Annotated in this window: 46 protein-coding genes and 3 pseudogenes (1 of these 49 only partly in view); 31 read left to right on the plus strand and 18 right to left on the minus strand. The window is 71.6% G+C overall.

Going from position 1 to position 57,116, the window contains the following annotated elements:
* Positions 1-117: pseudogene (tnpA, locus tag ACGFRB_RS23885) on the minus strand (IS200/IS605 family transposase); its annotated part reaches 165 nt to the left of the window's first position; the annotation flags it as partial.
* Positions 118-299: 182 nt separating this feature from the next.
* On the opposite strand from tnpA, the pseudogene ACGFRB_RS23890 reads away from it, so the two are divergent.
* The 5 genes and pseudogenes from ACGFRB_RS23890 (at position 300) to ACGFRB_RS23910 (ending at position 5,905) form a co-directional block, all read left to right on the plus strand.
* Positions 300-1,454, plus strand: a pseudogene (locus ACGFRB_RS23890) (anion permease).
* On the plus strand, positions 1,451-1,708 hold the full coding sequence (locus ACGFRB_RS23895) for a hypothetical protein (RefSeq protein WP_363010551.1): 258 nt from the start codon (positions 1,451-1,453) through the stop codon (positions 1,706-1,708). The pseudogene ACGFRB_RS23890 and the gene ACGFRB_RS23895 overlap by 4 nt, the downstream one beginning before the upstream one ends.
* 410 nt (positions 1,709-2,118) lie before the next feature.
* On the plus strand, positions 2,119-3,588 hold the full coding sequence (locus ACGFRB_RS23900; protein ID WP_393245749.1) for a S8 family serine peptidase: 1,470 nt from the start codon (positions 2,119-2,121) through the stop codon (positions 3,586-3,588).
* Positions 3,589-3,747: 159 nt separating this feature from the next.
* Positions 3,748-5,277 (plus strand): S8 family serine peptidase, encoded by a 1,530-nt coding sequence (locus tag ACGFRB_RS23905; RefSeq protein WP_393245751.1) that lies wholly within the window; start codon positions 3,748-3,750, stop codon positions 5,275-5,277.
* 409 nt (positions 5,278-5,686) lie between these two features.
* Positions 5,687-5,905, plus strand: coding sequence for a hypothetical protein (locus ACGFRB_RS23910; protein WP_393245753.1), 219 nt, complete (start codon positions 5,687-5,689; stop codon positions 5,903-5,905).
* A 22-nt stretch (positions 5,906-5,927) separates the two neighbouring features.
* Here the strand turns inward: ACGFRB_RS23910 and ACGFRB_RS23915 are convergent, their stop codons facing one another.
* Positions 5,928-7,202 carry a PAS domain-containing protein gene (locus ACGFRB_RS23915; protein WP_393245755.1) on the minus strand — a complete coding sequence of 425 codons (1,275 nt, stop codon included), beginning with the start codon at positions 7,200-7,202 and terminating at the stop codon, positions 5,928-5,930.
* Between the two features lie 379 nt (positions 7,203-7,581).
* Between ACGFRB_RS23915 and ACGFRB_RS23920 the strand changes: the two genes are divergently transcribed.
* Genes ACGFRB_RS23920 through ACGFRB_RS23930 form a run of 3 tightly spaced genes read left to right on the plus strand, consistent with a single transcriptional unit; the run spans position 7,582 to position 12,367 of the window.
* Entirely contained in the window at positions 7,582-8,997 is a 1,416-nt protein-coding gene (locus ACGFRB_RS23920; RefSeq protein ID WP_393245757.1) for an acetyl-CoA carboxylase biotin carboxylase subunit family protein, read from the plus strand.
* Entirely contained in the window at positions 8,994-11,006 is a 2,013-nt protein-coding gene (locus tag ACGFRB_RS23925; RefSeq protein WP_393245759.1) for a PEP/pyruvate-binding domain-containing protein, read from the plus strand. The genes ACGFRB_RS23920 and ACGFRB_RS23925 overlap by 4 nt, the downstream gene beginning before the upstream one ends.
* Complete coding sequence (locus ACGFRB_RS23930; protein WP_393245761.1) at positions 11,003-12,367, plus strand: MFS transporter; 1,365 nt, start codon at positions 11,003-11,005, stop codon at positions 12,365-12,367. The genes ACGFRB_RS23925 and ACGFRB_RS23930 overlap by 4 nt, the downstream gene beginning before the upstream one ends.
* Positions 12,368-12,452: 85 nt before the next feature.
* Here the strand turns inward: ACGFRB_RS23930 and ACGFRB_RS23935 are convergent, their stop codons facing one another.
* The 5 genes from ACGFRB_RS23935 to ACGFRB_RS23955 all read right to left on the minus strand — a co-directional run bounded on the left by ACGFRB_RS23935 (position 12,453) and on the right by ACGFRB_RS23955 (position 24,154).
* Positions 12,453-13,088, minus strand: a complete 636-nt coding sequence (locus ACGFRB_RS23935) for a hypothetical protein (RefSeq protein WP_393245762.1) — start codon at positions 13,086-13,088, stop codon at positions 12,453-12,455.
* Positions 13,089-13,348: 260 nt separating this feature from the next.
* On the minus strand, positions 13,349-13,822 hold the full coding sequence (locus ACGFRB_RS23940) for a hypothetical protein (protein WP_393245764.1): 474 nt from the start codon (positions 13,820-13,822) through the stop codon (positions 13,349-13,351).
* A 151-nt stretch (positions 13,823-13,973) separates the two neighbouring features.
* Complete coding sequence (locus tag ACGFRB_RS23945) at positions 13,974-15,422, minus strand: hypothetical protein (protein WP_393245766.1); 1,449 nt, start codon at positions 15,420-15,422, stop codon at positions 13,974-13,976.
* Entirely contained in the window at positions 15,422-21,547 is a 6,126-nt protein-coding gene (locus ACGFRB_RS23950) for a hypothetical protein (RefSeq protein WP_393245768.1), read from the minus strand. Before ACGFRB_RS23950 ends, ACGFRB_RS23945 begins: the two co-directional genes overlap by 1 nt.
* Positions 21,548-21,736: 189 nt before the next feature.
* Positions 21,737-24,154, minus strand: coding sequence for an endonuclease/exonuclease/phosphatase family protein (locus ACGFRB_RS23955; protein ID WP_393245770.1), 2,418 nt, complete (start codon positions 24,152-24,154; stop codon positions 21,737-21,739).
* Positions 24,155-24,816: 662 nt separating this feature from the next.
* On the opposite strand from ACGFRB_RS23955, the gene ACGFRB_RS23960 reads away from it, so the two are divergent.
* Positions 24,817-25,908 (plus strand): glutamate--cysteine ligase, encoded by a 1,092-nt coding sequence (locus tag ACGFRB_RS23960; protein ID WP_393245772.1) that lies wholly within the window; start codon positions 24,817-24,819, stop codon positions 25,906-25,908.
* A gap of 229 nt (positions 25,909-26,137) precedes the next feature.
* Here the strand turns inward: ACGFRB_RS23960 and ACGFRB_RS23965 are convergent, their stop codons facing one another.
* The gene (locus tag ACGFRB_RS23965; protein ID WP_393245773.1) at positions 26,138-27,076 is read right to left on the minus strand and encodes a MerR family transcriptional regulator; all 939 of its coding nucleotides are present in this window, start codon (positions 27,074-27,076) and stop codon (positions 26,138-26,140) included.
* Between the two features lie 244 nt (positions 27,077-27,320).
* Between ACGFRB_RS23965 and ACGFRB_RS23970 the strand changes: the two genes are divergently transcribed.
* From ACGFRB_RS23970 to ACGFRB_RS23985, 4 genes are all read left to right on the plus strand, one after another.
* Positions 27,321-28,862, plus strand: a complete 1,542-nt coding sequence (locus tag ACGFRB_RS23970; protein ID WP_393245775.1) for an alpha/beta hydrolase — start codon at positions 27,321-27,323, stop codon at positions 28,860-28,862.
* A 157-nt stretch (positions 28,863-29,019) separates the two neighbouring features.
* On the plus strand, positions 29,020-29,565 hold the full coding sequence (locus tag ACGFRB_RS23975) for a hypothetical protein (RefSeq protein WP_393245777.1): 546 nt from the start codon (positions 29,020-29,022) through the stop codon (positions 29,563-29,565).
* Between the two features lie 20 nt (positions 29,566-29,585).
* Complete coding sequence (locus ACGFRB_RS23980) at positions 29,586-30,785, plus strand: sensor histidine kinase (RefSeq protein WP_393245779.1); 1,200 nt, start codon at positions 29,586-29,588, stop codon at positions 30,783-30,785.
* Positions 30,782-31,447, plus strand: coding sequence for a response regulator (locus ACGFRB_RS23985; protein ID WP_393245781.1), 666 nt, complete (start codon positions 30,782-30,784; stop codon positions 31,445-31,447). Before ACGFRB_RS23980 ends, ACGFRB_RS23985 begins: the two co-directional genes overlap by 4 nt.
* A gap of 65 nt (positions 31,448-31,512) precedes the next feature.
* On the opposite strand, the gene ACGFRB_RS23990 is transcribed toward ACGFRB_RS23985, so the two are convergent.
* From ACGFRB_RS23990 to ACGFRB_RS24010, 5 genes are all read right to left on the minus strand, one after another.
* On the minus strand, positions 31,513-32,349 hold the full coding sequence (locus tag ACGFRB_RS23990; protein WP_393245783.1) for an SDR family NAD(P)-dependent oxidoreductase: 837 nt from the start codon (positions 32,347-32,349) through the stop codon (positions 31,513-31,515).
* Between the two features lie 131 nt (positions 32,350-32,480).
* The gene (locus ACGFRB_RS23995) at positions 32,481-32,633 is read right to left on the minus strand and encodes a hypothetical protein (protein ID WP_393245785.1); all 153 of its coding nucleotides are present in this window, start codon (positions 32,631-32,633) and stop codon (positions 32,481-32,483) included.
* A gap of 156 nt (positions 32,634-32,789) precedes the next feature.
* Positions 32,790-33,638 (minus strand): SDR family NAD(P)-dependent oxidoreductase, encoded by an 849-nt coding sequence (locus ACGFRB_RS24000; protein ID WP_393245787.1) that lies wholly within the window; start codon positions 33,636-33,638, stop codon positions 32,790-32,792.
* Between the two features lie 29 nt (positions 33,639-33,667).
* Positions 33,668-34,042, minus strand: coding sequence for an ester cyclase (locus tag ACGFRB_RS24005; RefSeq protein WP_393245789.1), 375 nt, complete (start codon positions 34,040-34,042; stop codon positions 33,668-33,670).
* A 59-nt stretch (positions 34,043-34,101) separates the two neighbouring features.
* A complete protein-coding gene (locus ACGFRB_RS24010) occupies positions 34,102-35,304 on the minus strand; it encodes an MFS transporter (RefSeq protein WP_393245791.1) in 1,203 nt (400 codons plus the stop codon).
* Positions 35,305-35,393: 89 nt separating this feature from the next.
* Between ACGFRB_RS24010 and ACGFRB_RS24015 the strand changes: the two genes are divergently transcribed.
* On the plus strand, positions 35,394-35,960 hold the full coding sequence (locus ACGFRB_RS24015) for a TetR/AcrR family transcriptional regulator (RefSeq protein ID WP_393245793.1): 567 nt from the start codon (positions 35,394-35,396) through the stop codon (positions 35,958-35,960).
* Positions 35,961-36,347: 387 nt separating this feature from the next.
* On the opposite strand, the gene ACGFRB_RS24020 is transcribed toward ACGFRB_RS24015, so the two are convergent.
* Positions 36,348-36,494: a hypothetical protein gene (locus ACGFRB_RS24020; protein ID WP_363010598.1), complete on the minus strand. Its 147-nt coding sequence runs from the start codon at positions 36,492-36,494 to the stop codon at positions 36,348-36,350.
* Between the two features lie 13 nt (positions 36,495-36,507).
* On the opposite strand from ACGFRB_RS24020, the gene ACGFRB_RS24025 reads away from it, so the two are divergent.
* The 5 genes from ACGFRB_RS24025 to ACGFRB_RS24045 are packed head-to-tail and all read left to right on the plus strand — an operon-like array spanning position 36,508 to position 40,885.
* Positions 36,508-38,274, plus strand: a complete 1,767-nt coding sequence (locus ACGFRB_RS24025; RefSeq protein ID WP_393245795.1) for an ATP-binding protein — start codon at positions 36,508-36,510, stop codon at positions 38,272-38,274.
* Between the two features lie 5 nt (positions 38,275-38,279).
* On the plus strand, positions 38,280-38,690 hold the full coding sequence (locus ACGFRB_RS24030) for a roadblock/LC7 domain-containing protein (protein ID WP_359885165.1): 411 nt from the start codon (positions 38,280-38,282) through the stop codon (positions 38,688-38,690).
* Complete coding sequence (locus ACGFRB_RS24035; RefSeq protein WP_363010602.1) at positions 38,687-39,058, plus strand: DUF742 domain-containing protein; 372 nt, start codon at positions 38,687-38,689, stop codon at positions 39,056-39,058. Before ACGFRB_RS24030 ends, ACGFRB_RS24035 begins: the two co-directional genes overlap by 4 nt.
* A gap of 46 nt (positions 39,059-39,104) precedes the next feature.
* Positions 39,105-39,644 carry an ATP/GTP-binding protein gene (locus ACGFRB_RS24040; RefSeq protein ID WP_393245990.1) on the plus strand — a complete coding sequence of 180 codons (540 nt, stop codon included), beginning with the start codon at positions 39,105-39,107 and terminating at the stop codon, positions 39,642-39,644.
* Positions 39,641-40,885, plus strand: coding sequence for a cytochrome P450 (locus ACGFRB_RS24045; protein WP_363010605.1), 1,245 nt, complete (start codon positions 39,641-39,643; stop codon positions 40,883-40,885). Before ACGFRB_RS24040 ends, ACGFRB_RS24045 begins: the two co-directional genes overlap by 4 nt.
* Positions 40,886-40,954: 69 nt before the next feature.
* Here the strand turns inward: ACGFRB_RS24045 and ACGFRB_RS24050 are convergent, their stop codons facing one another.
* A complete protein-coding gene (locus tag ACGFRB_RS24050) occupies positions 40,955-41,986 on the minus strand; it encodes a 7-epi-alpha-eudesmol synthase (RefSeq protein WP_393245798.1) in 1,032 nt (343 codons plus the stop codon).
* 437 nt (positions 41,987-42,423) lie between these two features.
* On the opposite strand from ACGFRB_RS24050, the gene ACGFRB_RS24055 reads away from it, so the two are divergent.
* Complete coding sequence (locus tag ACGFRB_RS24055; RefSeq protein ID WP_393245800.1) at positions 42,424-42,633, plus strand: hypothetical protein; 210 nt, start codon at positions 42,424-42,426, stop codon at positions 42,631-42,633.
* A gap of 198 nt (positions 42,634-42,831) precedes the next feature.
* On the plus strand, positions 42,832-43,428 hold the full coding sequence (locus tag ACGFRB_RS24060) for a DUF2165 domain-containing protein (RefSeq protein WP_363010611.1): 597 nt from the start codon (positions 42,832-42,834) through the stop codon (positions 43,426-43,428).
* A gap of 63 nt (positions 43,429-43,491) precedes the next feature.
* On the opposite strand, the gene ACGFRB_RS24065 is transcribed toward ACGFRB_RS24060, so the two are convergent.
* Both ACGFRB_RS24065 and ACGFRB_RS24070 read right to left on the minus strand, forming a co-directional pair.
* Complete coding sequence (locus tag ACGFRB_RS24065) at positions 43,492-43,896, minus strand: FKBP-type peptidyl-prolyl cis-trans isomerase (protein WP_393245802.1); 405 nt, start codon at positions 43,894-43,896, stop codon at positions 43,492-43,494.
* A gap of 208 nt (positions 43,897-44,104) precedes the next feature.
* Positions 44,105-44,935, minus strand: a complete 831-nt coding sequence (locus tag ACGFRB_RS24070; protein ID WP_393245804.1) for a glycoside hydrolase domain-containing protein — start codon at positions 44,933-44,935, stop codon at positions 44,105-44,107.
* A gap of 240 nt (positions 44,936-45,175) precedes the next feature.
* Here ACGFRB_RS24070 and ACGFRB_RS24075 point away from each other — a divergent pair, with 240 nt between their 5' ends.
* The 4 genes from ACGFRB_RS24075 (at position 45,176) to ACGFRB_RS24090 (ending at position 49,412) form a co-directional block, all read left to right on the plus strand.
* Positions 45,176-45,481 (plus strand): hypothetical protein, encoded by a 306-nt coding sequence (locus ACGFRB_RS24075; protein ID WP_393245806.1) that lies wholly within the window; start codon positions 45,176-45,178, stop codon positions 45,479-45,481.
* A gap of 40 nt (positions 45,482-45,521) precedes the next feature.
* Positions 45,522-46,010: a hypothetical protein gene (locus ACGFRB_RS24080; protein WP_393245808.1), complete on the plus strand. Its 489-nt coding sequence runs from the start codon at positions 45,522-45,524 to the stop codon at positions 46,008-46,010.
* Positions 46,011-46,050: 40 nt separating this feature from the next.
* Positions 46,051-46,635: a hypothetical protein gene (locus ACGFRB_RS24085; protein ID WP_393245810.1), complete on the plus strand. Its 585-nt coding sequence runs from the start codon at positions 46,051-46,053 to the stop codon at positions 46,633-46,635.
* A 1,304-nt stretch (positions 46,636-47,939) separates the two neighbouring features.
* Positions 47,940-49,412 (plus strand): CHAT domain-containing protein, encoded by a 1,473-nt coding sequence (locus ACGFRB_RS24090; protein WP_393245992.1) that lies wholly within the window; start codon positions 47,940-47,942, stop codon positions 49,410-49,412.
* Positions 49,413-49,437: 25 nt separating this feature from the next.
* Here the strand turns inward: ACGFRB_RS24090 and ACGFRB_RS24095 are convergent, their stop codons facing one another.
* Positions 49,438-51,045, minus strand: a complete 1,608-nt coding sequence (locus tag ACGFRB_RS24095; protein ID WP_393245812.1) for a protein kinase — start codon at positions 51,043-51,045, stop codon at positions 49,438-49,440.
* Positions 51,046-51,171: 126 nt separating this feature from the next.
* On the opposite strand from ACGFRB_RS24095, the pseudogene ACGFRB_RS24100 reads away from it, so the two are divergent.
* The 6 genes and pseudogenes from ACGFRB_RS24100 to ACGFRB_RS24125 all read left to right on the plus strand — a co-directional run.
* Positions 51,172-51,360 (plus strand): annotated as a pseudogene (locus tag ACGFRB_RS24100) (hypothetical protein); the annotation flags it as partial.
* Positions 51,361-51,728: 368 nt separating this feature from the next.
* A complete protein-coding gene (locus ACGFRB_RS24105) occupies positions 51,729-52,835 on the plus strand; it encodes a spermidine/putrescine ABC transporter substrate-binding protein (RefSeq protein WP_393245814.1) in 1,107 nt (368 codons plus the stop codon).
* The gene (locus ACGFRB_RS24110; protein WP_393245816.1) at positions 52,832-53,656 is read left to right on the plus strand and encodes an ABC transporter permease; all 825 of its coding nucleotides are present in this window, start codon (positions 52,832-52,834) and stop codon (positions 53,654-53,656) included. The genes ACGFRB_RS24105 and ACGFRB_RS24110 overlap by 4 nt, the downstream gene beginning before the upstream one ends.
* Positions 53,653-54,450, plus strand: a complete 798-nt coding sequence (locus ACGFRB_RS24115; RefSeq protein WP_393245818.1) for an ABC transporter permease — start codon at positions 53,653-53,655, stop codon at positions 54,448-54,450. Before ACGFRB_RS24110 ends, ACGFRB_RS24115 begins: the two co-directional genes overlap by 4 nt.
* Positions 54,447-55,484, plus strand: coding sequence for an ABC transporter ATP-binding protein (locus ACGFRB_RS24120; RefSeq protein ID WP_393245820.1), 1,038 nt, complete (start codon positions 54,447-54,449; stop codon positions 55,482-55,484). The genes ACGFRB_RS24115 and ACGFRB_RS24120 overlap by 4 nt, the downstream gene beginning before the upstream one ends.
* Positions 55,481-56,770: a glycosyltransferase gene (locus tag ACGFRB_RS24125; protein WP_393245821.1), complete on the plus strand. Its 1,290-nt coding sequence runs from the start codon at positions 55,481-55,483 to the stop codon at positions 56,768-56,770. Before ACGFRB_RS24120 ends, ACGFRB_RS24125 begins: the two co-directional genes overlap by 4 nt.
* Positions 56,771-57,116: the final 346 nt, after the last annotated feature.

Here is a 57,116-nt window from a genome sequence, read left to right on the forward strand (position 1 = left end):
GAGCGAGTTGATCAGCTTCGACAGGGCGACCTTCGGCGGGTAGTGCACCAGCAGGTGGACATGGTCGGCTTCGCCGTTGAACTCCCGCAGCTCGGTCTCGAAGCTGCCGCATACCTCGCCGGACTTCAAGGGCCCCGAACGGACCGGTCGGGGCTTCAGGCCGGGACGCCAACCCGCCGCTCGTCCGACCGGATGGCGGCCCTTCGGCCGGCGGCGCGCCGGGCGCCGCTGCGGTGGGCCCGCCCGGTGCGCGGGTTAGGTTCTGACCCGTGACCGGCAATGACGCGGTCCTGGCGTTGATGGTCGCGACGGCGCTGGGCTTCGACTTCACCAACGGCTTCCACGACACCGGCAACGCCATGGCGACCTCGATCGCCACCGGCGCCCTCTCGCCGCGCGTCGCGGTCGGCGTTTCGGCGGTACTGAACCTGGCCGGCGCGTTCCTGTCGACCGCTGTGGCGGCGACCATCGCCAGCGGGCTGGTCGCCGCTCACGACGTCACCCTGACCGTGGTGTGCGCGGGTCTGACCGGCAGCATCCTGTGGAATCTGGCCACCTGGTTCCTCGGGATCCCTTCCAGTTAGTCGCACGCGCTGGTCGGCGGGGTGATCGGGGCGACGATGGCGGCGGCGGGAGTCTCGGCCGTCAAGTGGCAGGACCTGGTCGCCAAGGTGATCGTCCCCGCGGCGCTGTCGCCGTTCATCGCCGGTGCGGTGGCAGCGACCGGCACGGCGCTGATCTACCGCATCACCCGTCGTGTGTCCGACCGCGCGCGGGGCCACGGGTTCCGGCTCGGCCAGATCGGCTCGGCCTCGATGGTGTCGCTCGCCCACGGTACCAACGACGCGCAGAAGACCATGGGCGTCATCACCCTGGCCCTGATCGCCGACGGCGCGCTGCCGGCCGGGGCCAAGGCGCCGACCTGGGTGATCGTCTCCTGTGCGGTGGCGATCGGGCTGGGCTCCTACGTCGGCGGCTGGCGGGTGATCCGGACGCTGGGCAAGGGGCTGACCGACATCGAACCGACGCAGGGGATGGCCGCCGAGTCGGCCTCGGCCGCCGTGATCCTCTCTTCCACCGACTTCGGCTACCCGCTGTCGACCACGCACGTGGCCACTGGGGCGATCGCGGGCTCGGGAGTCGGCAAGAAGGACGCCGTGGTGCACTGGCGGATCGTCGGCCGGATGGTGATGGCCTGGATGTTCACGCTGCCGGCCTCCGCGCTGGCGGGTGCGGTGGCCTACTGGTCCGCGGCGGCCATCGGCGGCACGGCGGGGGTGGTCGTGGTCTTCGTCGCGCTGGTGCTGGCCTCGGTCGCCTTCTTCGTCGCCTCCCGCCATCCGGCCGTGACCCCGGACAACGTCAACGCCGCCTGGACCGGCTCGCTGCTCCCGGCCGCGCCGCCACCTCCGCCTCCGCCTCCGCCCCCGCCCTCCGACAAGGCGGCGCTGTGAACGGCTGGATCGACCCGAGCGCGCTGCTGAAGATCATCGTGGTGGGTCTGCTCACCGGCGCCGGTCTGCCCGCGCTGTTCGCGATCGCCCTGTGGCTGCTGAATCCCGCGGGCCCGGCGGCCGGGCCCGCCACGGAGCGGCCCGCCGCCGGGCCGACGGCCGGGCCGCTCCGCCATGCCCTGGCGGGACTGATCTTCGCGGTGGTGCTCGCGGCGATCGGCTGGGGCATCTCCGTCATCGTCAACCAGCGCTGACCGGATCGCGGAGGCGCGAGCCCTCGCGTGGACCGGTCCACTTGATGGGGCCGTGTGCCCAGGCCGCTTGCCCAGGCCGCTTGCCCAGGCCGCGTATCCGAGCCGTATGCCCGCGTCGGGGCTCTGTCGAGAACACGCCCGCTCGTCCGGCCTCGTCTTCGTTTTCGTTCCGTCTTCGACCGTCCGTCGCGTGATTCTCGGTGATGCCCGGGGAGTTCAGCGGGGGCGGTCCGGGCAACAGGCCGAACGGGCCAGCCGGGCAGGGACGTTGCTCTGATCACGACATCCCCAAGTCATTGCTGGCCGGCGAGATGGCGGGATAGCTTCGCTCCTGCACTACCCGTCATGTACCTGCCTGTCCGGAACTCTGCCCTCGGGCGGGTCCGGCACCCGGATGATGTGGAGACTTCATGGTTCGAATACGTTCCTCGCTCCGATTGGGTCTGGCCGTACCGGTCGCGCTGGCGCTGACCGCCTCGCTCGGGTTCCTTCCCGCGTCGGCCTCGGCTGCGCCCCGGGCGCGGTCGGCCGCGCAGGCCGAGGACGCGGACCCGGTGGCGTACATCGTCAACACCGCGACCGACCCGCGCACGATCGCCGAGGTGAAGCAGGCCATCACCGCGGCCGGCGGCACCGTCTTCACCGCCTACGACAAGATCGGTGTCATCGTCGCCCACTCGGCCGCCCCCGACTTCGGCGCGCGGCTGCGCGCGGTGCCCGGAGTGCGGTCGGCGGGAGCCACGGCGGGCACCCCGCTGAACGCGGCGGGCGCCGACGACGCGGGCGCCGTACGGCACCTCTCCGCGTCCGAGGCTGCGAGGATCGCGAAGGCGTCCGACAGGGGCGCCGAGCCTTTGGAAGCCGAGCAGTGGGACCTGCGGGCGGTCAAGGCGGACAAGGCCGCGAAGATCAATCAGGGCAGCGGGAACGTGACGGTCGCCGTGATCGACGGCGGCGTCGACGACACCCACCCGGACCTCGCCGCGAACTTCTCCCCGTCGCAGTCCGCGAGCTGCGTCAGCGGCAAGCCCGACACCACCTACGGTTCCTGGCGGCCGGCGAAGCCGGAGTACGCCCACGGCACGCATGTGGCGGGCACGATCGCCGCGGCCCGCAACGGCGTCGGCGTCGCGGGCGTGGCACCGGGGGTGCGGGTCGCCGGCATCACCATCTCCCAGCCCTCCGGCCGTCAGCTGATGTACGCCGAAAGCGTGGTCTGCGCCTTCGTGTTCGCCGCCGACCACGGAGTGCAGATCACCAACAACAGCTACTACGTGGACCCGTGGCAGTTCAACTGCCTCGACAACCCCGACCAGAAGGCCATCATCGACGCCGTCGACCGTGCCCAGCGGTACGCGACGCGCAAGGGCACCCTCAATGTAGCCGCGGCCGGGAACTCCCGGGACGACCTGACGGCCATTCCGGGCAACTGTGTCCAGTTGCCCGCACAACTGCCGGGCGTCGTCACGGTCAGCGGGACCAGCGCCACGAACTCGAAGGCGTACTACTCCAACTACGGCCTGGGCGTGATCGACGTCGCGGCGCCGGGCGGCGACATGTACGTACCCTCGGACACGCCGTCCGGGGAGGGCGGCGTCCTGTCGACGGTGCCGGGTGGCGAGTACGGATACGAGCAGGGCACGTCCATGGCCTCGCCCCACGCCTCCGGTGTGGCGGCGCTGCTGAAGTCCGCCCACCCGCGCGCGACCCCCGCCGAGCTGCGGGACATGCTCAAGGCCCAGGCGGACAACCCGGGTTGCCCGGACGAGCCGTACGACTGGAACGGCGACGGCGCCGTGGACGCCGTCTGCGCGGGCGACCGGCAGGTCAACGGCTTCTACGGCTTCGGCGTCGTCGACGCGCTGCGCGCGGTCGAGTAGCCGGCACCGCACGGCACTTCTCCGAGCGGCGCTTCTCCTGCGGCACTTACCCATACGCCATTTCTCCGCGTCTTTCGCGTGCCCGCGCGGCTCCTTTCGTGCGTGAGGCGTCCGCACCACCGACGCACACCCGATGAACTCAACGGAAGAGAAACCCACATGACAGTGCCCAAGCCGCGCATCCGTCGCGCGCTCGCCCTTCCCCTCGGCATGGTCACGGCGTCCGCGCTGGCCTTCCTGCCGAACGCCACCGCGTCGGCCGCGCCGGTCGAGTCCGCCGCCCCGCAGGCCGGCGGGCCCTCGCTGAGCTACGTCGTCAACATCCACAACACCGGTGTCGGGCTCACGGCCCATGTGAAGAAGGCCGTCGCCGAGGCCGGCGGCACCATCGTGGAGTCGTACGACCAGATAGGCACCCTCGTCGTCCACTCCTCGAACCCCGAGTTCGCCTCGGTCATGCGCCGGGTCAAGGGCGTCGACTCGGCGGGCGCCACCCGCACGGCACCGCTGCCCACCCAGTCGACCGCCGACATGGGCGCACCCAAGGTACTCAGCGCCGGTGAGGTGGCCCAGGCCCAGGCCGAGGCGGCCGGCGGGCAGGACCCGCTGGAGCCGCTGCAGTGGGACCTGCGTCCCATCAAGGCGGACCAGGCACACCGGAAGACGCTCGGCAGCCAGAAGGTCACCGTCGCCGTCATCGACACCGGTGTGGACGACACCCACCCCGACCTCGCCCCGAACTTCGACCGCCGCGCCTCCGTCAACTGCGTGTCGGGCAAGCCGGACACCTCCGACGGCGCCTGGCGGCCCAGCGCCACGGACAGCCCGCACGGCACGCACGTGGCCGGCGAGATCGCGGCCGCCAAGAACGGCAGCGGCATGACGGGCGTGGCGCCGGGCGTGAAGGTGGCCGGCATCAAGGTCGCCGACCCGGACGGGTTCTTCTACACGGAGGCCGTGGTGTGCGGCTTCGTATGGGCGGCCGAGCACGGCGTCGACGTGACCAACAACAGCTACTACACCGACCCGTGGAACTTCAACTGCAGCGACGACCCGGACCAGAAGGCGCTCGTCGACGCCGTCGACCGGGCCGCGAGGTACGCGGAGAAGAAGGGCACGGTCAACGTCGCGGCGGCGGGCAACGACAGCTACGACCTGGCCTCCCACGCGATCACCGACCCGACCTCCCCGAACGACTCCACCCCCGGTGACCGGGTGATCGACCCGCACACCTGCTTCGACATCCCGAGCCAGGTGCCGGGGGTCGTCACGGTGTCGGCGACCGGCGCGAAGGGCCTCAAGTCGTCCTTCTCCAACTACGGTCTCGGTGTCGTGGACGTCACCGCGCCGGGCGGCGACTCCACCGCCTACCAGCGGCCGGAGCCCCCGGCGACCAGCGGTCTGATCCTCGGCACGCTGCCGGGCGGCAAGTGGGGTTACATGGCCGGTACGTCGATGGCGAGCCCGCACGTCGCCGCCGTCGCCGCCCTGATCAAGTCGACCCACCCGAACGCCCCCGCGTCCCTGGTGCGGTCGCTGCTGTCCTCGCAGGCCACGCCCATGGCGTGCACGGACCCGTACGACATCGACGGGGACGGCAAGATCGACGCGGTCTGCGAAGGCACGAAGAACAACAACGGCTTCTACGGCCGGGGCATGGTGGACGCGCTGGCAGCGGTGACCAAGTAGGCCGATGCCGCCCGGCGACGACTTGAACCCCGATCCGATCGGCAGCGCACGGCGTGGTCGTGACCGGCATCGTGTTCGCGTGGGTCTCGCCGGGCGGCGAACCCGTCCTTGATCCAGGGGACTTGGGTGAATTGATTCCCTGGACACGGCCCACGGGTCGTGACCGGCGTACGGGAGGGCGCGCCCACGCGGCGCGCCCTCCCGCTCGTGGGCCTATGTGACGCACGGCGGCCGCGGGGCCGGCGGTTCGCCGGGCCGCCCGTGTTCCTTGCTCCAAGACGACGCTCGTCCAGGCGGTTTGAGGTTCGCGTTCTCGCCACTGTCGGTGGGCGACCGTACGCTGCGGGTGCACCCCTGGTCCTCGGGACGCGCACAACCGTGCCGCGCCTTTCGCGAAGGGAACGTCGTCATGCCGGTCTGGCCCCGTACCAAATGTCCCGTCTGCCGCCGCGAGGTCGCGATGAGCCCGGACACCCGGCGGATCGCCGACCACAAGCACCCGCGGCCCCGGGACCGCGCCCTGGACCTCGTGCTGTGTCATGGGTCCGAGCGGGAGGTCGGGCGGGACGAGGTCCTGTTCCTGCCCTTCGAGGAGGACGGGCCGCCGGAGGAGGACACGCTCTTCTGAGCCCCGGCCGGGCCCGTGGTCCCTAAAGACCGCTCGGGTGCGGCGGCCAGACGCGAGTGTCCAGGATCCCGAGGGCGTAGGCACGGGCCACGAGAGCGGGTCTGGTCGGCGCGTCCAGCAGGGCCCGCAGCCGGCTGAGGTGGTAGTCGACCGTCTGCCGGGAGAGGCCCAGCGTGAGGGCGATCTCGCCGTTGGTGCTGCCTCCCGCGAGCAGGGAGAGTATGCGGATCTGCGCGGCGGTGAGCGGGGGTTGGGCCTCATGGGCGACGCCCTGCTGGGTGACCACGGCCCACACGTATGCGACGCCGCCGGCACCCCCGTTCACCGTGGCCAGGTGGAGCCGTGCGCGGCGGCGGCGCCCCTCGGCGTCGAGGAGCACGGCCGAGGTCTCCGCCCGCCGGATGCGGCGGGTGAGCAGGCCCTCCCACGCCTGGCGCAGGGGACGCAGTTCGGGGGTGGTCGCGAGCAGGGTGTGGGCACGGCGGCCGATGAGGTCGGACAGGCGGGTCCGGAAGAGTTCGGCGGTGGCCGTGCCGGCCTGCTGGATCCGGCCGTCGGCGGAGAGCAGCGCGCAGGGCAGACCGCTGTGGTCGCGCAGGGCCTTCAGGCTCTCCTCGGCCTCCCGGCGCTGGTCCATCGCCCGCGCGTGGTCGGTGATGTCGACATAGATGCCGGCCACGCAGGGCTGGCCGTTCTCCTGGGCGGGGAAGCGGTGGCCCGCCGCCTGCCCCATGCTGCCGTCCGCGCGGTGATAGCTCAGATGGTGGCGTACCGGCTTGCCCCGGCTGAGGATCTCCTGGTCCAGGGCCCGGAACTGGGCGGCGTCCGCGGGGGTGTCGAAATCCTCGATCCGACGGCCCGCGATTCTCTCCGGGGTGGTGCCGTAGAGATGGGCATACGAGTGGTTGGCCCACAGATAGCGGCCGTCGCGGTCGCGGAGGAAGGCCGCGGCCGGGGCGAGGTCGGCGAACTCCGCGAAGGCGGCGTACCGGCGGCCTCCCGTGGGCTGTGCCCCGGTCTCCACCGCGAGCCCGCGGGTGCGGCCGGGGTCCGGGCTCTCGTCCGAGGCCCAGCGCACCCGGAAGGTCCGGTCGTCGAACTGGACCAGACGGTGCTCCTCTTCGAGACGGCGTCCCGGATCGGGCATCTCCTGGCGCGCGCGGTCGAGGAAGCGTTGCGCGGTGGACAGATCGGTGAAGGCACCGCCGCCCCATTCCGCCACGCGCGACTGCTCGTCGGCCTCCCACCAGAACACGGGGAGGTGTTCCAGGAGTGCCCCGACACCGGATTCGTTCACGACTGCCTTTCCTTCAGGTCGCCGCCGGGTGGCGGAAGGTGACTTGGCGATGACTATCCAGGTGCGGTCGCACTCATGCTCGGTTATCGGCCGACTGCGCCAGGTGAGCGCATCACGCGCAACTCGCCACATGTGGCCCCAGAACCTCCCGTCGGGCAAATACACCGGCGACTCAGGCATTTGCCTGAGGTGGCTGTCGTCTCCGGTGACATTTCGGGGGCCCTCCGTCTGATTCCCTTGAAGGCGCCGCCAGTTGTCCCGACCGGTTCTACGCGGGGTGATTCCGCAGGTCCGGGCGGGCCGTGCCCACTGGCGCGCAGCGGGACCGGGCCGTATCTCGACGCCCCGGACCGGACCATTGATAAGGAGACGAACTTCCGTGAGCACAGTGCTGTTGGTGCACGCCAAGGGTGGTCCGCCGCTCGGCCACGTACTGGCGCGGGCGGCGGCGAGAGCGGATGTGCACCTGCTGGCGCTCAGCGAACTTCCGCCGGCGGTCGCCGTGTCCGCGAGCACGCTGTGTGCCTCGGTCGTCAGGCCGGCCGAGGCGGAGCGGTCCGATCTCGTCGCGCTGATCATCGCGCGGGCACAAGCCGTGGGAGCGGACGCCGTCCTCACCTTCTCCGAGTACGCGGTCGTGGCCGTCGCCGAGGCCTGCGAGGCGCTCGGCCTGCCCGGGGCGGGGGAAACCGTGGCGCTCGCCCGCGACAAGCGGCGGATGCGGCAGACCTGGCACCGGCGCGGACTCCCGCAGCCCGCGTTCCATCCCGTCGTCACCGAGACGGATCTCCACGAGGCCGCCGCCGTCCTGCCCGTCCCCATGCTGCTGAAGGCGGCCTGGAGCGCGGGCTCCACCGCCCACCAGATCATCACCTCCCCGGGGGAGGCCGACGCCGCGTGGCGGCGCTCGCGCGAGACCATGGCCGAATCCGCGCAGCTCGGCTTCGCCGAACTGCATGTGGCCGAGGCCGAGGCGCATTACGTGGTCGAGGAGATCGTGACCGGCGAGGCCGCCCAGTGGTTCGACGACCCCGGCTGGGGCGACTACGTCAGCGTCGAGGGCGTCGTGACGGACGGCGTCTTCCGTCCCCTCTGCGTCAGTGGCCGGATGCCGACGGTCGAGCCGTTCACCGAACGGGCCAGCATCACCCCGGCGTTGCTTCCCGCCGCGCTCCAGGACCGTGTCGTGGCCCTCGCCCGGGACGCCGTCGACGCCCTCGGTCTGCGCGACTGCGGCACGCACACCGAGATCAAGCTCGGCGCCGACGGACGCATGTGGCTGATCGAGACGGCCGCGCGGCTCGGCGGCGCGATGACCGTGCCGCAGATCGAGGAGGTCTTCGGGCTGGACCTCGTCGGCATGTTCGTGGACCACCTCCTGGGCCGTCCGGTCGACTGGCCCGAGCGCGCCCTGGGCCCCGAGCAGGCGCGAGGAGCAGCGGGCTCCCTCGTGGTCCTCGCGGTGGACGGCCGGGGCGAGGCCTGGACCGATCGCCGGGTGTGGGACTTCCCGGTGGTACGGGAGGCCGTCGCACTGAGCGCGGGCAGCACCCTGACGGTGGTGCCGGAGAGTTCACTGCCGGACGGCACCGATGTGCCGGTCTACGACCCCGTCGGCGGGGCCAACACGATGGCGGCCCTGTGCCTGCTCTCGGCACCCGACGCGCGCACCGTGCTCCGCGATTTCACGGCACTGATCGACGCGCTGCCGACCGTACTGCCGCCGGCCGGTCCGGCAGCGGCCCGCACCGTGCCGGCCTCCAACGCGCCGCAGCCCGAGGGAGCCTCCGCGTGAGTACCGTCTCTTCGGTCACGGAGGCCGCAGAACCCGCGACCGACCGTACGGTCGTCGGCGAGAACCTCTCGCTGCCGCTGTTCCGTACGCTGTCCGGGGTTCTGGCCGGCCATCCGTACCTCAAGGTCGTCGTCGACCGCGCCGAGTCCACCTGGCATCTGCTGGACACGGCCGCGCACCCCTTCCACGTCGACTACATAGCCACTCGCGTCCTCGGCATGGACGTCGCCGAACTCGACGCCTCCCTGGACGAGTTCAACGCCTCCGTCTACATGGACCCGGAACGCCGCTTCCTGCTCGGGGTGCTCTCCCTGCACACCGACGGGGATGTGGAGGGCCGTGAGCGCACCTTCCTCGTGCTGGAGACCACCGAAGCCGACACCATGCACGGCGAGTTGTTGGAGTTCTTCTACTCCTTCGTCCGTGAACGCCTCGACGGCAGGCTGCCGCTCCTGCTCAAGCCCGCCAACCACGGACAGGAAGAGGCGCTCGCCGCGATCAGCGAGCAGCGGGTGCCGCGCATCCTCAGCCACCAGCTCTTCGGCACCAGGACCCGCACACCGCTCAACCCGGGGGAAGCGACGGGCCGGCTGCACCACTTCCGGACCGTGGAGGAGTACCGGGCCGCCGCGGGCGGGCTCGGCTGGTCGGACATCGTCGCCATGCCCTGTCTGCCGGACGACGTACAGCGCGTGGCCGGATTCATCAACACCATGCCGATCACCCCGCTTTCCCACACCAACGTCCTCGCCTCCGGGTGGGGCATCCCCAACGCGATCATCCGCGACCTGGACCAGCTCGTCGAGAAGGGCGGCCTGGCCGGCGCCTGGGTCCGCTACCGGGTCCGCGAGGACGAGATCACCCTGGAGCGGATGGAAGAGGTCCCGCCGCTGCGGGCCCCGGCCTGGCACCAGCAGCGCGTCCGGCTGGAGCCGCCGCACCTGGAGGACGCGCCCGTCCTCTCCCTGCACCGGCTGCGCGCCGCCGACCGGGACCGCTACGGCACCAAGGCGGCCAACCTGGGGGAGCTGCACCACGTCCTCGACAGCCGCACGGCCGACCTCACCGCGTTCTACGGCCGACCCCGCCCGCCTCGGGAGAACCTGTACGGGCACCTCGCGGCCCGCCTCGGCCTGGACGCGCCCTCCGCCGTGGAACTCCGCGCTGCGGCGGCCTCCTTCGTGGCCGAGACCGTCGAGGCCCCCGAGGGCGTCGCCCTTCCCTTCTCCCTCATGCACCGCTTCCTCACCTCGGCCCCGGCCCTCCAACAGGGCATCGGAAAGCTGAAGATGGCGCTCGAACTCGACGCCACCGATGTGCTCGACCCGCTCTGCCGCCAGCTCCAGCACCTGGTCCGGCACACCCCGATGCCCGAATCCGTCGCCCAGGAGATCACCCGGGCCTGCCGCGCCCCGCTCGCCGCGGGCAACCGGCTCGTGGTGCGCTCTTCTTCCAACGCCGAGGACCTGCCCGGATTTTCGGCGGCCGGTGTCTACGACTCCGTCACCGCGGTGCGCGGAGCCGGCGAACTCCTTGACGCCGTACGACAGGTGTGGGCCTCACTGCTCTCCCCGCGCAGCGTGCGGCTGCGTCACCAGGTGGACATCTCCCCGGACGAGACGTACATGGGCGTGATCATCCAGGAGTACGTCCCAGCCGCTCTCGGTGGCGTGCTGGTGACCTGCGACCCCACCCGGCGCGAGGACTTCCGCAACGTCTACCTCAACTGCTCGCCCGGATCGCCCGAGCAGATCGTCGAGGGCAAGACCCTTCCGCAGCAGTACCTCTACAACACCGTCGAGGGCGGTGGGCGCACCGTCGCCCTCGGTTCCTCGGGTGAGCCGCTGTCCGTCGCCACCCGGGCCCGGCTCGCGGACCTCTCCCTGACCGGGCGGCTGCTGCAGTCCCACTTCGGCGCGCCCGAGCCGGACGGTCCCCTGGACATCGAGTGGCTGATGACCGACCAGGGCGGTTTCCGACTGGTCCAGATCCGCCCCTACGCGCTGTGAGCCCCCTCCTTCGGCGTCCCGCGGCCACGGCACGGCCCGCCGCCGGCTCCCTGACGGCCACCGCCCGGCGCATCATCCGGCTCAACCACGGCTTCCAGCTGCTGTTCAACCTGCTGTGGTGGATGCCGGTGTTCTACGCCTACCAGAAGGACGCCGGACTCTCCGACGGGCAGATCTTCGGCATCCAGAGCATCTACTACGTGGCCTTCTGCCTCTTCGAGGTCCCGACCGGACTGATCGCCGACCGCATCGGCACCCGCAACTGCCTGTGGGCCGGTGCCGTCGTGATGACGGCGGCCAATCTCACCCCGGTCCTCAGCGCCTCGTACACCGGGTTCCTCGTCCACTTCCTCGCCATCGCCGCCGGCCGCTCGCTCACCTCGGGAGCGGCCAGCGCCTACCTCTACGACGGGCTGCGCGCCGAGGGATGCGAGGAGCACTATCTGAAGGCGGAGGGCACGGCCAGGGCGCTCGGCCTGGCCGCGAAGGTCGCGTGCTGGCCGCTGGTCGGCCCGCTGATGACCCTCGCCCACCCCGCCCCGTACCTCCTGAGCGCCGTCAGCGCGGCAGGCTCCCTGGCCTGCGTCCTGGCCCTGCCCCGCACAGCCGTCCTCGCCGGGGCGGCCGGGGCGGCCGGGGCACGGAGCGCGGACGCGCCGGGGGTCACGGAAAAGAGCCGGGCGGTGAAACGCGGACGCGGCGGTTCGCTCGGCGAGGCCAAGGCCGCGTTCCGCTCGCTCGCCTCCTCGCCTCGCCTGGCACTGCTGATGGTGCAGGGCGTGGCCGTGTTCACGCTGTCCAGGATCTGCCAGGTCAATCTCTTCCAGCCGATCCTGCTCGACCACGGCATCGGCGAGGCCTCGCACGGCGGGGTGCTCGCCGCGATGACGGTCGCGGAGGCCGTGGGCTCGGCGCGCCCCCAGTGGCTCGGCCGCCGCCTGTCCCCGGTGGCCTGGGTGTCCGTCCTCAGCCTCGTTCTCGCGGGCACCCTGGCGTGCATGACGCTCGGCGGGCCGTGGACGGTCGTCGCCCTGCTCTGTCTGTTCGCCGCCGGCGCCGGATTCGCTTATCCCGTCCAGCGCAAGCTGGTCAACGACGCCGTGCCGCCGCACGCCCCGAGGGCGACGCTGCTGTCGGTCGAGTCGATCGTGGACCGAGGAGTGTGCGCCCTGGTGGCGGTCGCCGTGGGCGCGTACCTCTCCGCCGGACGCCTGGACGCCCTGCTCTGGCACAGTGCCCTGGCGACCGTGGTGCTGATCGGTGTGTTCCAACTGGTGGCGCGCACCGGGGCGTTGCGGCGCGGCCCCGGGGAGGCGGCCACGCCACAGGCGCCGGAGCCGCGCCCCAAGGCCGTAGTGTAGACCGGGCCCGCGCCCGTGCTCCTCATTCAGGGGCCGGGCGCGGGCCTACGGGCACGTAAGGGCGTACGTACGCGGGCGGGCCGAGTCAATGGGCGCCGTGCGTCAGCGCTTCGATCAGACCGACCGGGAGGTAGGCGGGGCGCTCGGGCCGTCCCGTCTGGTAGGTCGCGTAACCGAGCGAGGCCGCGACGGCGGTCTCCGCGGCCGTCTCCCCTTCGTAGACGAGCCGGCAGCCGCCGGCCTGCGTCGCGGCGCGCGCCCAGAGGGCGGGCGCCGGCTTGCGCTCCGCCTCGGTGCGCGGAGTGAGGATCCGGTCGCCGAAGTCCTCCCAGGCGAAGGGGGCGGAGCCCTTCCACTCCTCGTCGACCACGTTCTTCAGAGCGGCGGCGCGCTCGGTGTCCGTCGCGCCCCAGGAGGACGGCACATTGGTGATCAGCCCGACCTTGATGTGCCGTGCCCGCAGCTCGCGCAGATAGGCGGCCGCGCCGGGCAGGTAGCCGGTGCGGGAGTTCGCGTCCGTGTGCACCAGGGTCTCGCCCAGGTCGAAGTAGACGACGGCACAGCCGCGCGCGGCCGCCGCGCGCGTGACGCCCGAAGCGGTGGACGAGGTGTCCGACGGCATGGCCGCACTCACCGTGGTGCCCAGCGTGGCCGACACCATCGCGGCGCCCAGAAGCGCGAGACCGGTACGGGCGAAGCCGCGGAAGGGGGGTCTGTTCATGGTGTCAGTGCCTCTCTCGTCGGCGCACCGTGTGCGTGCGCCCCATGCATCTCATGGCAGGTTCGTGACAAATCGACACGCGGGCCGTCCCTGCGGTCCCGTGCGCTCGAAAGACCTTCCCCCGTAAGACCCGTTCCTATCCTTCACACCCCACACGATGTGCCCCGCTCACCCTCGTGTCCCTCGGTGAACGGAGTTGTCCGTGAACGGTGTTGTCCGGCGGGATGTCCCGGAACGGGGCATCCCGGCCGTGGGAGGGGTCAGAGTTTCAGCAGCCGGGTGCGCCAGGTCCATCCGGAAGCGAGGACCGCCTCGCGGAGGGCGTCCCTCATCTCGCGAGTATCGAGAGACTTGACCCTTCGGCGGTGGCCGTCGGGACCCTGCTCGTACGCCCACTCCACGGAGAAGCCGCCGCCGCTGCCGTACGTCCGGGAGGTCGACCGCTGTCCCCTGGTGGTGGACCGCCGCTCCTGGAGTACCCGTACCTCGCGCCGGTGAGGGTCCAGTCGCATACGGATACGCAGACGCAGGTCCACGTCCGCGCCGGGGGAGGAACGCCGGACCCGCTGGTCCGCGATCAGATCGGCCTGCTCCGAAGGGGTGGCGAGGCGCACCCGGAACGCCGTCGGCGGACCGCCCACCGCGAGGAGCGCGGCACGGACCTCGACGGGGGTGCGGGGCGTCACCTCGGTTGCCGGATGCCTGGTGCCGCCCGTTCGTTCGAAGATACCCATCGGGTCAGCCTAGGTGTGTTGTTCGGGCAGGTTGGGGACGCCCCTTCGCGTCCCGGCCCCGCCGCCGTCCGCTTCGGCGAGCCGAACGGGACCTCATGGCCCGCGCGGACGGATCAGCCGGGACGTGCTCCCGGACCCCGCCCGCGGGTGTTCAGGAGCACAGCACCCGTACCAGGGCCTCCAGTGCCGTGTTGTCGAGCGCGGTGCGATGGGCGAGCTTGTTACGGGACATCCACAGCGTGCGCAGCCGGTCGGCCTCGGTCCGGGTGAGCCGCACATGGCCCTGCCGGTGAGCCCGCCACATCGCGCCGAGTTCCATCTCGGCGGGCCGGCCGTAGAGCGCGGTGAATTCCGTTCCGGACACCCGCGACCGGCCCCGGATCACCCCGGTGAACTGCTCACGGGCCTCGTCGATCAGGGGCAGCAGCGCGTGATTCTGCGCCAGCCAGATCCGGGTGCGCACACGGTGCTCGTGGTCGGCCCCGCCGTCCGGACGGCGCCGCAGCCGGCCGTCCCACCGGTCGAGCGCGCCCCTGTTCCACTCGGGGCGCAGGGAGGCACTCGGATGGAGCACGGACACGGTCGGCTCCGCCGGGCGCGGGCCGGGTACGGGCACGGGTACGGAGGGTGCGAGGTCGGGCGCCGGCCCGCCGACGATCCGGCGCAACAGGGCGGGAAGGCCGTCCGGAAGACCGTCCCAGCCGACCGCCAGCCGCTCCGCCAGATCGAGGAACGGCCCGCACACTTCGACCACCGTGGCCTGCGCCACCGCTTCGAGAAGCTGGTGGCGGGCGGCCGGGCCGGCCGGACGGGACCGGGCCATGGCCACCACAGTGGCGGTGTCCAGCCGACCGAGAGCGCCCCACCACCAGTGCACACCGACGTCCTCGCGCGCGATCTGTTCCGGCAGCTCCGCCGGCAGCCCCGCCGAGGTGGCCAGCAGGAGCAGCCGGGGGCGCCGCTCCGGCGGCAGGCCGGCCGCCTTGACCGTGGCGGACAGCCTCCGCAGCAGGTCGGTCGCGACGGCGGGCGCCGGTTCCAGCCAGCCGCGCACCACGATCACCCGGGTGGTCGTGCCGGGGCCACCGGCGGTGGTCGTGAGACGGTCGAGGAGCCCCTCGATCCCGGTGTACCCCCGGTGCGCGCCGGAGGCCGAATCGTCGAGCTCCTTGACGATCCGTTCGGCCAGGGGGTGGACGCCGGGCTCCACCCACCGGACACCGGTGGCCGAGCCCACGCGAGCTTGGGGGACCGGCGCGGTCCCGGCCCCCGTCACCGAGAACCCGGACAGCCCGTCGTCGTAGTCCAGGATCGTCTCCAGGCCGTCCCAGGAGGGCGACGGCGCGGGAGACGGAGGGGCAGGGGCCTCGTACCCCGCGCCGTCGCCGGACGCGGGAACGAGGATGAAGTCCGCCAGCTCGTGGAGCAGTTCGTCCAGCAGGGACTCGGCCGCAGCCGGCACCTCGGTCGGCCCTGCCTGCGGGAAGAGGCAGAGGCAACTCCTTCCCGACCGCAGGTCCGCCAGCAGCCGGCGCATCCACAGCCGTACCCCGGGCAGGGTGGCGAGCGGGGTCCCGAAGGACGCGTGCGACACGGACATCACGCCGATTCCGACAGGACCTTCAGCGCCCGGAAGGTGATCCGGTCGAGCGAACAGCCCTTCGGCCCGTCGTCCAGCACTCCGTGGTCGAGCAGCCGGTCCACGAACGCCCCGACCTCCCCGAGTCCCATGTCGGTGACGGACGCGATGTCGGCGAAGGCGCATCCCTCACCCGGCTCCACGTACTGGCTCCACTCGGTCAGTACATCCGTCAGACGGGTGTCGAGCCCGACCCGTTCGAGGTGTGTCCGGGCGAACTCCGGCCGTCCGACGAACTCCCGCGTGGCCTCCAGCGCCGCTTCGAGCGGGGAGCCCTCCCGGGTGATGCGGTGCACGGTCCGCTCCAGAAGATGGGGCCAGCCACCGGTGAGTTCGACGACCCGGCGCCGCTTGTCCGGGGTGTCGAACGGACACTCCGGCCAGGCCCGCAGACTGTCCTCGGTCCAGCGCTCGGGACGCACCACGCAGGTGACGCGCTCGTCCTGCGGGCCGAACGCGGCCGGGTCGACCAGCAGGACGGCCGTCCGGTGCGGCACCTGGCCCTCCGCCGCGGAGGTCTGGGCGTGCAGAGCCTTCGCCCACGCGGTGACCTCGGCGGACCCGCGGCCCCGGAGGTCGGCGAGGATCAGCGAGGGCCGGCCGCCGGCCTCCTCCGCCAGGGTCCGGGGCGGGGCGTCGGAGGCCGCCTCCCGGAAGTCCAGGCCCCGTGCCGTGGAGTACGACCGCACCGCGTGCTTCACGAGCGCCGGTCCGTGGGCCTCGGTCAGGCATACCGCGGCCACACCGGGAGCCGTCACCATGTGGAGCTGATGCTCCGTCAGCGGACTGTAGCGGGCGACTCCTTCGCGGTCCGGTCCGATGAATCGGCGTGAGAACCGCGGGTTGTAGTCGTACGGGAGGTCGAACGCGGTCTGACGCAGCTCGAGTTCCAGGTCTTCCCGGGTGCCGAGCATGCTGACGACGTTCGGGCTGCGGACCGCGTAGCGCCGTGCGTCGGCCAGCTGGATGAGCAGTCCCAGGCCCACCATCTCGTCCAGATAGATCCGTACGTCGCTCGCGGTGAGCGAGCTGAACCCCACCGGCCAGCGTTCCCTGGCCGCCCTCAGGAGCTCGTCGGCGTCGTATCCGTGCCGGTAGCGGTCCTCCTGACTGCGCAGCGCGATCACCAGGGCGAGGACCCGGTAACGGTCCTCGAGGTTGATGGTGATGCGCAGCCGCTCCGCGATGTGGCGGTGGACCTGGGCGGATCCGGTCACGGAGCGGATGTCCTCGTCGGTGACCGTGATCGGCCAGTTCGCCGAGGCGAGCGACTTCGTGCGGAGGGTCGCGACCAGCCGTTCGCAGAAGATCTGCACCAGGCACGCCTGATAGTTCGTCGCGGCGAGCACCCGCCAGACCAGCTCGGGCCGCTCGAACCGGTACCCGAAGGCCGCCATCGGCTCGACGACCAGCCGCTGGGCCTCGGCCGGCTTCAGCGTGCTGATCAGCACGTCCGGACCCCCGTGCGTCAGGGGGACGTTGGACAGATGACTGAAGCGCTGGACCTGGTGCAGACCCGCGAAGACGATCTTGAACCGGCGGTCGGTGCGGTCCATCAGGCCCTTGAGCCGGAGCACATTGGCGAACGTGGCCTCCCCGCCCCGCCCGTGGACGGCCTTCGAGTCCGCGGTCAGGAAGGCGTCGGCCTCGTCGGCGAGCACCAGCACCCGCCGGTCCTGGCTCTCGCCCAGCCAGCTCTCCACCTGGGCGAGCATCGCGTCCGGGGTCCTGTCCGGCCCCGCCGGCCCGTTCAGTACGCCGATACGGGTCAGCTCGTCCTCCAGTACCGCCCAGATGCGTTCGGCCGGTTCGGCCTCACCCACTCCACGCGCCTTGAGGTCGACGTAGACGGCCTCGCGGCCCGGTGCGCCGGGGAACGACGCCTGCACCTTGCGCAACAGCGCGGACTTGCCCAACTGGCGCCCGCCGTAGAGGAACAGCGCGCCGAGCGGATCCGTGACGGCGGCGATCTCCTCCTGCCGGCCGTAGAAGACCTCCGGCGGCACGAGCCCGGCCACGAAGGGCGTGTACGGGTTGTACGCCGTCCACGGCAGGGTCACCCGCTGCGTGGCCCGGAAGGACCGCGGGGAGCGTGCCGCCACCCAGCCGAACACTGCGGGATCCACCACCAGCGCCTGCTGGGAGGCGGCGGTACGGGCCCGGGCCGCCATCTCCCGGCGTCCGTTCAGCCCCAGCGGATACAGATAGAGGATCAGACAGGCACCGGAGTCGCTGCTGTCCAGCAGCTCCAGCGGGCTGCGACCGCGCTGCTCGTCGGAGACCACGAGGATCGTGTACGCGGACGCGGCCGACCCCAGGGCGGCCACGTAGCCGGGAGCCGTCTCGCTGGCCCGCGCCCGGGCGGTGAGCCGCAGGACTCCGCGCACCTCGTGCTGCTGGTCCCGGACCGGCGTCTGCGGGCATTCCAGACCCAGCAGCCGCAGGACCGACGGGACGTGCCGCTGCCACTCCGAACCCCGGGTCGCGGGGCGGCACAGCGCGTCCCACGAGTCCAGCCCGCTTCGCGCGCCCTCGGTGAGGGGCTTGCCGTCCAGGTAGAACTCGGCCCAGGGCCGGGCGGAGTAGCCCTGGGAACCGGACGCCTTGCGCACCTCGGGCCGGTCGATGCCGCGGGTGAAGCCCTTCAGCTCCGCTCCCGGGTCCGTACCGCTCCAGTCGGGGAGCGGCTTGCCCTCGCGCAGCAGGGCCAGACACTCCTCGGCGGTGACGGTGTCCCCGGCCTCCAGCATCGAGGTGAGGCGCCGCGACACCTCGGCCGAGGGATTCAGCGCGGTCAGGCTCTCGTGGAGGTGTGCCACGTACTCCCGGACCTTCGCCCGCATCTCGCCCTCGAGGACGGTGATGCCGGCGCAGGTGCGGCCGAACGCGCCCTCGGGGACGGGCCGGCTCAGCTCTTCGAGACGACCGGCCAGCTCCCGCTCGGTGTGCAGGTCGAGCTGCTGTGTGCGCAGTTCGGACAGCAGGGCGCTCGCCCCGGCGTGGGCCTTGCGGTGAAGGGCGCTCCAGCGCGTCCACTCGGGGTCGCGCAGCTGCCGCCAGTCGCGGGGCACGGCGTCGGGGCCCTTCGGGAGGGCGGGGACCAGGTCCTGTTCGAGCGCCGAGACCAGGGCGTCGGCGAGATGCAGGTCGCCCTGCTCGACGTACTTCCGGAGCACCGCGCGCGCGTCGACCGGCTCCAGCAGCGTGAGCACCGCCTCGCCGAACCCCTCCTCGCCGGGCCGGGGCGCCCCGTCGGCCGACCGAGGCAGCTCCGGCACGGCGAGCAGGGCCTCGGCCCTGGGGTGGTCCGCCATACCCGAGGCGTCGGGGTCGTGTGCCGGAACGGGGGTGCCGGACGAGCGGTCGCCTTCGAGCAGCCAGGCACGCAGCCGCAGCAGCGCGGCGCCCTCGACGCCCGGCAGCGGCGCCTCGTGGCGCACCTGCTCCAGGGCGTGGCGGAGCCCGGTGGCACTGTCCGTCCGTTCGGCGACGAGCGGGGCGGCCAGCGCCCTGGCGCGGGACAGCAGATCGGAGACCTGCTCGATGCTGCGCAGCAGCGCGCGCTTGGCGGCGGCCTCGATCGGTTCCTTCGCCTGCTTCGGCGTACGGATCTCGGCGTCGGCCTCTTCGATCATGCGTTCCGCGGCACCGCGCTTGCGGAAGAGCTGCCAGATCCGGTCGAGGTCGGCCGCCCCGGCCGTGCCGGCCGCCCAGGCGCCGACTCCGTCCAGGGCCTTCCCCAGAGGCTGGTCCGAGTCGATCAGACGGGTGCGGACCTGGGTCGCGCGGGTGTAGCCGATGCGCTGGCGCCGCAGGGCGTCGCGCAACTCGGTGGCCTCGCAGGAGAGCTGGTCCGGGGTGAGTCCCAGCACGGTGTCGGTGGTCGGACGGGTCGTGCTGAGGTCGAGCCGGTGGTAGCGCCGCAGCGCCTCGACGGCCCGTTCGAGGAGTTTGCCCCAGGTGCCGGGCACGGTGGAGGAGAGATCCGTCTGGATCAGCAGGTCGTTGGGCCAGCCCACCAGCAGACCGGCCCGCAGCGAGGCGACGGCGGCCAGCACCAGCGCGGGCCGGTCGGCCTGGAGCAGCTGGATCTCCGGGTCGAAGCCGGTCATCACGGCGGGCGCCTCCGTCTCGTCGGCGCAGGCGAAGGCGGCCTCGGCGAAGGCGAGACAGTCGGCGCGGTGCGCGGGCTCCGCCGAGCCGACCGTCATCCAGTAGGCCTCCTGGAAACGCCCCTGGCCGATCAGCCGGGTGACCGCGGCCTCGTCGTCACGGTCGCCGCCGAGGTGATGGCCGGCGTCGCCGTCGCCGGGCGCCGACGGCGAGGTCCAGGGCAGGAAAAGGGACTTCTCCGCGTCCGCTTCCGTTTCGCCTTCCGCTTCGACTTCCGCTTCCGTCAGGGGGGAGGCCGGGGCCGGCGTGGCCGCCGCGGCGGGGTGCGGGTCCGCGGTGGTGCGGTGCGCGGACGTCGCGTCCATCGGGGCGCCGTCGGCGCCCGTGCCGGTCGGCTCCGGCTCCGGCGCCTGTGCTTCCGACGCTTGAGGACGGACTTCGGACGTGGGGTCCGTCTCGGTGACGGCCCCTGCCCGGGGCGCCGGAGCACCGTCCGCCTCGCGGACCTCCGTGTTTTGGACCTCGGCCTTTTGGACCTCCGCTTCCCGTACGGGCACGGATTCCCTGGGCGCGGCAGGCGCGGGCACCGTGGCCTGCCCGGCCTCGGGGGACCGGGCCGAGGACGGCTCCGTGGCCGTGGCCGGGGTCGCCGCGGGCTCCGCCTCCGGGCTCGAAGGCGAGGCCGGCGCGGGGGTCTCGGTGGACTCGGCGGTCGTGGTGGCCTCGGCGGTGGGCCCGGGGATGGTGGCGGATGCGCGGTGCGGTTCCGCCGCGGGCTCCAGCTCCAGGTCCGGTTCCGGTTCCGTCATCGGCGCGGATCTCTGGCCCGGATCGACGGCCGGGGGCTGTTCGGGAGCGGCAGCCGAGGTTTCTTCCGGCGCCGGGGTCTTCTCCCGTGCGGCGGCCGGCGGAGGACCGTCCGACGGTGCCGCGGTGGGGACCCCTGCCTCCATGAGTTCGCTGATCCGCGACTCGAGGGCGGTCAGCGACTGTTGCAACGGGATGCGGTGCGGCGCGTCGGCCGAGGTCCGGTCCAGGAGGACGCGAAGATCCTCGCGGTCCTCGCCCAGCTTGCGCAGTTCCTCGGCGCGCTCCGCTGCGGCCTCCCGGAACTCCTGGACGATCGCGTCGAGTTCGGCGAATCCCGCTTCCCCGGGCCATTCGCGGTCGCCGAGGGCGAGCAGGTCCACGATCGCGGACCGGGCCTGCCGCCATTCCTCCAGCCGCGTGGCCAGGAGCTCCGGGACGGAGCGTCCGGCTCGGACTTGTCCGAGCGTCTCCTCCAGCACCCGGCCCAGTTCCGCCGACCGCTCGCTCAGCGCCTGCCTCGACGCGAGCAGCCGGTCTTCGCTGATCTCCACGGTCAACGGGGCGTCCTTTTCTCCTCGTACGACATCCGCATCCGCGTTCGTATCCGCATCCGTGTCCGTCTCGCCGTCGTCCTCGCCGTCGGACTTGCCGTCACCCGGCCCGTCCTCGTCCCGGCCGGCCGGATGGCACGGCCCGTCTCCTCGTTGGCACGGGCACGGTGTTCCGGCGGCCGAGGCGGCCTCCCACAGATCGTCCCAGTGGTCCCCGACCGTTCCGCCCTCGGCGACGGGGTCGCCGGCGAGGACGAACAGCGTGATCTGCGCCAGCACGGGGTCGATCCGGCGGAGCATCCGCCGCAGGCGATCCACGGAGGGCTGGACCAGATCGTCCACCGGATGCCCGAAGCACCGTTCCAGACGGACCATGGCCCAACCCGACGAGTACCGCGCGATCGCCTCGAGGCTGCCCGTACTCGTACGGCTCAGCCAGACGCGAGCGGCCTGGGTCTCACGGCGTCTCAGGCGCGGTGCCGACGCGCTTCTCCCGTGGGTGGTGATCCCGGGTATGTACGCCAACACGCCGGGGATCATGAGCAGTTCTCGGAGGGCGCGGTCGTCCAGCCCGGTCACCCAGGCACGGAGCCCCTCCGCCTTGGTGTGCATGGGCCGATCTTGTCAGAAGCGTGTGCCGGCGTACGCGGTTTCCGTCGGATACGGAAGATTCGTGGAGGCGCGGCTTCCGCGCCGCCCGCCTCCCGCTCCGCGCCGGGTGCGGAAGCACCCGTGAAACGAGGCACGCCTCTCCCCTCCGGTCGGGGACCGGACGGGAGAGGCGCGACGGGGAGAGCCGGGTCAGGGCTTGACGCGGACCACCTGCGGGTCGTGGTCGGAGGCCTGGACGGCGAACTCGCTGTTGATGTGAACGACGTCGTAGTGGGTCTGCTGCGTCTTGAACGCGGGGCTGACCAGGATGTGGTCGAGCACCTGCGAGTTGCCCTGGTAGACGTACGAGTAACGCTCGGACGCGGGCAGCTCGTTCACCAGGTCGCGCAGCACGCCGTCCTTGGTGAGGGTCTGGAGCGCGGGGGAGAACTGGTAGTCGTTGAAGTCGCCGAGGGAGACCACCCGGGCGCCGGAGTCGGCGGCCAGAAGCTTGGCGACGAAGGCGCGCTCGGCCTCGGCCTGCTTGGCGCGCTGCACCTCGGAGCTGCGGGTCGGGGCCTGGAAGCGGCTGTCCAGGCCCTGGTCGCCGCCCTTGCTGTTGAAGTGGTTGGCGATCACGAAGACCGGCTTGTTGTGGAACTTGAACTGGCCGATCAGCGGCTTGCGGCTGCTGTTCCACGCCTCGTTGGCCGGGTCGATCCGGCCGGGGGAGGCGGTCAGCGAGGTGCTCTTGCCGGTGCCGGTCACGTCCACGGCGGTGGTGGAGTCGCCGCCGGCTATGTCGGTGAAGGACACGCGGTCGGGGTTGAACAGGAACACCTGGCGGATGTTGCCGCCGGGCTCGCCGCCGTCCTTGCCGTTCACCGGGTCGATGGAGCGCCAGTCGTAGGCGGGACCGCCGGCCGCCTTGATCGCCTCGACGAACTTGGCGACGGTGGCACCGGCCGTGACCGTGCCGTCGTTGACCGGGCCGTTGTCGTCCTGGACCTCTTCCAGGGCCAGGATGTCGGGCGAACGCAGGTTGGTGACGATGCCGGCCGCGAGGTCGGCGAACTTCTGGTCGGAGTCGCCCGGGTCGAGGTTCTCGACGTTGTACGTGGCGATCGTCAGCTCGCTCGGCAGGGCGGGGGCGGTGACCTCGCGCTGCAGTCCGCTCGACTGGAGGTCGCCGATCCGGTTGGCCTGCACCGCGTAGCCACCGTAATTGGTGTAGTCCAGCGGGCCGTTGGTGGCGCCGGTGAGCCGGTCGCCGACGTCGGCGACCGGGAAGTCGGCGACCGCGCCCAGCGACTGGAGCATGATCCGGCCGGAGTTCTGCTTGTCGTAGCCGAGGTACACGGAGCCGCTGCGGGACGAACGCGGGTCCTGCTCGCGGGCGTTCACCCACAGCTCGTGGTACGAGTTGCTGGCCTGCGTCACCGGAACGTCGCGGATCTCGACGTTCATGCCCTCCAGCGACTCGTACAGGTCGAGCGCGTAGGCGTCGGGGCGCAGCGGGAGGGACTCGATCGAGCCGCCCGCCGCCTCCGGGGCGTATGCCGCCGGGATGGCCGAGCCGTCGAGGACCGCCGGGGCGGGTGCCGGGTTGTCCGAGGAGACGACCGTGACCTTGGGGTTGGACAGCTCGGTGAGCGACTGCGAGCCGCCCGAGCTGTTCGGGTAGTACTCGGTCACCTTGGCCGTCACCAGGACGGAGTCGCCGACCTTGACGGCCGGGCCGGTGCCGGCGGTGTAGACGAAGACGCCCTCGCTGGTGGCCGGGTCGGCGTCCGGGTTCGGGTCCTGGATCCAGAAGCCCTTCGTGCCGTACGTGCGGACGCCGGTGACGATGCCGGGGACGCCCGTGACCGTCTTGCCCGCCATGGGCGAGACGCGGGTGGCGCCCTGGATGTCGTGGACGCGCACCGTGCCGGGCTCGGTCGGGCCGGTGTCGCCGCCGCCGGAGCCGGGCGTGGTCTCGCCCTTGCTGTTGACCGGGGTGGGCGCGCCGGGCCGGAAGTCGGCGGCGTTGTCGTCGGTGTCGGCGAGGGAGGCGGCGCGGGCCACCGAGGCGGTGTTCGACGCGCCGTCGGCGCCGCCGGAACCCTCGTGGACCACGGCCGGGCCGAAGCCCACCAGGTCGACGATGCGGGGGTCGCCGGCGCAGTCTGCGGCGGTCTTGCAGGTCAGGGCCTCGGTGCCCTTGACGAGCGCGACGGTGCCCGTGGTGGCGGACAGGGCCAGGCTGCCGGCGGCGTCGGCGGTCGGCAGGTCGACGGTGCCGCCCGTGCCCGGGGCCTCGGCGACCAGGTAGCGGCCACCCGCGGCGACCGTGCCGGTCAGCGGGGTGACCCCCCACTTGCTGCCGGCGCTGGGGCTGCCCGGAAGGTACTGGAGGCTGTGACCGGCCAGGCCGAGGGCGGCTCCGGACGGGTTGGCGAGTTCGATGAAGTCGTTCTTCAGCGTCGCGCCGGAGTTGCCGCCGCCGCCGTACACCTCGGCGATGACCGCGCCCGTGGAAGGGGTGGCGACCGCGCCGGGCAGCGGGACGAGCACCAGCGACGCGGTGACCGCGGCGGGCAGGGTGGCACGCAGCAGGGTGCGGCGGATGGGGAGGGGACTGGGCACCGTTGCGGCACTCCTTCATCGCAGGACACAAGCCCGGTCGCCGCGTCGGCGCCAGGGGCAGTGAGGGATCGTCAAATTCGTGGCGGGGGATGTTCGAAGGCATCCCGCACAGATCCAGAAGCAGAAGATACGCGCGTAGAACATGACGTAACAAGGTTTGGGACGTGAACTTCTCGTCACGGCGCGCGACTGTCCCGGAGTCGTTCTCGCAGGTCGGGTCAGGTCGGGTCAGGTCGGGCGGGCCGGGCACGGGATTCGGGCCTGGGGCACGAGAGGGGAAGTGCGCAGCGGACGGGCCGGGCGGAGGTCCCGAGCCGGGCCGCCCCGCGAGCGGCCGGAGCAGGGCCGGGCAGGGGCTCTGCTCGATGTGGTCGCCGCCCCTGGATCCCGGGTCGCCGGGACGGCGCCGGGGGCGGATGCTGGGTGGTACAGGCGTCGGGGTGGCCATCGCTCGCAGGTTCGAGATCGGAGGGCGACCGTACGCATTCACAGGGTCACATGGCGATGCGTGGCCCGGTTCCGTGGAGGCGAGGGTGGGCGGGGCATTGCGGACATCCCGCCGTCGCCCTCGCCCCGTCCCTGGTGATTGCCGGTCCGCATACCGGGTACCCGGCGCAGGGAGAAGCGGCGGAATGCGTGCGCGGCCGGAGAGGGGCGCTGACATGCGGAGTGTGGGTGTCGAGGAGGAACTGCTGCTGGTCGACCCCGACAGCGGCGTGCCGTGCGCTGTGGCGCTGGCCGTGCTGGCCTCCGCCGCTCAGGAGCGAGCGGAGAAGGAGGAGGCGTTCCAGGCGGAGCTGCAACGCGAACAGCTGGAGTTCTCGACGAGCCCGCAGACGGAGATGGGCGAGCTGGCGGAGGAGATACGCCGGTGCCGGGAGCGCGTCAGCGCCCACGCGCGCGCCTGGGGAGCCGCCGCGGTGGCCCTGGCGACCTCCCCGCTCCCGGTCACCCCGTCCCTCGGGAGCGCGACGCGACACCAGTGGCTCGCCGAGCGGTTCGGCATGACGGCACAGGAACAGCTCACCTGCGGCTGTCACGTCCATGTGTCCGTCGCGTCCGACGAGGAAGGCGTGGCGGTCCTGGACCGTATCCGCCCCTGGCTGTCGGTGCTCACCGCGCTCAGCGCGAACTCGCCTTTCTGGCAGGGACGTGACTCCGGCTACAGCAGCTACCGCAGCCGGGTCTGGGGGCGCTGGCCCTCGGCCGGGCCGACGGAACTCTTCGGCTCCGCCGACCGGTACCACGGGATCGTGCGGGACATGCTGGCCACCGGGGCGCTTCTCGACGAGGGCATGGTCTACTTCGACGCCCGCCTCGCCCACTCCTATCCCACGGTCGAGATCCGGGTCGCCGATGTCTGCCTCGACGCCCGTACGACCGTTGTCCTCGCCGCCCTCTCCCGCGCGCTGGTCGAGACGGCGGCACGACAGTGGGAGAACGGCGAACCCGCGAGCCGGCACGGCGTCCCCCTGCTTCGGCTGGCCGCCTGGCAGGCCGCCCGGTCGGGACTCGACGGACCTTTGGTCCACCCTCTCAGCATGCGGCCCGCCCCCGCCGAATCCGCCGTCCGCGCCTTCCTCCACCACGTCGAGGACAGCCTCGCCGACCACGGCGACCTGTCCCTGGTCAGATCGGGGCTCGCCGCCCTCCTCGATTCCGGCACGGGGGCCCGGGTCCAGCGCGAACTGTTGAAAGGCACCGGGACACTGGCCGACGTGGTGCGCGCCTGCCTGGTGCGGACCGCCGCCTGAACAAGCGGGGAAGACCCCGCCGGGTCGGCAACGGGCCGCTCCGGCGGTTTGCCGAGCCCCAGGGGCAGGACCGCCGTCAGTCCAGTCCGCCGGTGGCTTCGAGATGGGCGAGGAAGGCGGCCACGAGGTGCGGGCGGGGGATGTCGGGGACGAGCGTGTCCGCAAGGTCGGCCTCCAGCTCCCATTCCGCCCCTAGGGCCCCGCTTCCGAGCGTGGGGCGCGCGGGAGTTCACCGCGCCCACCCAGGAGCGGCGGGCGGGATGGCGTCCCGGCCGAGGCCGGATTTCAGGGCGGTGCACAGCCAGCCGTGGACGGCTCCGGCCGTGGGACCGCTCTGCTCACCGGCCAGTTCACCGGCGAGCCGCCAGTACCGCCCGATCGACGGGTCGGCGCCCTCCACCATCAGTCCGGCGAGGCGGCGCCGGAAGGCCCGGCTGTCCCGGGCACCGAGCGCCGCGGCGTAGGCGGCGACGAAACCGTCGAGCGCCGCTCCCGGAGCCGGCGGCAGTCCGCGCGTGATCTCCGCCGCCCCCAGCTCGTAGGCCTCGGCCAGGCCCTCGTACAGGACTGTCGGCCGATGCGGAAGACGCGCCAGGTGGACGGCGGGTGCCGGGGCCGTGGCGACGAGCTCCCGAAGCCGGGCGTAGGCGAGGACCTGCTCCGGGGCCGGGTGCTCGGGAAGCTGCGGCACGGCCGCCTCGACGACCGCCGCGGCGAGCTTGGCCGGGAATCGGACGGGCAGAGTACGACGCCAGAACCGGGCGAGCGCCGTCGTGTCGGGCGGCAAGGTCACGGCACCCAGCAGCCGCAGCCGTTCGGCCCGTTCGCGCGCGGGGCAGCCCTGGAGCAGCCGCAACGACGCCTCGCGCCAGCGCAGTTCGGCGATCCCGTCGCGCACCTCGCGCAACTTCCCCGCCACCAGGTCCTCCAGGGAGCCCTGTTCGTCGAGCACCCGGCCGACGGCCACGACCGGAAGGTCCAGTCCGCGCAGCGCCCGGATCGCCCGCAGTCGCTCCAACGCCCCTGCCCCGTAACGGCGATGACCGCCCGTGCTGCGACCGGACTCCGGCAACAGCCCACGGTCGGAGTAGAAGCGCACGGTCTTCACCGTGACGCCCGCCCGTTCGGCGAGTTCCCCGATGCTCCATGTCTCGTCGTCGGCGCCCATGCCCGCCACGCTACCCGTGCCGACGCCGTGGTCCCGACGAGCGACTGCCGCCGGCTCACGGGCGCTCGCGTTGCCGTACCGCCCTCGCCCCCTGCGGGTATCTCGCCCGCCCTTGCCCCCGTACTTGTATCTCCCCCGAGGGGAGTTCCTACCGTGCCGAGGGCCGCCGCCACGCGGCGACATGGCTCATTCGATGCCCATGCGATCGGGCGGCATCGTGCGGCAGGCGAGGAGAGCGAGCGAGATGACTGCTTTTGTGCTGGTGTCCGGCCCCTTCACCGGAGGATGGATCTGGGCGGAAGTCGTGGCGCGGTTGCGGGCGGCCGGAGCGCAGGCGTACGCGGTGACGCCGGCCGCGATGGGCGGCGAGGGCGACCGTACGCGGGCGGCGGACGTCGATCTGGAGACCCACATCGACGATGTGCTGCGGGTGGTGGACCGGGTGCCGACAGGGGCGGACGTGGTCCTGGTCGGGCACGACTACGGGATCCATCCGGTGCTCGGGGCCGCCGACCGGCGGCCGGAGCGGATCGCCCGGGTGGTGTACCTGGACGCGGGGATGCCGGGCGACGGGGACACGGCGCTCGCCGCCCTGCCGGACGGGCCGGGACTCCTCGCGCGGGCCGGGTCGACAGGGCTCGTGCCGCCGCCGCGTGGAGAGCGGTGGCGGGACTGGGGCAGTACGGCGGGACTGTCCGAGGACGATCTGGACCGGCTCGACCGGCTGGCCGGGCCCCAGCCCGTACGGACCCTGACCCAGCCGCTGCGCCTGACCGGCAGCCCCTTCGACCGGCCGACGACCGGTGTGCTGTGTACCGCGAACGGCTCGGGGATCGGCATGGTGGAGGCGATGGTGGCGAACGGCCCGGCACGGCTACGGGTGTTGACCGGCCCGCACGTGCGGTTCTTCGAACTCGGCACCGGCCACTGGCCGATGCTCTCCGCGCCCGGCCCGCTCGCCGGAATTCTGCTCCGCGCGGCGGCCGGTGAAGGACGGCGGCTCGACCTGCCCGAGGCCGGTCCGGGCGCACCCCATGGCGCGGATGCCCACGGCCCCGCGCACCCCGTGAACTTCCCGGTCGACGCACCGGCATGTCCGCACGAGCGCCAGGGGCGGCTCGACCTGCACCTGCCGCGGGCCGAAGGGCCGCGTCCGGCCGTGCTGTTCGTGCACGGCGGTCCGGTGTCGCCGGACCAGCGGCCGAGGCCCGGACGGATGCCGGTCCTCCTTGGCTACGGCCGGTACGCGGCCTCTTTGGGACTGGTCGGCGCGAGCGTGGACCACCGCCTGTACGACCTGACCGACTACCCGCGGGCGGCGCGGGACGTGGCCGAGGCGGTGGACGCGCTGCGCGCGGATCCCCGGGTGGACGGTGATCGGATCGCGTTGTGGTTCTTCTCGGGCGGCGGGCTGCTGGCGGCGGACTGGCTGAGCGCCGAGCAGCGTCCGTGGCTGCGCTGCGTGGCCCTGACCTACCCGGTGCTGGCGCCGCCCCCGTCGTGGCGGGCGGTGGACACGCGGTTCCGGCCGGTGGCGGCGGTCACGGCGGCCGGGGCGGCGACTCCGCCGGTCGTGCTGACCCGGGTGGGCCGGGAGCACGCGGTGTTCGCCGCGACGGTCGAGGAGTTCGTCACGGCCGCCGCGACGGCCCGGGCGGAGGTCGAACCGGTGGACGTACCGGGCGCCCGGCACGGCTTCGAGACGCTGGACCCGGAGCGCGCCGACGAGGCGCGCGAGGCGATCACCCGGGCCGCCGGGGCCGTGGTCCGGCGGCTGACGGCCTGACCGCCTTCCCGCCTGAGATCGTCACGCTGTGTGAACACCCGTCCGGTGCCCGCGGCGGGTACCTTCGCCTTCCCCCGCAGCGAGGGCATTCCATCTCCACCCGCTGTTCCACCCCTGGGTCCAGGTGCGAGAGGCGCCGGATCGGCAGGCTGAAGACATGACAACCACCGAATGGATCACCGACATCATCCTCGTCCTCGTCGTCTTCCGGCAGCTGCGGGAAGGACGGCTCGACCTGAAGACCTTCCTGATCCCGCTCGGGATCGTGGCCTTCGTGGCCTACAGCTACCTGGGCGCCATCCCCATGGCGGGCAACGACCTCGTGCTGATCGGCACGCTGATGGCCGTGGGCGCCGTGCTCGGCGTCGCAGGTGGCGTCTACACCCGCATCCGGGTCGCCGGTGAGCACCTGCTGATCAAGGCGGGCGTGGTCTCCGCGCTTCTGTGGATCGTCGGCATGAGCGCCCGCATGGGCTTCCAAGTCTGGGTCCAGAACGGCGGAGGCGCCGCCGACGTCGCCCGGTTCAGCGCCACGAACCACATCACCAGCAGCCAGGCGTGGGTTGCGGCCTTCGTTCTGATGGCGCTCACGGAGGTCGTCACCCGGCTCGCGACGATCTTCGTCCGCAGCCGGATGGTCGCCCATCAGCAGCACCCCGCCACGGCGACGCGCTCCGCGTCCGCTCTCGACCGTACGGCCTGACCGTGGGCTATGGTCGCGCCGTGCCCGAAGCCCAGAGCGTCCCGGAACAAGGGCCGGCTCCGCACCAGGGAGCCGGCCTCCGGCTTGTTCCCGGTCAGAATCCCTGGCTCCAGCGGGCCCTTACCGTCTTCGTCATCGTCGCGGCGTTCTGGACGGTCCGGCCGCTGGGCCCGAGCGGCCGGGGGCTGGCCGTGGCCGTCTTGCTCCTGGTCAACTCCGCCGCGCTGGCGGCCCGGCATCTACCGGAGGACTGGATCCCGCCGCGCCTGGTCCCGGTCTGGCTGACCCTGGGCATCGTGGCGGCGGCCGCCCTGATCGGCGTCAGCAGCACCGGCTCCAGCTACCTCTTCGCGTACTTCCTCGTCGGCCACATCGGCGTCCGCCTCGAACCCCGGAAGTCGCTCACCCTGGCGGCCCTGTGCGGTCTGCTGTGCGGCGGCGTCCTGTACTTCCGCCTCGGCCCCGGCCACAACCTGCTGCCGTGGACGCTGGGCCTGACCACCGGCGGCCCCGTCCTCATCGGCATCCTCAACCGCAGCCGCGAGAAAGCCTTCGCCGCCGCCCTCTCGGCCGCCGAGTCGGCGGAGCGGGCGGCGCGGGCCGAGGCGAGGACCGCCGTCCTGACCGAGCGGAGCCGGATCGCCCGCGACGTCCACGACGTCCTCGCCCATTCCCTGGCGGGCATCAACATGCAGCTGGAGCTGGCGGACGCGCTGATCGACACCGGCGACCTGGAGCGGGTCCGCGAAGCGAACCGGAAGGCGCACAGCATGGTCAAGGAGAGCCTGAAGCAGGCCCAGTGGACCGTGCACGCGCTGCGCGAGGACGCGCTGCCGCTGGTCGAGTCCCTCACCGCGATGCTGGACACCTCCGGGCACCGCGACGCGCTCACCGTCACCGGGACCGTCCGTGAGGTCCCGTCCCGGGTGACCCAGGGCCTGCTGCGGATCGCCCAGGAGTCGCTGACCAACGCGGCCCGGCACGCGCCTGGCGCCGAGGTGCGGGTGGAACTGGCGTTCGGGGCCGCGTCGACGGCACTGCGCATCCGCAACGGGCCGGCGACCCGTACCGTCAACACGGGAACCGGTACCGGCAGCGGGATGGGGCTGATCGGCATACGCGAACGGGTCGCCCTGCTGGAAGGGACGATCACCGCGGGCCCGGTCACCGAAGGACCGGAGGCGGGCGGATGGCAGGTGGAAACGGTGATCCCGGGATGAGTGAACCCACGAAGGACGTACGGCGGTTGAAGGTGGTCGTGGCCGACGACCAGGCGGCGGTGCGCGAGCCGCTGGCCGCCGTCCTCGGCCTGTCCGGGGACTTCGAGGTCGTCGCGGCGGCGGCCGACGGGACCGAGGTGCTCGCGGCGGTGGCGGCGGGGCCCGTGGACGTGGTCCTGATGGATCTGCGCATGCCCGTGATGGACGGCACCGAGGCGACCCGGCGGCTGACGGAGGAGCACCCGGAGGTGGCCGTGGTCGTGCTGACCACCTTCGCCGACGACGACTCGATCCTGGCCGCGCTGAGCGCCGGGGCGCGGGGCTACCTCACCAAGAACGCGGGGCGCCAGGACATCGCCCGGGCGATCCGCGCCGCCGCCGCGGGACAGTCCGTCCTCGACCGCGAGGTACGGGACCGGCTGCTCGCCACGCTCCGTACGAAGCCCCCGGAGCCCGCGCGGCCGCTGCCCGGCGACATCACGCCCCGCGAACGCGAGGTGCTCACGTTGATCGGCCAGGGTCTGCCGAACCGGGCGATCGCCGAGAAGCTGTTCATCAGCGAGGCCACGGTCAAGACGCACATCAACAACCTGTTCGCCAAGGCGGATATCAAGGACCGCGCCGACGCCGTCCGCCGGGCCATCGCCGCGGGCCTCGCCTGAGGCCACCCGCCCGCCACCCGCCCGGCCGGCCGTGGGGCCGCGGGGCGGGGCCGGCGGCCGGCTGGTCACTGCGCGAGGTAGCCGCCGTCGACGGGCAGGACGGCGCCGGTGATGAAGGAAGCCTCGTCGGAGGCGAGGAAGAGGACGGCGGCGGCCACCTCCCGCGGGGCTCCGAGCCGGCGCATGGGGTGGAGCTGTTCGATGTCCGCGAGGTACTCGGCTCCGCCGGGCTCGTCGCGCAGACGGGCGACGCGTTCGGTGGTGATGGTGCCGGGGGCGACGGCGTTGACGCGGATGCCGCGGTCGGCCCATTCCACGGCGAGGTGCTTGGTGAGGCCGGAGGCGACGAACTTGGCGGGTCCGTAGACCGCCTGTCCACGCTGCCCGGCGACGCCCGAGATGGACGAGACACAGACGATGGCGCCACCCCCACCCCCGCTGCCGTCGTCCGCCGGGGCCATGGCCTCGATCGCGTACTTGCAGGTGAGGAACATGCCCCGGCCGTCGATCGCCATCACGTGGTCCCAGTCTTCGGCACCGGCATCGGTGATCTCCGACAGCGGGATGACCCCCGCGTTGGCCACCAGGACGTCCAGCCGGCCGTGCCGCTCGACGGCGGCGGAGATCATCCGGCGGGCGTCCTCGTCCCGTGAGACGTCGCCGACCACCGTGGTGACCGCCTGCGGCAGCCGTTCCGCCAGCCGCCGCAGACCGTCCTCGTCGAGATCCGCGGCCACCACCATCGCACCCTCACGGGCGAAGAGTTCGGCTACGGCGCGACCGATCCCATGGGCCGCGCCGGTGATCACACAGGCCTTCCCCGCGAGCCGCCCGCCGGCCGTCCCCGTTCCGGGAGCGTTCGCTGAGGATCCGCCGGCTGCGGCGCTACTCGTCTCCGTCATGACACCGGACTGTAAGGGGATCATGCCGGACGGTAAACCGCGCGGACCGCGCCGACGGCCGAATGGCGGCGCGATCGCGGTATCGGCCGGGTCCTGCGCCGGGCCGGGCCGGGCCGATCCGGTACGGGATGTCAGTCGTCCGGAGTGCTGTTCGAGGCGTCGCAGCTCCAGCAGTTCCATTCGCCGGGAAGCTCGTAATGGGTCGTCGTCCAGAACCCTTTGGGCCGCCCGGCGATCACATTGGTCTCCCAGCAGTTCCAGCACTCGAACTCGAAGTCCTCCATGACGTCATGGTGGCAACGGACAGGGAGCGCGCGGAGCGGGTTGCCGGAGAAATGACCGGATCGGGCCTCCGGCAGGACACACGTATGACGATTCTTTGTGGTGCGACGTGGCCCCGACCGGCGAGCGCCCTCACGTGCCATGTCCGGCGTCGGTTGTCAGGAGATCCGCGGCCAGGCGACGCCGGTGTGGCGTTCGCTGAGTTCGAGGAGCCGGGCGCGGGCGGCGGGGTCGTACGCCTGGGGGTGGGCGCGGTCGGGCGTGGCGCGGTTGAAGTAGGTGCCGGTGGTGCCGGCGAGGGTGGGGTCGGTGATCAGGCGGAGGGTGTTCGTGGTGCCTTCTTCCAGGGTGCTCTGCACGGTGAAGAGGTGCGTGACGATCTTGGTGGGCATGTAGGACGCCGGGTGGAGGGCGTTGACGGTGACGCCGTGGCCGCGCAGAAGTTCGGCGTGGTCGAGGGTGAGCATGATCTGGGCCAGTTTGGCCTGGCAGTATGCCTGGACACCGTCCCAGGAGCGCTCGAGGAGCGGATCGCCGAAGTCGAGGGGGGCTTGCCCCGCGGAGCTCACGTTGACGACGCGGGCGCCCGCGGTGCGGGTGAGGAGCGGGGTGAGCTTGGAGCTGAGGACGTAGGTGGCCAAGTAGTCGACCTGTAAGGTCAGTTCGATTCCGTCGTGGCTGGTCCGGCGGGCGAGTTCGACGCCGAGGCCGGCGTTGTTGACCAGGACGTCGAGCCGGTCCCGGGTGGCGACGCGGTCGGCGAGGGCGCGTATGTCCGCCAGTGAGGAGAAGTCGGCGTTCTCGTAGGCGAGCCGGGTATTGCCGGTTTTCTCGCGTAGATCGTGGATCAGGCGCTCACCCTTGGCGGGGTTGCGGCCGTGGAGGATGAGGGTGGCGCCCTGGGCGGCGAGTTCGTGGGCCAGGGCCCGGCCGAGGCCGTCGGTGGCACCGGTGATCAGGACGGTCTTGCCGTGCGTCGACGCGGGTTCATGGCGGGTGGTGGTCATGGTGGCAGCCTCGGTGTGGTGGCGGGGTGTCAGACGACGGGGTGGCCGCTGGCGGTGGTGGCGGGGATGTCCTGGTGGACGTCCCAGTGCTCGGCGATCAGGCCGTCCTGGATGCGGTAGATGTCGACGACCGCCTGCCCGTTCTGGCCGGGGGCCGGGGTGAAGAGGCTGTGGACGAAGACGAGGTCGCCGTCGGCGGCGGTGCGCTCGATGGCGAAGTGCATCTGGGGCAGCCGGCCGCGCAGGGTGGCGATCAGCGTGGTCAGCGCGGTGCGGCCGTCGGGCAGGTTGGGGTTGTGCTGGATGAGGTCCTCGGCGACGTACTTGTCGGCCAGGTCGGTTGCGCCCTGGTTCCAGACGGTGTTCATGAAGTCGGTGACGAGGGCGGTGTTCTGGCTGGTCATGATGGTGTGCTCCAAGTGGGTCGGTCGGTTCGGTGTCATGGGGAGAGAGGTGCGGGGCATCAGGCCCGGCCGGCCGTGGCGGCGGCCGGCGTGGCCGACGCGGTGGTGCCGGGGCGCCGGCGGCCGGAGGCCCGGTGGGCGACGGCGGCCGCGGCGAGCGGGAAGAAGCCGGCGGCGGGCAGCCAGGCGGTGCCCAGGGCCGGGAGCAGGGTGGAGCCGAGCAGGCTGCCCAGGCTCATGCCGAGGTAGAGAGCGGAGGCGTTCAAGGCGAGGCCCAGGCCGCTCTGGGTGGGCACCAGGGAGAGGAGCCGGGCCTGCTGAGGTGCCTGAAAGAGTTGACTGAACGCCGCCCACCAGGCCAGCGCGGCGAGAGCCGCCGGGAAATTGGCCGGCAGGAGCAGCAGTGCGGCGAACGCGGTGCCGAATCCGGCGAGCGCCACGGTGATGGTGGCGGGGCCGCCCAGGCGTTCGAAGACCCGTCCGGCGGCGGCGTTCCCGGCGACTCCGGCGATGCCGAACACCATCAGGGCCAGGGCGACTTGGCCGGCGGTGGCGTGGAAGCGGGCGGCGAGATAGGCGCCGGCGACACCGTAGACGGTGAACTGCGCGGCCATGAACATGAGCGTGGTGGAGATGGCGGGCAGCACCCCGGGGGTGCGGGCCACCGGGCCGAAGGCGCGCAGGGTGGTCGCCTCGCCGCGCTCCAGCGTCGGCACCAGGGCGGCGATCAGCGCGAGCGAGAGCAGGGCGAGGGCGGAGATGCCTACGGTGGCCCAGCGCCAGCCGAGGATGTTGCCCAGGCTGGTGCTCAGTGGCACCCCGAGCACCGTCGCCGCGGTCATCCCGGCGAATACCGTGGCCAGCGCTCGCGCCCGGCGTTCCTCGCTCACCAGCATCGATCCGGCGACCGAGGCGGAGGGGCCGAAGGCGGCGCCGCCCAGAGCGGTGAGAACGCGCGCCGCGCACAGTACGCCGTAGTTCGGGGCGAGCGCGGCCCCGAGGCCGCCGGCGGCCATGATCGCGAGCCCGGTGAGCAGGACGCTCTTGCGGCCGAGTCGCCGCAGCACCACCGGGGCGAGCGGGGCGGTCAGGGCGAAGGCGGCGGCGAACACCGTGACGAGCAGGCCGACTTGGGCCTGGGTCACGTGCAGGTCCTCGCTGATGGGGGCGCTGAGGCCGACCACGGCCAGCGAGGAGGTGCCGAAGGATAAGTACCCCAGGGCCAGTGCCCACAGGGCCGGTCCGGTGCGGCGGGAGGACATCACTCTCTCACTTTCAATACGGTGCGGTGCGGTTCGTAATTAATTACATTACGGTGCGGTCCGTATGTCAATCCCGTAAGGTGAAGTCCATGAGCGGACGACCCAGAGACCCCGGCGTGGACGACGCCATCCTGCGTGCGACCACGGACCTCGTCGCGGAAGACGGCTACCGGGCGGTGAGCATCGAAGGCATCGCGGCCAGAGCGGGTGTCTCCAAGCAGACCGTCTACCGGCGCTACCGAGGCAAGGGCGAGGCCATCCTGGACGCCCTGTCGGCCATCGCCCTCGGCAAGTTGCCCGTACCGGACACCGGCACGCTGCGCGGCGACCTCGCCGAGCTGCTGACCGCCACCTTCGAGGCGCAGCAGGGCATCAGCGGCGTCCTCAACCGGGCGCTGGCCGCCGAATCCATTCAGGACGAGGCCTTCGCCCGCCATGTATGGGAGCGCCTGATCCTGCCCCGGCGCGACGTGGTCCGCGCGCTGATCGCCCGCGCCCGCGAACGCGGCGAAGTGGCACACCCTGGCGACGACTTCCTCATTGACCTTGTCTACGGGCCGATGTGGTATCGCCTGCTGTTCGGTCGCGAGGGGCTGGACGCGGCCTACGCCGAGCAGCTCGCCGACACGGTCACCGCGGTCGCGCGGACCGCCTGAGCGGGAGGGGCGTATCCGGCAGGGGTGGCCGCGCCGGTGTGCGGCGCTCGGATCGCCGGCCGGGTGTGGGTGGCCGAGGCGCGCCGTGGTGCGGCAAGGGGCAGACCATGGCCGCGCTCATCGCGAACGGACTGACAGGTCGTCAATTTCTCGGACTCCGAGAGTCGGACCCCGGTGACAGTGATGAGGTCGAACAGCCGAGTTCGGCAAGCCGGGTGATCGAGAAGCCGATCGGGCATGCCCTCGGCCCCGGATGCCATGGACCCGGCTTGCCTTCGCGAACGCCACCATGCCCCACGCTCACTCGCTCCGGCCGGCTCACGGCCGGAGCGGGCACCCCTGGTGCTGCTCGCCTGATCACGGCGGCGTAGCGTGGCGGAATCTTCACTACCGCTGGATCACGGAATTCATCTTTTCGGGTGTGCAGCCGATAAGCTCCCCACCGTGCGCGCGAGTTGACGGATCGTAACCGTCCATCTCGTGCTGCGTGCTCATCGGTGCGGTGTCCGTGAGCGCGCCCTGTTCGTCGTACATGCGAAGGATGCAGATGGAACTCGCCACTCCGCCTCCGACCGCACAGGCTCCCGTTGCCTGGCGCGGCTGGTGGCTGCTGCCACTGGGCCTCGGCGGCGGGACTGCCGCCGCCACGTTCATGAGCGCGGACCGGATATCGACGGCCGTCGCGGGTCTGGCGGCGACAGCCGCGAGCGCCGTATGCGTGCGCCTCCTCCTGCGCACCCGCGCCCAGGAGGGCCGGGCCGCGGAGACCCACCGCGCCGAGTTGGCCCAGGCCTCGCAGCAGTGGCAGAAGCATGTCGCCGACATGGAACGCCATGCCTCTTCCAAAATGGCCGATCAGGCGCGCCGGTACGAGGCGCAGCTGGCGGAGCAGTCCGCGGCGTTCCAGGCCCGACTGGCCGAGGAAACCGAGGCCTTGCAGGAGCGGGCGGACCAGCTACTGGCCGCGGTGCTCCAACTCGGGGACGTGCAGCTGCCCGACGCGATGCGGCGGCTGCGCGACGGCGAGGCGATCGACGACATCCTGCCGCCCGGCGATCCGCGTACGGTCGCCGACGCCGGCTTGCAGGCCGGACTGGACAAGATCCTCAAGTCCGCCTTGACCGGCATCGAAGCGGAGATCGACCGTTCGGCCTCCGCTGAACAGGCCGTGATCAGCATCGGCAGCCGTATCCACGTTCTGACCAGCTTGCTGCGCGGCCGTCTGCACGAACTGCAGGGGGAACACGGCCGGCTGCCGGCCGTCGCGAGGGGCCTGATGGAACTGGACCAGGCCCTGGGCCCGGCCGACGGCCTCGCCGCCAGCATCGGCGTCCTCGCCGGCTCCGACCGCCCGGGCCGCCAGTGGCAGGAACCGCAGCCCCTGCTGAGCGTGGTGCGCGGCGGCGTCGGCCGGATCAAGGAATTCCAGCGCGTGGAGCTGCGCCGGCTGCCCGAACTGGGCGTCGACGGACGGCTGGTGGATCACCTGACGCTGCTCATCGCCCATCTGCTGGACAACGCCACGCGGTACTCGCCGCCCACCGAGCCGGTGGTCGTCTCCGGCAAGGAAGTCCCCAACGGCGTCGGCATCGAGATCCAGGACTCCGGCAAGGGCCTCAGCGAGGAAAAGAAGCGAGAGGTCGAGCACGCTCTGGCCGGCTCCGCGCCCGGCGCGGGTCTCGGCGGCATCTCCGAGGACGCCAACATCGGCCTGCGTGTGGTCGGCAAGATCGCCCGCCGCTACGGCATCCGCGTGACGTTCGCGGACTCGCCGTGGCTCGGTACCTCCGTCGTACTCGTCGTGCCCTACAAGTACTTCAGCCCGCTCGCGGCGCCCACCGCGCCCACCGCCCCTGCCGCGCCCGCGTCCACCGACTCCGGCGCCCCCACCGCGCCCACCGCCCCTGCCGCGCCCGCGTCCACCGACTCCGGCGCCCCCGCCGCGTCCACCCCCGCCGCGCCCACCCCCGCGGCTTCCGAGACCGCGGCACCCGTGAGTGTCCCGTCCGAGGACGCACCGGCCGCCCGCCCCGCCGTCGGCGATGCCACCGGCACCACGCCAGGCGGTCTGCCCCGGCGCCGGCGCCGGGCCGACGCGTCGGACGGCCCGTCGACGTCGTCCGAGCGTGCCGACCGGGCCGCTGTCGACGCGGTTCCCCCGGACGCCTCGTTCGCCGGCCTCGCCGCGTTCGCCGCAGCCGGCCGCGAGGCCCGCACCCCTACCCCTGCCCCGGTGTCCCGGACCTCCGAGGCCGCCCACGAAACGACCGTCGGTGGACCGTCCACCGAGCACCGCACTGAAGAGAGCGACTAGCCCCCATGACGTACCAGGGATCCGATGTGAGCTGGGCGCTGCACGACCTTGTGGACAGCTTCAAGGAGGTCCGCTTCGCCGTCGTGGCGTCGAGTGACGGAACGGCCATCGCCGGCCACGGCGCCGACGACCCGGACGACGTGGACCGCTTCGCCGCCGTGGTGGCCGGGTTGCAGTCGCTGGCCACACCGGTCGCCAAGCAGTTCCCCGAGCACGGAGGGCAGCTCCGCCTGGCGATGATCGAGGTCGACGGCGGTCATCTCTTCGTGGTCCGCGCCGGTGTGGAGACCTATCTCGGGGTCGTCGCCCGCGAGGGTCTCGACCAGGGCCTGCTCGGCCACCAGATGCAGGACCTGGCCCGCCGTATGGGCGAGCTTCTGGGTACCACGCCTCGCCGGGAGGAGCCCTCTGAATGAGCGCTCCCCGCGGCCCGGTCGATCCGTCCGGCCTCGAGCGTTACTACGTCCTCACCGGAGGGCGTAGCGGACCGGGCGGGTCGGCCACGACTCTCGACGTGGCGACGCTGGTGGTCTCGCGAGCCACGCCCGTCCCGGGAATGCAGCACGAGCACGAGGAGATCCTCCGGCTGTGCCGTGCCCCGCTGGCGGTGGCCGAGGTCAGTGCCCACCTCCGCCTGCCCTTCAACATTGTCGCGGTGCTGTTGTCCGATCTACTCGGGGACGACCGCATAGAAGCTCGTGACCCCATCCCGGCAGACGCTGGTGGCAGGTACGACGTCAAGCTCCTCGAGGAGGTACTCCGTGGGCTCAGAGCAAGGCTTTGACCCGTCCCGGCGGCCGGCCGGCGATGACGCCCGTTCGGTGAAGGTGATGATCGCCGGGGGCTTCGGCACGGGCAAGACCACGATGGTCCGCTCGGTCAGCGATATCGAGCCCCTGACCACCGAGGAGACCCTGACGCAGGCCAGCGCCGGCGTCGACAACCTCATCGGTGTCACCGACAAGACGCACACCACCGTCAGCCTGGACTTCGGCAAGATCGCCCTCAACGATTCGCTGACGCTGTATTTGTTCGGCACGCCGGGGCAGGAACGGTTCTGGTTCCTGTGGAACGGGCTGTTCAAGGGCGCCCTCGGCGCGGTGGTCCTGGTGGACACCCGGAGACTGGACACCAGTTTCCGGGCCATCGAGGAGATGGAACGGCAGAAGGTCCCCTTCGTGGTCGCGCTCAACGTCTTCCCGGACTCCCGTGACTACCCGTTCGACGAGATACGCGACGCTTTGGACGTTCCCCCGGACACGCCGGTCGTCGCGTTCGACGCCCGCGACCGGGCCGCCAGCCGTGACGTGCTCGTCACTCTGGTCCAGTATTTGAAGGACCACTCGGCCGCAGCCCTGGAGCCACGATGACCGACGAGACCCTGACCGGACCCGAAGCAACGGGCTGCCCCGTCACCGGAGGCACGGATATTCTCCGGCTCTACGGTCCCGAGGTGGCCACCGATCCTCAGCGCATCTACGGGCGACTGCGCGAGAAGTACGGCTCCGTCGCTCCCGTGCTGCTGGAGGGCGACGTCCGCGCGTGGCTGGTTCTCGGCTACCGGGAGAACCGCCGGGTGCTGGACAACCCGCTGCAGTTCAGCCGTGATTCACGGATCTGGAGCGACTTCCGGGAAGGTCGGGTCGAGGCGGCGTCCCCGCTGATGCAGATGGTGGGCTGGCGTCCGGACTGTGTCTCGCAGGACGGCGAGCCGCACCGCAGGCTGCGCGGGGCCGTGAACGACAGCCTGCACGCGATGGCCGGCCGCGGCATCCGCCGTCACATCACACATTTCGCGAACAAGCAGATCGACGCGTTCATCGATACGGGCCGGGCCGATCTGGTGGCCGACTTCGCCGAGTATCTGCCGATGCTGGTCCTCACCCGTGTCTTCGGGCTCGCCGAGCGGGAAGGGCGCACCCTCGCCGAGTCCAGCAAGCAGGTGATCAAGGGCGGCGCGGACGCTCTCGCCCACAACGGACGCATCATGGACATCCTCGGTGAACTCGCCGCGCGCAAGCGCGCGGAGCCCGGGGCCGACTTCGCTTCGAGCCTGATCGGGCACGGTTCCGGTCTCGACGAGGAGGAGATCGTCAACCATCTGCGTCTGGTCCTGATCACCGCCCACACCACGACCAGCAATCTGCTGGCCCGTGTCCTCCAGCTCGTTCTCACCGAGACCTCCTGGCTGTCCGGCCTGGTGAGCGGGCAGCTGAGCCTCTCCGCGGTCGTGGAGAAGGTGATGTGGGACTCCCCGCCGCTCGCCGTACTGCCGGGCCGGTTCGCCACGGCCGACCTGGAACTCGGCGGCTGCCCGGTCAAGGAGGGCGATCTGCTCGTACTGGGCCTCACGGCCGGCAACCACGATCCGGCCATCCGCCCCGACACCGATGTGTCGGTCCAGGGCAACGCCTCGCACCTGGCCTTCAGCGCGGGCCCGCACGAATGCCCCGGGCAGGGCGTCGGCCAGGCCATCATCGAGACCTCGGTCAACATCCTGCTGCACCGGCTGCCGAAGCTCCGCCTGGCCGTGCCGCCGTCGGAGCTCACCTCCACGGCGTCCACATGGGAATCACGGCTGGACAGTCTGCCGGTCGAATTCGCCGTCTGAGGGCACCACACCGGCGACCGAGTGAAGGCACCACCCCGACGGCCCGGCCGCCGGGGTGGTGCCTTCGCGTCACATGGTCAGCAGGTCGTCCACGGCCCCCCGCCCGGCCAGTTCGGCCGTGGCCACCGGGCCGGTCTTGTCGGCGGCGTACCGGCCGGTGGTCAGCGCCCACTCGTAATTGCCGTTGATCCAGTGCCGGATGGCCTCCACACCCTTCTCCACCCGGTCCCGTTCCTCCACGTCGAGGCCCAACTCGTCGCACATCTTCGGGACATGGGTCTCGAGAGCCAGGTACTCCTCAAGACAGTCCGACGTCATGCGGTACGCCTCGGCGGCGGCCTCCTCCCACGTGCATTCCCGCTCCCGGCGCAGGACGGCTATGAGGTTGTGGCCGTCCCCGCGACGCCGCTCGCGCTCGAAGGAGTGGATGTCGTTCATGAAGCCGATGGTGTCCGCGGCCAAGTCCCGCAGCCGCTCCATGACCGGATGCGCCATGGCCGCGGCCGGCACCTCGAAGCGGCTGCTGCGCTCGCCCGCGTCGATGCTGTGATGGATGCCGACGGTTCGGCGCCGGAACTCCGTGTACGCGTCCAGACCGAGAGTTCCGGCCAGCCCGCGGGCGGCGAGGTCCACCTCCTCGCAGTGCGCCACCAGGAACCGCCCCCACGAGGCGGCGAACCGGGTCTGCCAGGTCAGGGACATCCCGCTCGACAAGGACTCCCAGACCTCGGCCCAGGCCAGGGTGATGGGGCAGGCCACCCGCGGCTCGGTACCCGCCGGACGCAACGGCGTGGCGATCAGCTCGCGCGCCACCTCCGCCACCCGATCCGCCCGGTCCGGCCGGCCGGCGTCGAACTGGTCGTCGAAGAGGAAGGCCAGGGAGAACCAGTTCATCAACAGAACCAGGTCGTCCGCCGAGGCGTATGGGTAGGTACGCGCCGCGGCCTCGGAGAGGTCCCAGGACTGGTACTCCGCGAAGCCGGCCTCGCTGCGTACCAGTCCTCTGTCCCACACCCAGCGCAGATGACGCTCCCGGGCGTACTCCAGGTGAGGACTGACCGGTGTACGGAAGGGGAGGTCGAACAGCACATCCTGAGGCATACGCGTTTCCTTTCACCCAAGCGGAACGCAGAGCGACCAACCGGACTCCCTGCGTACGCGAACGTAGGCTCATCGTATGGACGTTGAAACGGAATCCGTCACGGGGGAGTCGCTTAAAGGATCTTCATCACGTCAACTCGCCGGTTTCGTCACGATGCGGGGGCCGTGAGCCGCCGACCTGACGGCGCGTCGGCACGGGCGATCCGCGCTGCTGTGGGCGGACCGGAGGGGCCGGTCTCGTCGGCTGGTTCCCCGGCCCTCTTCATCTGCGAGAACAGGTGTCCGGGAGGTAACCGGACAGCGTCCGGCGGGGTTCTCGCCAACGTCCCCCGATCGGCTGCGGTCCAGGTGGTCGGTCGGCTGCACTGGTCCCCGGCTGTTCGCAGAGGCCGGGAAAGTGCGCAGAGCACGAGGGTGGGGGCGGGAGTGGCTGTCGCATGATGACGATCAACGTGGGGGTAGTGCTCGCGATCATCGTGGTCATGCGGCTACGCCGCAGGACCCAGGCCAGAAGCCGTGCTGAGGAACGCAACACCGCGCTCTTCATCCTGGCGCTGGGCATCGTGATCGCGCCGACCCCGCTGGGCCAGGGCATCTTCGACATGATCAAGCAACTGGTGAGCGGCGTCTCGCAGGTCGGCATTTGAGGCCGTGGTGAAGCCTGGCGTGGCGGAGAGAAGCGCGCGCACGGTGTCCAGCCGTCGTCGGACGAACCACAGGGGTACCGGCAGCCACCTCGCGGATTGATCGGCGTGGCGTCAGAGAGGCTGGAACGCCGCTCAAGTGGGGAGGGACAGTACGACCCCGCGGCCCCGACGCCCGCGGGACGACGAGAGGACATGCCCATGGCGCGAGCCCACCGGCCGACCGGCACCGACTCCGGCGCCCGTTCCCCGGGAGCGGCCCCGACCGCCCGGCGCGACCGGCTCCTCCGGCTGGGCGCTCCGTCCGTCGCGGCGACCGCGCTGACGGCGACCGTCGCGCTGTACATGGCCCTGGTCGCCTTCGGGAACATCACGGACTTCGGGACCAACCAGCAGTTCGTCCAGCACGTCCTGAGCATGGACACCACGTTCAAGGACCCCGACCTGATGTGGCGGGCGGTCGAATCCCCCGTCCTGCAGAACGCCGCCTACGTCGCCGTCATCGTCTGGGAGACACTGGCCGGGGTGGTCCTCCTCGCCGCCACCTGGCTCTGGATCACGGGACTGCGCCACGACACGTACGAGCGCGCCCGCGCGGTCAGCACGGTGGGGCTGGTGATGACGCTGCTGCTCTTCGGGATGGGCTTCCTCGCGATCGGCGGCGAGTGGTTCGCGATGTGGCAGTCGTCCCACTGGAACGGACTGGACGCCGCCGCCCGCAATGTCGCGCTGGCGGCCTTCACGCTCCTCGTGGTGCACCTGCCCGGCGTGCGCCGGACAGGTGCCGAACGGACCTGACGCGCCTTCCGTCACACGGAGAGGGCGGCGCGGCACGTCGCGGGGGAGGAGAAGCCGGGTTCGCTAGGAGTTGCTCCACCCGGTCGTGCTGGAATACGAGTCCAGCAGGTCCACCACGAAGACCAGGGTCGAGTCCGGCGGGATCAGCGGCGAGGGCGACTGGTTGCCGTAGCCGAGACGCGGGGGAACGACGATCTCGCGCCGGCCGCCGACCCTCATTCCCCGCACTCCCCGGTCCCAGCCCTTGATGACCTTGCCGCCGCCCAGGGCGAACTTGTAGGGCCGGCCCCGGTCCCAGGAGGCGTCGAATTCCTTCCCGGACTCGAAGGTCACGCCGACGTAGTGGACCCTGACCACCATGCCGGGCTTCACCTCGGCCCCGTCCCCGACGATCAGGTCCCGGATGGTCAGCTCGGTGGGAGCGTCCCCCTCCGGAACGTCGACCTCGGGCTTCGTCGGTTCACTCATCGCAGCCTCATCACTCTTTGTCGGATGCCGCCGTACGGCCCGGCCGGACCCATGGACATTCCATGCGGCAGGTCGTCACGCTACCGAGAATGCCGGGTCCCGGAGCGCACCGGATCCAGCGCCCACCGCGATGCCTGCCCTTCGCTTGCCCCGCGCTTGTCCGCGCGGCGGCGGTCACCGTGACCCGGCCGAGGCCCTGGTCCCGTCGTCAGCCGACGATGGCGACCGGCGCGTCCCACGCGTTGCGGTCGACGTTGATGGTGTAACCGCCGCGGGTCTCCTTGCTGTTGGCCTTGAACTGGTGGCCGCGGCTGTGGTCGGTGTACAGCTTCGGGTCCCAGGGCCAGTCCTTGGTGGTGGTCTCCTGGCCGTTCCACAGGGCGTACCAGAGGTTGCCGGGGAGGTCCGTGCGGTCCTTGGCGGTGGCGATGGCCTTGGCGCTGGAGGTGCTGAAGCCGTAGAGGCCGGCGCGGTAGGTCTTGGCGCGCAGAGTCTTGGTGAAGGACCGCACGTAGGCGAGGGTGGCGTCGTTGCAGGCCTTGTTCGTGGTGTCGTACGACTCCATGTTGAGGTAGATCGGGCTGCCCGCCTTGATGCCGAGCGCCGCCGCCTTCGCGACCGCGTCGTTGGCGTTGGCGGCACCGACCGAGGCCGCGGTGGCCGCGGTGAACCTCTCCTTGTTCCCGCTCTGCTGGCACGGCGGCTGCGCGCCGACGTACAGGGGGATGACCTTCCAGCCGAGCGTGTCGACCGACTTCACCCAGGGCTTGGTGAGGTTGGGCTGGGCGCAGCCGCGGTTCTTGCCGCCGATGTAGACGGCGGCACCGCTGTAGTAGCCGTCCTTCTTCCACGCCGTCATCGCGCTGAGCGAGGGCGCCGTGCAGGCGTCGAACGCCCGGCCCGTGTAGGTCTTCTGCGCCGGCCACGTGGTGGCGGCCATCGAGGTCTGCGCCGCGACACCGGCGCCGGCGACGACGGCGACACCCGTGGTCGCCAGGGCTATGTAGCGGCCTCTCTTGGACAGCCGATGCTTCGCCATTTCCCCACCTCATCTGATGCTCCGGCCCCGGGTCCGGGGTCGGCCCACCTTAATCCGGGGGCGGCGGTGCCGCGGCGGCGGCCCACTGGAGGCCGTCAAGGTCAAGGACGGTGTGGACCTCGTCGGTGACTGATGCCCAGCGGGCTGTCCTGGAGGGGTGGGTGCGTCGGCGGTCGACGGCCCAGGCTCTGGGCCAGCGGGTCACGGATCGTGCTGGAGTGCGCCGAGGGGCACTCGATCATGGAGGTGTCCCGCCGGTTGCGGATCACTGCGGACACGGTCCGCACCTGGCGGCGCCGTTTCCTGGAACGCGGCCTGATCGTTCTTCTCCGGGATGACAGAGACGATTGCGCGTCTGTGCAGACAGGCGCGGTTGGCTCTGGAGGAGTAGGCATTGTCGGAGGCCACCGCGCCAGGCCGGGTGCGCGGGCGGCCGGCCGCCGGCAGCCCTACGCCCAGGATCCTCGTCAATTGCTCGCGAGCGTCCGCGTGACGACCTGTGCCTGGAAGGGCAGATCACCGCTCCGCCACATTCAACTTGCGTAATCTCCCCCGCACTTCCCTGGCCCGCGCCAGAATTGCGGACATGTCGAGTCGAACTGATCTGGAGCGGTCCATCCGCACGCTCTCCGACGACGAGGCCGTCCGCGCGCTGACCGCGCTGGCGGAGGACCGTGGGCTGCTTCCCGCCGCGCGCGACATGGCTTCGGAGGGCGGCGAGCTGAAAATCGAGGTGGCCGCCGCGGAGCTGGAGCACTACGCGCATTCCGATCCACTGGCCGCATCTCAGGGCGAGTTGGCCCGTCGCGTACTGGCCTACGCGGTGACCACGAGCGAGGAGCTGGCGGAGACTGTCGGCGAGGCCGTCGCGTACGCACGGTCGCCCATGGACCGGTTCGACCCCGTCACGCTCTCGGTCGCCGCGCTCGCCATCACCTTTCTGCAGACCGAGGTGACCGCGAAGCGGGACGCGGAAGGCAAGTGGAGCCTGGCCATCCGCAAACGGGCTATGCGGGACTCCTCCCTCGGGCGGGTCCTGACGGCCCTGCTGTCGCAGATCACCGGCGGTAAGTAGCCACCTGATCCGGAGGGGAGCGGAGAGGAGGGGGTACGGGGTGACGATCTCGGCGAGGGTGCCGTACACATGGCACTGCGAACCCTGTGGACGGGAGCGCACGGCATCCGCCTGGCGGATCATCGACGCACGTGAGCGGGCCGACGTCCTGACGTCCCCCGCTCCGGGCGTCTCCTGGCTGGACTGCCCCGTCTGCGGCACGAGAACGCACATCGAGGCGCCGCTGCTGGTCCTGCGCCCGGGCCGGGTGGCACCTCTGCTGCTCGCGGTGTCCGTCGCCGAACTTCAGCACGGCGCGCCGCCGTCCGCGCCGTCCCTCCTGGAGCAGGCCGGCCGAGCCGGGGCCTTCGTGGGCCGCGTCTTCCTCGGGCAGGTGATCCCGCTGCCGCGCCGGCTGCTCCCGTACGTCCTGGCCCGCGACCTCGAACGGGATCTGACGGACCCCGAGGCAGCATGCCGGGAGTTGCGGCCCGAGGGAGAGCTCCGACGGTTGCGAACTACCGGGTCTTCCTCCGTGTCCTCGAAGGGGAACGCGAGGACACCCGGATCGCGGAGCTCCTGGCCGCGACGCTGGGCTGCCTGCCCGGCGACCTTCCCGAACTCGTCCGCGCCCACCCGGAACTGACGGACGGGACCCGCATGCGCGACGCGGGGCGCACGGAACTCCGCGCGGCCGAGGGCACACCGCTCGAAGAGCCCCTGCGTATCCGCCAGCGGCTCCTGGACGAGCTGTGCGACGGCCACACGCCCACGGCGGTCGCGATCCGCCACTGCGCCGAGGCGTGGGCCGCCCTGGGCGGCGGCCTGCGGTCACGGCTGCGCGTGATGTGCCTCAAGGTACGGAACCACGACGGGCCGGAGATCGTCCCCGTGGCCCGGGAGGCGCTGGCGCTCGCCGCCGACCTGGGCGAGGAGGACGTGGAGACCGAGCTTGCCGCACGGCTCGGCAGGCAGTTGGTACTGGCCGTCCAGAGCGGGCGGGAGCCCGATCCGGCCGAGGCCGTCCAGGTCCTCGAACGGGCACTGCGCCGGCTCCCCGAAGGCACCCTGCAGTGGGTGGAGGTCGCGAACAACCTCGCCGTCGCACACGGCCTGCGCGATGACGGCGACCGGCTGGAGACCTGGGAGACGGTACGCGGCCTGCTGGCGCGCGCGAGCGCACTGGACCACCGTGAGCACCCCGAGGTCTGGGCCCGGGTCCAGACCAACTACGGATTGCACCTGTCGGAACGACCTGGCCGGGGCCCCGATGACCTCACCCTCGGGATCGAACACGTCCGGGCCGGGCTGGAGAAACGCTCCCCCGAGTGGAACCGGGTCGACTGGGCCTACTCGATGCTCAACCTCGGCCTGCTGCTGTACCGCCGGGCCGAAACGCAGGACCTGCGACAGGCGGAGCGGTGTTACCGGGAGGCCCTGCGGCACCTCGGCCTCCGTGACGACGCGACGCTGTGGTCCCGTATCCAGTGCAATCTGGCCGACCTGCTGCTGTCCCGCGATCCCGTCGACGCGCACGGCGCGCGCGAGGCGGCGACCGCCGCCCTGGACCTCGCCGCCGCGCGCCCCGGCTTCCTCGACACCGGTCACATCACCTGGCTGCTGGCTCGGGCCAACGACCACCTGGAGGGCGCGGACAGCGCCGGGAGCGAGCGGCTGCGCCGCACCGCCCTGGCGGCGACACCAGCTGCGGTGTCCCCCTCCCGGCACCTCGGCATCGCCCGGGAACTGCTCCACACCCACACCTCCGCGGGACGGTGGAACGAGGCGGCCGATGTCGCGTCGGACATGCTGACCGCCGTGAACGCGCTGTACGACGCCCAGGTCACCGGCGCCGGACGCAGAAGCGTCCTCGCCCAGGTCACCCGGATCGCCCGGCAGGCTGCCTATCTGCTGGCCAGGGCGGGCCATCCGGAACGCGCGGTCGAAGCCATGGAACGCGGACTGGCCTGCGAACTCTCGGTCACGGCCGGCCGGGGCACGCAGGACCTCGACGTCCTGGAACGGACCGACCCTGCCACCGCCCTCCGCTACCGGCAGGCACTGGCCCGCTACCGCTCCACGGTCGGCGCGGAACCCCGGGCGGCGACCGGCGTCCCCGTCCTCGCGGCGCGCGAGGAGGCCGACGCCGAACGCGCCGTGCGCGCGGCCGTCGAGGAGATCCGCGCGATTCCCGGCTTCGAACGCTTCCTGCGTGCTGACGAGTTGGCGGACATCGTCCGGGCGGCGGGCGGCAGCCCACTGGCCTACCTGGTGAACGCGCCCTGGGGCAGCTACGTCCTCGCGCTGCCCCGTACAACGGGCACGACAGCGGACGCGGCGGCGGGCACGACGGCGGACGTGCGGACCGCCGTGCGGGCCGTCCCGGTGCCGGACGTGAGCAGCGAGTCCCTCGTCCACCTCCTGCTCGTGGATCCGGCCGACCCCGACCCCGCCCCGGGGCTGCTCCTGGCGCAGGAGGGCGGAGTGCTCCGGCGCAGACGTCAGCTCCCTCGCGCCCTTGACCGGCTCGCCGCCCTCGCGCCGCTGCTGCGGCCGGTGGCGCGGCTGCTGGCAGACGACCCGGAGAACGCGGCCGTCGTCGTCCCGACGGGGCTTTTGGGCGTGGTGCCGCTGCACGCCGTACCGCTCGGGGAGGACGGCGTACTCGACGACCTCGGCACCCTGACCGTCTCCCCGTCCGCCGCGGTGTACGCGGCGTGCCGCGCCGCGGCCGGCCGGCCGCCCCGGGCCGTGCCCCGGCTGGTGGCCGTGGCCGACCCCGACGGCTCACTCCCCGGCAGCCAGGCCGAACTCGCCCAGATTCGCGGTCTGTTCGGGGACAGTCGGTGTGCGGTGGGCTCCGCGGCGACCGTGGACTGGGTGCTCGGCCACCTCGCCGAGGCCTCGTACCTGCACTTCGGCTGCCACGGCAGCGGCGGGTTCGACGGGGCGGGCGGCACCCTCGCCCTGGCCGACGGGAGCCTGGACATGGACACCCTGCTCCACCGGCGGCTGTCCGCCTGCCGGCTGGCCGTGGCCGGCGCGTGTCAGTCGGGACGCTACGCGATGGTGGAGGCGCCGGACGAGTTCCGCGGGCTCGCGGCCGGCTTCCTGCAGACCGGGGCGGCGTGCGTGGTGGCCGGCCTGTGGCAGGTGAACGACATGGTGACCGCGCTGCTCATGACGTACTTCTACGAGCTCGTCGCACCCGCGCCCGGCCGAAAGGAGTTCTCCCCGGTGTCGGCCCTGCGGCAGGCACGCGGATGGCTGCGCGAACTCACCGGGGAGGAGCTCGCGCGGTACACCGCCTCCCGGCCGTGTCTGGCGGCCCTGACCGACCCGTACACCGCCCGGCTCACGCCCGGCGAACGGCCTTTCGCCGCACCGCTCCATTGGGCCGCGTTCACCGCGTGGGGCGTCTGAGCGCTTTGCGCCGGTGTCGTCTCCGTCAACTCCTCTGCGTCGGCCCCCGCTCTTCGAGCGAGTACAGGGCGATCGGCCCATAGGGGGACCGCGGGGTGTCCACCCGCATGATCGTGTACCGCCCGCCGACCAGTCCCGAGAGGATCACCGTGGCCGGATGGCGGACCATTCTCCCGTTGGCACAGTTGGGCTCGCAGATGGCCACCAACTCCTGTCCCCTGGCCTGGGCGGTGGGCTCCCCCCAGTCCGTCCAGACGAGTCCCGAGAGCCGGCCGTTCCCGTCTCCGCAGTGGAGGATGAACGACTCGGGTCTGGCCAGGTACGTCCCGGCGCAGTCCGCGATCGAGGCGGGCCGGGTGCTCTGCCGCGGGGGTTCGCTCGCGGGTGGCCGCCTGGAGGGTTTTGTCGCAGGGGAGCTCTCGACCGGCGGGGTCGGCGCGGGCGTGGTCCGCGGGGGCGCCTCGGTGGCCGGTCCGACGGTGGGTTCGGCGGGCGGGGCGTCGGTCGGCTGCGGGGCCGCCGTGGCTGTGACTTCGGGGTCGGTGATGACGCCGGTCCCGCCATCGGGGCCGGACACGAAGAGGACGACGCCGACGGCCGCCACCAGGCCGAGGGCGATCCCCGCGCCGACCGGACGCCTGCGCCGGTCCGGTACGGACGGGGGCACCGGCTGCGCCGGATTCATCGGCGTCGCCGGAGGGCCCGGAGGCGACGGCGGCTTGTCGACGACCACCGCGGCGGGCTTCGGAACGACCGGCCGCCGCCCCAGCTCCTCCCGCAGCCGGTCGATTTCCGCCTGCTGCTCGGCGATCAGCTCATGCACCTCCAGAGGCCAGGGGCGCGCCGCGGGCGTGAGCCGGCCGATGTCTTCCAGGAGCTGGTCCGCGCTCGGCCGGTCGGCGGGGTCCTTGGCCAGACAGCCGGCCGCGATCGGGCGGATCCTCGCCGGGAGCCTGCCGAGGTCGGGCTCGGTGTGGACGATGTTGAACAGGGTCTGCGGCAGGGCGGGGCCGACGAACGGTCCCTCCCCGGTGCACGCCATGAACAGCACCGCCCCGAGCGAGAAGATGTCGCTGGCCGCCTCCACCGGCTCGCCCCGGGCCTGTTCCGGGGACATGAACCCGGGTGAGCCGACCAGCAGGCTGGTGGTGGTCAGCGTGCTGCCGTCCTCGCTGTCGGCCGCCCTGGCGATACCGAAGTCGATCACCCGGGGTCCGTCGACGGCCAGCAGGACGTTGGACGGCTTCAGATCCCGGTGCACCAGACCGGTCCGGTGGATGGCGGCCAGCGCCGAGGCCAGTCCCCGGGCCATCCTCAGCACCGACTCCTCGGGCAGCGCCCCGACGGCCGCCACGACCTGCTGAAGGGAGAGCCCGGGGACGAACACAGAGGTCAGCCATGGCTCGGGGGCGTCGGCGTCCGCGTCGATGATCGTGGATGTGTACTGCCCGGAGACCTTTCGGGAGGCCTCCACCTCCCTGCGGAAGCGCGCCCGGAAGCCGTCGTCCTCGACGAACTGCGTCCGCACCTGCTTCAGCGCGACCAACTGTCCATCGGGCGCGCTGCTCAACAGAACCCGGCCCATGCCGCCTTGGCCGAGCTCCGCGATCGTCCGATACCTTCCGACCGTCACCGGATCGGCGTCCGCTAATGGTTTCACCCTGTCCCCCGTGTCCAAAGAGCCGCCGGAACAAGTCTCGACGCCCCCCGAGGTCTACGACAAGACACCGGACCCAAGCGGGCTTCGGGAGCGTGCCGGATGCGGTGTACGCATAGGCATCACGCGCCGCGCCACACCACTCGCGTCACCGGCGGCAACGCCGGCATCGGGTACTTCGTCGCCGAGCAGTTGTCGGCAACCGGAGCGACCGTCGTGCTCGGCAGCCGGAACCCCGTCAGGGCGGACGTCGCCGCGGCCTCGCCGGTCCACCGCCGGGCGCGCACCCCGACGCCGAGTGTCCCGCCGGCCCATCGAAGCGGAGTGGCCGCCCGGGGCTGCCGCGAAGCGGCATCTTGGCCGCCGGCGATCCGTTCCGGGGGCGTCCATGTGACCGGTGGTCGGAAAGGTTGTTGCCGCAGCGGGGCGGACCGGGGGCGATGTCGGCCGATTCCCTTGGCGCGGCAGGGGCGCAGCCACCGGCCCCGGGTGCGACCCGGAGTCGGATCGGCGTGGAGTGGCTCGGCTGTCAAGCGACCACTTCACGATCATCACAGGCGGGAACGGTTCCGTCGTGCCTGATCACGCCCCATTGTGGAACCGGCGGCGTGATGCGAGACTCGCGCACCAACTGATCGCTGAAATAGGGGAGTTGTGGCGTGAGAGGCGCGCGTGTGAAGGGGGCGGCTGCTGTAGGTCTCGCCCTGTTGCTGCTCACCGGCTGCGGAGAAGGAGACACACGGAGCAGCGGCCCGGCAACACTCGATCCGAAGGCCGACATCACCAAGCAGTCCCTCACGGTCTCCATCTGGGACGGTTACAGCCCCGAGGACCTCCCCGAGCGCGTCGAGAGGGACCTGGGCGTGCCGGTGAAGATCGCGCACCACGCCACCAACGAAGAGATCATGGCCAAGCTCACGGGCGGCGGCGCGGCAGGGAACGACAGCGGTATCGATGTCGCCTTCGTCTCCGGCCAGTACGCCCAGGCACTGAACGCGGCCGGACTGCTCGAGCCCGTCCACGCGGACCTGATCCCGAACCTCAAGAACCTCTACCCCGAGGCCCGGCGGCTCGCCTACGACAAGGGCAACACCTTCTCCGTCCCCTACACCTGGGGGACGACCGGGATCTGCTACCGCACCGACCTCGTGGAAGGGCCCCCGACCAGCTGGAACGACCTCCTCAAACCTCCGCCCGCGCTGAAGGGGAAGGTCACCATGATGACCACCGAGCGCTGGCTGGCCCTCCCGGCACTCAAGGCGCTCGGCCACTCCGTCAACACCACCAGCGACCGGGAACTCGCCGCCGCCCGCACTCTGCTCCTCGACGCCAAGAGAAACCTGCTCGCCTACGACGACACCACTTTCGGGGACAGGCTCGTCAAGGGCGAGTCGGCGATGGCGGAGGCATGGGACGGCTGGTGCCCGACCGAGAACCCGAAGATCGAGTTCACCGTCCCGAAGGAGGGCAGCGACCTCTGGGTGGACACGATGGTCGTACTGAAGTCCTCCAGGAACAAGGAGGCCGCGCACGCACTCGTCAACTACATCCTCGCCCCGGAGATCCACAGTTGGGCAGCCGAGAACATCCTCTACAAGGTGCCCAACCAGGCCGCCATGGCGCAGCTGGACCCGAAGGTGCTCGAAGCGAACGCACCGCTGCGCATGCCACCGGACGAGCTGCTCAGGAACGAGTCCGTCATCGATGTCGGCGAGGCGGCCACGAAGTACACCCGCCTGGCGACCGAGGTAGCCGCCGGCTCATGAAGCGGTGGCCGCTGACCGGGCCCGGCCTGACGTATCTGACCGTCCTCATGGCCGTCCCCCTGAGCCTGGTGCTGAGTTACGCCTTCCTCCGGCGCGGCCGCTTCGGCGGCGTCGTGTACGAGCCGACCATCGAGAACCTCACCCGCCTCGCCGACCCGCTCTACGCCGACGTCTTCCTCCACTCCACCTGGATCGCCACCCTCACCACCGTCCTCGCCCTCCTCGTCGGCTATCCGACGGCGTACGTGATCGCCGGCCTCCCGCGCCGTCGGCAGACGATCGCCCTGATCGCCGTCGTCCTGCCCTACTGGACCAGCTTCCTCATCCGCGTCTACGCATGGATCGTGCTGCTGAGCGGCCCCGGCTGGCTCAACAAGACGCTGCGGGCGATCGGCCTCGGCCCGGTGAAGGTCCTGTACACCGATGCCGCCGTCGTCATCGGATTGCTGTACGCGTATCTGCCGCTGATGATCCTCCCTCTGTACGCGTCCCTCGCACGGCTCGACCCGCGGCTGCGCGAGGCCGCCGCGAACCTGGGTGGTGGGCCGTGGGCCGTCTTCCGTACGGTGACGCTTCCCCTCACCCTCCCCGGGGTCCTCACCGGGTGCCTCTTCGTCTTCGTACCGAGCTTCGGCAACTTCGTCGTCCCCGAACTGCTCGGTGGGGGAAGGTCGGTGATGGCCGGCAACCTCATCCGCGACCAGTTCCTCAAGGCCCGCGACTGGCCCTTCGGCTCGGCGCTCGCCCTCGCGCTGCTGACCGTGCTGATGCTGCTGCTCTTCGCGCGTGCGTGGACGGCGAGGAGGTACGCGAGCCGATGACCCGCCCCCGCAACAGGCCGGCGACACTCCTTCCGTTCTGGCTGACGTACGTCTTCCTCTACGCGCCCGTCGTCGTCCTCGTCACCATGTCGTTCAGCGCGGGTGGCTCCCCGTACGCCTTCGAAGGGTTCAGCCTGCGCTGGTACGGCGAGTTGGCGGGAGACGACGAGGTCCTGCGCGGGCTCGTCAACACACTGATCGTCGCGGCCGGGTCCGCGGCGCTGTCCACCGTCCTCGGCACCCTGCTCGCGATCGGCACGGGCCGTGGCACCCGCTCACGGCTGCTGGACGCGGTGACCCTGCTCCCCGCTGTCGTCCCCGATCTGCTGCTCGCCATCGGCCTGCTCGTCTTCTACGCCGCCGTTCGGCTCACCCTCGGCCTGCACAGCGTGCTGCTCGCGCACACCGTCTTCGGCATCGCCTTTGTCGCCGCGCTCGTGCGGGCCCGGCTGGCACACACCGATCCCTCGCTCGAGGAAGCGTCCCGGGACCTGGGCGCGCCGCCGCTGACGACATTCGTCCGTATCACCCTGCCGTCCCTCGCCCCGGGCATCGCCGCCGGGGCCCTGCTCGCCTTCACGCTCTCCGTCGACGAGTTCGTCATCGCCTACTTCACGGCCGCTCCGACCGAACCGACGCTCCCGGTCGTCGTGTACTCGATGGTCCGCTTCGGCGTCACCCCGGAGATCAACGCGCTCGCGACACTGCTGCTGACGGCCAGCTTCACCGCCGTCGTCGCCGCGCAGCGGCTCACCCGTACGACCACCGCACGCGCTTCGGAGGCCATCGAATGATCGAGATCAAGGGGGTCAGCCACCGCTTCGGAGGGACCACGGCGCTGGACGACGTCTCGCTGGACATCGGCGAGGGGGAGTTCTGTGCCCTGCTCGGGCCGAGCGGCTGCGGCAAGACGACCCTGCTGCGTATCCTCGCCGGATTCGAGACTCCGGACGCGGGCGAGGTCACGCTCGACGGAGAGGACCTGTTGAGAGTGCCGCCGCACCGGCGTCCCGTCAATTTGATGTTCCAGTCGTTCGCGATCTTCCCGCACATGTCGGTAGAGCGGAACGTGGCGTACGGGCTTGAGCGGGAGCGGCTTCCGCGCGCTGAGATACGGGAACGGGTCGACGCGGCACTCGCCACGGTCGGCCTGACCGCGCACGCCCGCCGCGGGCCGCACCAGCTCTCCGGCGGACAGCGCCAGCGCGTCGCGCTCGCCCGGGCGATCGTGAAGCGGCCCCGTCTGCTGCTGCTCGACGAGCCGCTGTCCGCGCTCGACAAGCAGGTGCGGCTCAAGATGCAGCTGGAGTTGAAGCGGCTTCAGGACGAGGTCGGCATCACATTCCTCGTGGTGACGCACGACCAGGAGGAGGCGATGTCGCTCGCCGACCGGATCGCCGTGATGAACGCGGGCCGCATCGAACAGACGGACGCACCGGTGGCCCTGTACGAACGGCCGTGTACCGCCTTCGTCGCGGGCTTCGTCGGCGCGAACAACCTCTTTCCGGGGCCGGACGGCATCACGGCGGTACGTCCGGAACGCATCCGTATCGGGGACGACGACGGCGAGGACGACGGCGACGGGGACCGGGACGGAGGTGGCGAGGGCGTCCGGCTCACGGGCACGGTCGTCGACGTCAGCTTCCACGGCGGCACGTCACACCTCGCCGTGCGTGTCCCGGCCCTGGACCGACCGGTACTCGTCGCCGTCCAGGGCCCGTCCCGTGTCGTGTCCGGCGAGCGGGTCTCTCTTTCCTGGCCTCCGGAGGCCGCCGTCCGTATTCCCGCCGGCATACCTGTCGGCCCGACCGAGGGGGAAGCACCATGACAGAGCGCCGGTTCACCGTGCTGTTCGTACCGGAGAGCGCGTACGGGCCCACCAACAACTGCGTCGGCATCGGCGATGTCCTGCGCCGCCGCGGCCATCGTGTCGTCTTCGCCGCCGAGGCCTCCTGGAAGGGCAAGCTCACGGCGCTCGGCTTCGAGGAGGACCTGGTCGACCTCGCGCCCACTCCGGAAGGAAAGCAGGAGGCGGGCCAGTTCTGGAAGGACTTCGTCCGGGACACCGCCCCGGATTTCCGCAAGCCGACCATCGAGCAGCTGGCGACCTGGGTCAAGCCCGTCTGGGAGGAGCTCATCGCCGGCGTCAAGTACTGCGAGCCGCAACTGCGGCAGATCATCGAGCGGGTCCGGCCCGATGTGATCGTCGAGGACAACGTCGTCTGCTTCCCCGCCCTGGTGACCGCGGGCAAACCGTTCGTCCGCATCATGTCCTGCAACCCCCTTGAGCTGAGGACGGACGACGTGCCCCCGGTCTTCTCCGGTCATCCGTCGGCGGACCGCACCGGCTGGGCGGAATTCCGGGAGGAGTACGACCGATCGCACCGTGCGCTCTGGGAGGAGTTCAACGCGTGGGTGGTGGAGCAGGGAGCCCCGGCCCTGCCCGAGCTGGACTTCATCCATCAAGGCGGGACGAATCTCTACGTCTACCCGGAAGCCGCGGACTACGAGCGCACGCTCGACCCGGCCTGGCACCGGCTGGACTCCTCGGTCCGGGAGACGGACGAGAAGTTCGAACTGCCGGCGGCCCTGCGCGACGGCGACGGCGCGTTGATCTACTTCTCGCTGGGATCACTCGGCTCTGCGGACCTGGGGCTGATGCGGCGTGTCATCGGCGTGCTGGCCGGGACCCCGCACCGCTACATCGTGTCCAAGGGCCCGCTGCACGAGGAGATCGATCTCCCGCCGAACATGTGGGGCGCGGAATTCCTGCCGCAGACGTCGATCCTGCCACGTGTCGATCTCGTCATCACACACGGCGGCAACAACACGACGACCGAGGCCCTGCACTTCGGCAAGCCGATGGTGCTGCTGCCACTGTTCTGGGACCAGTACGACAACGCCCAGCGGATGGACGAGCTGGGGTTCGGCGTCCGGCTGGACACTTACCGCTTCACGGACGGGGAACTGAAGGGGACGCTGGAGTGGCTGCTCGCGGACAACGCGCTGAAGGATCGGCTGGCGGGCGTGGGGGAGGAGATCCGTCGCCGAGACGGCCTACGCAAGGCGGCGGACCTCATCGAAGGCGCTGCCGCGTCGGCGACGGGGCGATGAAGAACACGATCGAGTCACCCGGTACGCGTTCAGAAGGGATGCGACCGTTCGGCGACGGCGCGCGAGACCAGCCGGGCAGGCGGTCCACTGGATGTGGCTGCTTCACATGAGGGCGATCCAGCCGATGCTGAACAGGGCAGCGAGGAGTTCGGCGTGGAGAGAGCGAGGAAGTACGTCAGGCGCCGCTACGTGGTGCGCCTGCTCCTCGCTTTACTGCCTCGCTTCGCGGCCCTGGTCGTCATGGTGCTCTCCTCCAAGGCGTCCGCCTCGTGCGTCTCGCAGCTCGCCCGCCGCTCCGGCGGCCTCGGGGCCCTTATCTCCCCTCACGATGGTCTTGCGCAATGAG

The organism is Streptomyces sp. NPDC048718 (assembly GCF_043198875.1).
Classification (GTDB): Bacteria; Actinomycetota; Actinomycetes; order Streptomycetales; family Streptomycetaceae; genus Streptomyces.

Coding starts and splice junctions, on each gene's coding strand:
- ACGFRB_RS23900 (WP_393245749.1), top strand. CDS start 2,119: ATGGTTCGAATACGTTCCTCGCTCCGATTGGGTCTGGCCGTACCGGTC.
- ACGFRB_RS23905 (WP_393245751.1), top strand. CDS start 3,748: ATGACAGTGCCCAAGCCGCGCATCCGTCGCGCGCTCGCCCTTCCCCTC.
- ACGFRB_RS23910 (WP_393245753.1), top strand. CDS start 5,687: ATGCCGGTCTGGCCCCGTACCAAATGTCCCGTCTGCCGCCGCGAGGTC.
- ACGFRB_RS23935 (WP_393245762.1), bottom strand. CDS start 13,088: ATGAACAGACCCCCCTTCCGCGGCTTCGCCCGTACCGGTCTCGCGCTT.
- ACGFRB_RS23940 (WP_393245764.1), bottom strand. CDS start 13,822: ATGGGTATCTTCGAACGAACGGGCGGCACCAGGCATCCGGCAACCGAG.
- ACGFRB_RS23945 (WP_393245766.1), bottom strand. CDS start 15,422: ATGTCCGTGTCGCACGCGTCCTTCGGGACCCCGCTCGCCACCCTGCCC.
- ACGFRB_RS23950 (WP_393245768.1), bottom strand. CDS start 21,547: ATGCACACCAAGGCGGAGGGGCTCCGTGCCTGGGTGACCGGGCTGGAC.
- ACGFRB_RS23960 (WP_393245772.1), top strand. CDS start 24,817: ATGCGGAGTGTGGGTGTCGAGGAGGAACTGCTGCTGGTCGACCCCGAC.
- ACGFRB_RS23965 (WP_393245773.1), bottom strand. CDS start 27,076: ATGGGCGCCGACGACGAGACATGGAGCATCGGGGAACTCGCCGAACGG.
- ACGFRB_RS23970 (WP_393245775.1), top strand. CDS start 27,321: ATGACTGCTTTTGTGCTGGTGTCCGGCCCCTTCACCGGAGGATGGATC.
- ACGFRB_RS23975 (WP_393245777.1), top strand. CDS start 29,020: ATGACAACCACCGAATGGATCACCGACATCATCCTCGTCCTCGTCGTC.
- ACGFRB_RS23985 (WP_393245781.1), top strand. CDS start 30,782: ATGAGTGAACCCACGAAGGACGTACGGCGGTTGAAGGTGGTCGTGGCC.
- ACGFRB_RS23990 (WP_393245783.1), bottom strand. CDS start 32,349: ATGACGGAGACGAGTAGCGCCGCAGCCGGCGGATCCTCAGCGAACGCT.
- ACGFRB_RS23995 (WP_393245785.1), bottom strand. CDS start 32,633: ATGGAGGACTTCGAGTTCGAGTGCTGGAACTGCTGGGAGACCAATGTG.
- ACGFRB_RS24000 (WP_393245787.1), bottom strand. CDS start 33,638: ATGACCACCACCCGCCATGAACCCGCGTCGACGCACGGCAAGACCGTC.
- ACGFRB_RS24005 (WP_393245789.1), bottom strand. CDS start 34,042: ATGACCAGCCAGAACACCGCCCTCGTCACCGACTTCATGAACACCGTC.
- ACGFRB_RS24010 (WP_393245791.1), bottom strand. CDS start 35,304: ATGTCCTCCCGCCGCACCGGACCGGCCCTGTGGGCACTGGCCCTGGGG.
- ACGFRB_RS24015 (WP_393245793.1), top strand. CDS start 35,394: ATGAGCGGACGACCCAGAGACCCCGGCGTGGACGACGCCATCCTGCGT.
- ACGFRB_RS24020 (WP_363010598.1), bottom strand. CDS start 36,494: ATGTACGACGAACAGGGCGCGCTCACGGACACCGCACCGATGAGCACG.
- ACGFRB_RS24025 (WP_393245795.1), top strand. CDS start 36,508: ATGGAACTCGCCACTCCGCCTCCGACCGCACAGGCTCCCGTTGCCTGG.
- ACGFRB_RS24030 (WP_359885165.1), top strand. CDS start 38,280: ATGACGTACCAGGGATCCGATGTGAGCTGGGCGCTGCACGACCTTGTG.
- ACGFRB_RS24035 (WP_363010602.1), top strand. CDS start 38,687: ATGAGCGCTCCCCGCGGCCCGGTCGATCCGTCCGGCCTCGAGCGTTAC.
- ACGFRB_RS24040 (WP_393245990.1), top strand. CDS start 39,105: ATGATCGCCGGGGGCTTCGGCACGGGCAAGACCACGATGGTCCGCTCG.
- ACGFRB_RS24045 (WP_363010605.1), top strand. CDS start 39,641: ATGACCGACGAGACCCTGACCGGACCCGAAGCAACGGGCTGCCCCGTC.
- ACGFRB_RS24050 (WP_393245798.1), bottom strand. CDS start 41,986: ATGCCTCAGGATGTGCTGTTCGACCTCCCCTTCCGTACACCGGTCAGT.
- ACGFRB_RS24055 (WP_393245800.1), top strand. CDS start 42,424: ATGATGACGATCAACGTGGGGGTAGTGCTCGCGATCATCGTGGTCATG.
- ACGFRB_RS24060 (WP_363010611.1), top strand. CDS start 42,832: ATGGCGCGAGCCCACCGGCCGACCGGCACCGACTCCGGCGCCCGTTCC.
- ACGFRB_RS24065 (WP_393245802.1), bottom strand. CDS start 43,896: ATGAGTGAACCGACGAAGCCCGAGGTCGACGTTCCGGAGGGGGACGCT.
- ACGFRB_RS24070 (WP_393245804.1), bottom strand. CDS start 44,935: ATGGCGAAGCATCGGCTGTCCAAGAGAGGCCGCTACATAGCCCTGGCG.
- ACGFRB_RS24075 (WP_393245806.1), top strand. CDS start 45,176: ATGGAGGTGTCCCGCCGGTTGCGGATCACTGCGGACACGGTCCGCACC.
- ACGFRB_RS24080 (WP_393245808.1), top strand. CDS start 45,522: ATGTCGAGTCGAACTGATCTGGAGCGGTCCATCCGCACGCTCTCCGAC.
- ACGFRB_RS24090 (WP_393245992.1), top strand. CDS start 47,940: ATGGAACGCGGACTGGCCTGCGAACTCTCGGTCACGGCCGGCCGGGGC.
- ACGFRB_RS24110 (WP_393245816.1), top strand. CDS start 52,832: ATGAAGCGGTGGCCGCTGACCGGGCCCGGCCTGACGTATCTGACCGTC.
- ACGFRB_RS24115 (WP_393245818.1), top strand. CDS start 53,653: ATGACCCGCCCCCGCAACAGGCCGGCGACACTCCTTCCGTTCTGGCTG.
- ACGFRB_RS24120 (WP_393245820.1), top strand. CDS start 54,447: ATGATCGAGATCAAGGGGGTCAGCCACCGCTTCGGAGGGACCACGGCG.
- ACGFRB_RS24125 (WP_393245821.1), top strand. CDS start 55,481: ATGACAGAGCGCCGGTTCACCGTGCTGTTCGTACCGGAGAGCGCGTAC.